Annotated in this window: 49 protein-coding genes; 26 read left to right on the top strand and 23 right to left on the bottom strand. The window is 62.2% G+C overall.

Annotated elements, in window-relative coordinates; genetic code table 11:
- Positions 1-532: 532 nt before the first annotated feature.
- Entirely contained in the window at positions 533-1,165 is a 633-nt protein-coding gene (locus ACIQ2A_RS11765) for a trimeric intracellular cation channel family protein (RefSeq protein ID WP_398479163.1), read from the top strand.
- A gap of 97 nt (positions 1,166-1,262) precedes the next feature.
- On the opposite strand, the gene ACIQ2A_RS11760 is transcribed toward ACIQ2A_RS11765, so the two are convergent.
- The 4 genes from ACIQ2A_RS11760 to ACIQ2A_RS11745 all read right to left on the bottom strand — a co-directional run bounded on the left by ACIQ2A_RS11760 (position 1,263) and on the right by ACIQ2A_RS11745 (position 4,701).
- Positions 1,263-2,444, bottom strand: coding sequence for a glycerophosphodiester phosphodiesterase family protein (locus tag ACIQ2A_RS11760; RefSeq protein ID WP_398479161.1), 1,182 nt, complete (start codon positions 2,442-2,444; stop codon positions 1,263-1,265).
- Between the two features lie 185 nt (positions 2,445-2,629).
- On the bottom strand, positions 2,630-2,887 hold the full coding sequence (locus tag ACIQ2A_RS11755; protein WP_398479159.1) for a GCG_CRPN prefix-to-repeats domain-containing protein: 258 nt from the start codon (positions 2,885-2,887) through the stop codon (positions 2,630-2,632).
- Between the two features lie 182 nt (positions 2,888-3,069).
- Complete coding sequence (locus ACIQ2A_RS11750) at positions 3,070-4,077, bottom strand: alpha/beta fold hydrolase (protein ID WP_398479174.1); 1,008 nt, start codon at positions 4,075-4,077, stop codon at positions 3,070-3,072.
- A gap of 159 nt (positions 4,078-4,236) precedes the next feature.
- Positions 4,237-4,701 carry a hypothetical protein gene (locus tag ACIQ2A_RS11745; protein WP_398479157.1) on the bottom strand — a complete coding sequence of 155 codons (465 nt, stop codon included), beginning with the start codon at positions 4,699-4,701 and terminating at the stop codon, positions 4,237-4,239.
- 174 nt (positions 4,702-4,875) lie between these two features.
- Between ACIQ2A_RS11745 and ACIQ2A_RS11740 the strand changes: the two genes are divergently transcribed.
- Positions 4,876-5,586, top strand: coding sequence for a formyltransferase family protein (locus tag ACIQ2A_RS11740; protein ID WP_398479155.1), 711 nt, complete (start codon positions 4,876-4,878; stop codon positions 5,584-5,586).
- A gap of 9 nt (positions 5,587-5,595) precedes the next feature.
- On the opposite strand, the gene ACIQ2A_RS11735 is transcribed toward ACIQ2A_RS11740, so the two are convergent.
- Positions 5,596-5,832 carry a hypothetical protein gene (locus ACIQ2A_RS11735; protein WP_398479153.1) on the bottom strand — a complete coding sequence of 79 codons (237 nt, stop codon included), beginning with the start codon at positions 5,830-5,832 and terminating at the stop codon, positions 5,596-5,598.
- Positions 5,833-6,021: 189 nt separating this feature from the next.
- Between ACIQ2A_RS11735 and ACIQ2A_RS11730 the strand changes: the two genes are divergently transcribed.
- Both ACIQ2A_RS11730 and ACIQ2A_RS11725 read left to right on the top strand, forming a co-directional pair.
- Entirely contained in the window at positions 6,022-7,500 is a 1,479-nt protein-coding gene (locus ACIQ2A_RS11730; RefSeq protein WP_398479151.1) for an RAD55 family ATPase, read from the top strand.
- 2 nt (positions 7,501-7,502) lie between these two features.
- On the top strand, positions 7,503-7,868 hold the full coding sequence (locus ACIQ2A_RS11725; protein WP_398479149.1) for a response regulator: 366 nt from the start codon (positions 7,503-7,505) through the stop codon (positions 7,866-7,868).
- A 6-nt stretch (positions 7,869-7,874) separates the two neighbouring features.
- Here the strand turns inward: ACIQ2A_RS11725 and ACIQ2A_RS11720 are convergent, their stop codons facing one another.
- Positions 7,875-8,852 (bottom strand): helix-turn-helix domain-containing protein, encoded by a 978-nt coding sequence (locus tag ACIQ2A_RS11720; protein ID WP_398479147.1) that lies wholly within the window; start codon positions 8,850-8,852, stop codon positions 7,875-7,877.
- 215 nt (positions 8,853-9,067) lie between these two features.
- Here ACIQ2A_RS11720 and ACIQ2A_RS11715 point away from each other — a divergent pair, with 215 nt between their 5' ends.
- The 3 genes from ACIQ2A_RS11715 (at position 9,068) to ACIQ2A_RS11705 (ending at position 15,232) form a co-directional block, all read left to right on the top strand.
- Positions 9,068-10,723: an FAD-dependent monooxygenase gene (locus tag ACIQ2A_RS11715; RefSeq protein ID WP_398479145.1), complete on the top strand. Its 1,656-nt coding sequence runs from the start codon at positions 9,068-9,070 to the stop codon at positions 10,721-10,723.
- A 30-nt stretch (positions 10,724-10,753) separates the two neighbouring features.
- The gene (gene wrbA, locus ACIQ2A_RS11710) at positions 10,754-11,389 is read left to right on the top strand and encodes an NAD(P)H:quinone oxidoreductase (RefSeq protein WP_398479143.1); all 636 of its coding nucleotides are present in this window, start codon (positions 10,754-10,756) and stop codon (positions 11,387-11,389) included.
- 354 nt (positions 11,390-11,743) lie between these two features.
- Positions 11,744-15,232, top strand: coding sequence for an indolepyruvate ferredoxin oxidoreductase family protein (locus ACIQ2A_RS11705; RefSeq protein ID WP_398479141.1), 3,489 nt, complete (start codon positions 11,744-11,746; stop codon positions 15,230-15,232).
- A gap of 98 nt (positions 15,233-15,330) precedes the next feature.
- On the opposite strand, the gene panC is transcribed toward ACIQ2A_RS11705, so the two are convergent.
- On the bottom strand, positions 15,331-16,185 hold the full coding sequence (gene panC / locus ACIQ2A_RS11700) for a pantoate--beta-alanine ligase (protein WP_398479139.1): 855 nt from the start codon (positions 16,183-16,185) through the stop codon (positions 15,331-15,333).
- Between the two features lie 215 nt (positions 16,186-16,400).
- On the opposite strand from panC, the gene ACIQ2A_RS11695 reads away from it, so the two are divergent.
- The 5 genes from ACIQ2A_RS11695 to ACIQ2A_RS11675 all read left to right on the top strand — a co-directional run bounded on the left by ACIQ2A_RS11695 (position 16,401) and on the right by ACIQ2A_RS11675 (position 19,734).
- Positions 16,401-17,321, top strand: coding sequence for a division plane positioning ATPase MipZ (locus ACIQ2A_RS11695; protein ID WP_398479137.1), 921 nt, complete (start codon positions 16,401-16,403; stop codon positions 17,319-17,321).
- 398 nt (positions 17,322-17,719) lie between these two features.
- Positions 17,720-18,607, top strand: coding sequence for an alpha/beta fold hydrolase (locus tag ACIQ2A_RS11690; RefSeq protein ID WP_398479135.1), 888 nt, complete (start codon positions 17,720-17,722; stop codon positions 18,605-18,607).
- 35 nt (positions 18,608-18,642) lie between these two features.
- Positions 18,643-18,867, top strand: a complete 225-nt coding sequence (locus tag ACIQ2A_RS11685; RefSeq protein WP_398479133.1) for a hypothetical protein — start codon at positions 18,643-18,645, stop codon at positions 18,865-18,867.
- Between the two features lie 7 nt (positions 18,868-18,874).
- A complete protein-coding gene (locus tag ACIQ2A_RS11680; RefSeq protein WP_398479131.1) occupies positions 18,875-19,159 on the top strand; it encodes a type II toxin-antitoxin system RelE/ParE family toxin in 285 nt (94 codons plus the stop codon).
- Positions 19,160-19,227: 68 nt separating this feature from the next.
- A complete protein-coding gene (locus ACIQ2A_RS11675) occupies positions 19,228-19,734 on the top strand; it encodes a DnaJ domain-containing protein (RefSeq protein ID WP_398479129.1) in 507 nt (168 codons plus the stop codon).
- A gap of 223 nt (positions 19,735-19,957) precedes the next feature.
- On the opposite strand, the gene ACIQ2A_RS11670 is transcribed toward ACIQ2A_RS11675, so the two are convergent.
- On the bottom strand, positions 19,958-21,775 hold the full coding sequence (locus ACIQ2A_RS11670) for a serine hydrolase (RefSeq protein WP_398479127.1): 1,818 nt from the start codon (positions 21,773-21,775) through the stop codon (positions 19,958-19,960).
- Positions 21,776-22,166: 391 nt separating this feature from the next.
- Here ACIQ2A_RS11670 and ACIQ2A_RS11665 point away from each other — a divergent pair, with 391 nt between their 5' ends.
- Positions 22,167-22,502 carry a phasin family protein gene (locus ACIQ2A_RS11665; RefSeq protein WP_398479124.1) on the top strand — a complete coding sequence of 112 codons (336 nt, stop codon included), beginning with the start codon at positions 22,167-22,169 and terminating at the stop codon, positions 22,500-22,502.
- 74 nt (positions 22,503-22,576) lie between these two features.
- On the opposite strand, the gene ACIQ2A_RS11660 is transcribed toward ACIQ2A_RS11665, so the two are convergent.
- The gene (locus ACIQ2A_RS11660) at positions 22,577-23,923 is read right to left on the bottom strand and encodes a pilus assembly protein TadG-related protein (RefSeq protein WP_398479122.1); all 1,347 of its coding nucleotides are present in this window, start codon (positions 23,921-23,923) and stop codon (positions 22,577-22,579) included.
- 549 nt (positions 23,924-24,472) lie between these two features.
- On the opposite strand from ACIQ2A_RS11660, the gene clpS reads away from it, so the two are divergent.
- Positions 24,473-24,805 carry an ATP-dependent Clp protease adapter ClpS gene (clpS, locus tag ACIQ2A_RS11655; RefSeq protein WP_398479171.1) on the top strand — a complete coding sequence of 111 codons (333 nt, stop codon included), beginning with the start codon at positions 24,473-24,475 and terminating at the stop codon, positions 24,803-24,805.
- Positions 24,806-25,053: 248 nt separating this feature from the next.
- Positions 25,054-27,450: an ATP-dependent Clp protease ATP-binding subunit ClpA gene (clpA, locus tag ACIQ2A_RS11650; RefSeq protein ID WP_398479120.1), complete on the top strand. Its 2,397-nt coding sequence runs from the start codon at positions 25,054-25,056 to the stop codon at positions 27,448-27,450.
- 183 nt (positions 27,451-27,633) lie between these two features.
- Here the strand turns inward: clpA and ACIQ2A_RS11645 are convergent, their stop codons facing one another.
- Both ACIQ2A_RS11645 and ACIQ2A_RS11640 read right to left on the bottom strand, forming a co-directional pair.
- The gene (locus ACIQ2A_RS11645) at positions 27,634-27,978 is read right to left on the bottom strand and encodes a PilZ domain-containing protein (RefSeq protein WP_398479118.1); all 345 of its coding nucleotides are present in this window, start codon (positions 27,976-27,978) and stop codon (positions 27,634-27,636) included.
- Between the two features lie 128 nt (positions 27,979-28,106).
- The gene (locus ACIQ2A_RS11640; RefSeq protein ID WP_398479116.1) at positions 28,107-29,042 is read right to left on the bottom strand and encodes a glycine/sarcosine/betaine reductase selenoprotein B family protein; all 936 of its coding nucleotides are present in this window, start codon (positions 29,040-29,042) and stop codon (positions 28,107-28,109) included.
- Positions 29,043-29,242: 200 nt separating this feature from the next.
- Here ACIQ2A_RS11640 and ACIQ2A_RS11635 point away from each other — a divergent pair, with 200 nt between their 5' ends.
- A complete protein-coding gene (locus ACIQ2A_RS11635; RefSeq protein ID WP_398479169.1) occupies positions 29,243-30,088 on the top strand; it encodes a transglycosylase SLT domain-containing protein in 846 nt (281 codons plus the stop codon).
- On the opposite strand, the gene arsH is transcribed toward ACIQ2A_RS11635, so the two are convergent.
- The 4 genes from arsH to ACIQ2A_RS11615 are packed head-to-tail and all read right to left on the bottom strand — an operon-like array spanning position 30,085 to position 32,288.
- A complete protein-coding gene (gene arsH / locus ACIQ2A_RS11630) occupies positions 30,085-30,798 on the bottom strand; it encodes an arsenical resistance protein ArsH (RefSeq protein ID WP_398479114.1) in 714 nt (237 codons plus the stop codon). The genes ACIQ2A_RS11635 and arsH overlap by 4 nt on opposite strands.
- Positions 30,788-31,192: an arsenate reductase (glutaredoxin) gene (arsC, locus tag ACIQ2A_RS11625; protein ID WP_398479112.1), complete on the bottom strand. Its 405-nt coding sequence runs from the start codon at positions 31,190-31,192 to the stop codon at positions 30,788-30,790. The genes arsH and arsC overlap by 11 nt, the downstream gene beginning before the upstream one ends.
- Complete coding sequence (locus tag ACIQ2A_RS11620; protein ID WP_398479167.1) at positions 31,189-31,878, bottom strand: aquaporin; 690 nt, start codon at positions 31,876-31,878, stop codon at positions 31,189-31,191. The genes arsC and ACIQ2A_RS11620 overlap by 4 nt, the downstream gene beginning before the upstream one ends.
- A gap of 29 nt (positions 31,879-31,907) precedes the next feature.
- Entirely contained in the window at positions 31,908-32,288 is a 381-nt protein-coding gene (locus ACIQ2A_RS11615) for an ArsR/SmtB family transcription factor (protein ID WP_398479110.1), read from the bottom strand.
- A gap of 66 nt (positions 32,289-32,354) precedes the next feature.
- On the opposite strand from ACIQ2A_RS11615, the gene ACIQ2A_RS11610 reads away from it, so the two are divergent.
- The 5 genes from ACIQ2A_RS11610 to tsaA all read left to right on the top strand — a co-directional run bounded on the left by ACIQ2A_RS11610 (position 32,355) and on the right by tsaA (position 36,385).
- Positions 32,355-33,530 (top strand): MFS transporter, encoded by a 1,176-nt coding sequence (locus ACIQ2A_RS11610; RefSeq protein WP_398479108.1) that lies wholly within the window; start codon positions 32,355-32,357, stop codon positions 33,528-33,530.
- A gap of 32 nt (positions 33,531-33,562) precedes the next feature.
- Positions 33,563-34,378: an AzlC family ABC transporter permease gene (locus ACIQ2A_RS11605; protein ID WP_398479106.1), complete on the top strand. Its 816-nt coding sequence runs from the start codon at positions 33,563-33,565 to the stop codon at positions 34,376-34,378.
- The gene (locus tag ACIQ2A_RS11600; protein ID WP_398479104.1) at positions 34,375-34,728 is read left to right on the top strand and encodes an AzlD domain-containing protein; all 354 of its coding nucleotides are present in this window, start codon (positions 34,375-34,377) and stop codon (positions 34,726-34,728) included. The genes ACIQ2A_RS11605 and ACIQ2A_RS11600 overlap by 4 nt, the downstream gene beginning before the upstream one ends.
- Before the next feature lie 164 nt (positions 34,729-34,892).
- Positions 34,893-35,879, top strand: a complete 987-nt coding sequence (locus ACIQ2A_RS11595) for a Bug family tripartite tricarboxylate transporter substrate binding protein (protein ID WP_398479102.1) — start codon at positions 34,893-34,895, stop codon at positions 35,877-35,879.
- Between the two features lie 14 nt (positions 35,880-35,893).
- A complete protein-coding gene (gene tsaA / locus ACIQ2A_RS11590; protein ID WP_398479099.1) occupies positions 35,894-36,385 on the top strand; it encodes a tRNA (N6-threonylcarbamoyladenosine(37)-N6)-methyltransferase TrmO in 492 nt (163 codons plus the stop codon).
- A gap of 131 nt (positions 36,386-36,516) precedes the next feature.
- Here the strand turns inward: tsaA and ACIQ2A_RS11585 are convergent, their stop codons facing one another.
- The 4 genes from ACIQ2A_RS11585 to ACIQ2A_RS11570 form a co-directional block, all read right to left on the bottom strand.
- Positions 36,517-36,948 (bottom strand): HIT family protein, encoded by a 432-nt coding sequence (locus tag ACIQ2A_RS11585; RefSeq protein ID WP_398479097.1) that lies wholly within the window; start codon positions 36,946-36,948, stop codon positions 36,517-36,519.
- A gap of 50 nt (positions 36,949-36,998) precedes the next feature.
- Positions 36,999-38,246, bottom strand: coding sequence for a GNAT family N-acetyltransferase (locus tag ACIQ2A_RS11580; protein ID WP_398479095.1), 1,248 nt, complete (start codon positions 38,244-38,246; stop codon positions 36,999-37,001).
- Between the two features lie 238 nt (positions 38,247-38,484).
- Positions 38,485-39,231, bottom strand: coding sequence for a glycerophosphodiester phosphodiesterase (locus ACIQ2A_RS11575; protein ID WP_398479093.1), 747 nt, complete (start codon positions 39,229-39,231; stop codon positions 38,485-38,487).
- A 17-nt stretch (positions 39,232-39,248) separates the two neighbouring features.
- Positions 39,249-39,716, bottom strand: coding sequence for a RidA family protein (locus ACIQ2A_RS11570; RefSeq protein WP_233022108.1), 468 nt, complete (start codon positions 39,714-39,716; stop codon positions 39,249-39,251).
- Between the two features lie 235 nt (positions 39,717-39,951).
- On the opposite strand from ACIQ2A_RS11570, the gene ACIQ2A_RS11565 reads away from it, so the two are divergent.
- Positions 39,952-40,827: a cell envelope integrity EipB family protein gene (locus ACIQ2A_RS11565; protein ID WP_398479091.1), complete on the top strand. Its 876-nt coding sequence runs from the start codon at positions 39,952-39,954 to the stop codon at positions 40,825-40,827.
- 166 nt (positions 40,828-40,993) lie between these two features.
- On the opposite strand, the gene ACIQ2A_RS11560 is transcribed toward ACIQ2A_RS11565, so the two are convergent.
- Positions 40,994-42,367, bottom strand: coding sequence for a malonyl-CoA decarboxylase (locus ACIQ2A_RS11560; protein WP_398479089.1), 1,374 nt, complete (start codon positions 42,365-42,367; stop codon positions 40,994-40,996).
- A gap of 159 nt (positions 42,368-42,526) precedes the next feature.
- Between ACIQ2A_RS11560 and ACIQ2A_RS11555 the strand changes: the two genes are divergently transcribed.
- Complete coding sequence (locus ACIQ2A_RS11555) at positions 42,527-43,528, top strand: ABC transporter substrate-binding protein (protein WP_398479087.1); 1,002 nt, start codon at positions 42,527-42,529, stop codon at positions 43,526-43,528.
- Between the two features lie 159 nt (positions 43,529-43,687).
- Here ACIQ2A_RS11555 and ACIQ2A_RS11550 read toward each other — a convergent pair whose 3' ends face one another.
- Positions 43,688-44,674: a flavin reductase gene (locus tag ACIQ2A_RS11550; protein WP_398479085.1), complete on the bottom strand. Its 987-nt coding sequence runs from the start codon at positions 44,672-44,674 to the stop codon at positions 43,688-43,690.
- A 141-nt stretch (positions 44,675-44,815) separates the two neighbouring features.
- On the opposite strand from ACIQ2A_RS11550, the gene ACIQ2A_RS11545 reads away from it, so the two are divergent.
- Positions 44,816-45,862, top strand: a complete 1,047-nt coding sequence (locus ACIQ2A_RS11545; RefSeq protein WP_398479083.1) for a peptidase M29 — start codon at positions 44,816-44,818, stop codon at positions 45,860-45,862.
- A gap of 234 nt (positions 45,863-46,096) precedes the next feature.
- On the opposite strand, the gene ACIQ2A_RS11540 is transcribed toward ACIQ2A_RS11545, so the two are convergent.
- Together ACIQ2A_RS11540 and ACIQ2A_RS11535 are read right to left on the bottom strand one after the other, a co-directional pair.
- Positions 46,097-47,392: a DNA polymerase IV gene (locus tag ACIQ2A_RS11540; protein ID WP_398479081.1), complete on the bottom strand. Its 1,296-nt coding sequence runs from the start codon at positions 47,390-47,392 to the stop codon at positions 46,097-46,099.
- Positions 47,389-47,685, bottom strand: a complete 297-nt coding sequence (locus tag ACIQ2A_RS11535) for a DUF3572 domain-containing protein (protein WP_398479165.1) — start codon at positions 47,683-47,685, stop codon at positions 47,389-47,391. The genes ACIQ2A_RS11540 and ACIQ2A_RS11535 overlap by 4 nt, the downstream gene beginning before the upstream one ends.
- 163 nt (positions 47,686-47,848) lie before the next feature.
- Between ACIQ2A_RS11535 and ACIQ2A_RS11530 the strand changes: the two genes are divergently transcribed.
- Positions 47,849-48,214, top strand: a complete 366-nt coding sequence (locus ACIQ2A_RS11530; protein ID WP_398473315.1) for a response regulator — start codon at positions 47,849-47,851, stop codon at positions 48,212-48,214.
- 10 nt (positions 48,215-48,224) lie between these two features.
- Positions 48,225-49,598, top strand: a complete 1,374-nt coding sequence (locus ACIQ2A_RS11525; protein WP_398479079.1) for a PleD family two-component system response regulator — start codon at positions 48,225-48,227, stop codon at positions 49,596-49,598.
- Positions 49,599-49,693 lie beyond the last annotated feature (95 nt).

Raw genomic sequence — 49,693 nt, 5'->3', positions numbered from 1 at the left:
CGCCATCACGGGACTTTTGGCTGGAGGACCATTCTTTTTATGCACCGGCGCGTCCCTTACTCCCTGCCGTAGCAGGTTTCGGTTTCGCTGATCCCGACGGATTTCTCCGCCGTTCGCCTGTGCCGTCTCAGCCGAACTATCGGCAGCCCCTCTTAATGGGGGCGGACGGTGACCCCCGGCCTCCCGAGTCCTGCTTGCGATGCAGGCCGCGGGCTCCGTATCCTGCCCCACCGCTCAAGACGCCCTCGAGAAGCGCCCCTCGTGAACAGGACAAGGAGGGGTATATTATCCTTTAGGAATTATGTCAAGGGGCGATGATGGTTGCGCCCGTTCAATCTTGCGCGGTGTGCAAGCGAATGGGGTTGAGTCGTAGGATGGGTTGAGTGGAGGCGCAGAGCGCCGCAGCGATACCCATCACCGCCGGGCGTATGCGGTGATGGGTATCGCTGACGCTCAACCCATCCTACAGCCACGCGCAACGACGATCCGCGGATCCATGCTAGACAGCCATCTCCTCGAGCCCTGCTGATTCATGCCCCATACCGAAGCCCTGTTGTTTCCCCTTGCAATGATTGCGCTGGTTGCCGAAGCGATGACGGCGGCGTTGGCCGCCGGGCGGCGCAAGATGGACTGGCTTGGCGTCGCCATGCTCGGCTGCATCACCGCGCTTGGTGGCGGTTCGGTGCGTGACATGCTGCTCGGGCACTATCCGCTATGGTGGGTGAAGAGCCCGTATCTGCTGCTGCTGACGGGCGGGGCGGCGCTCGCCACCATCGGCCTCGCGCAATTCGTGCATCGCTTCCACACGATTTTCCTGCTGCTCGATGCCATCGGCCTTGTGGTGTTCACGATCATGGGCGCCAATGTCGCCATGAGCATGAACCAGCCATTCCTGATCGTTGTCGTGGCGGGGATGATCACGGGCTGTGTCGGTGGCGTGATCCGCGATGTGCTGTGCAATGATGTGCCGCTGCTGTTTCGCGCGGAGCTCTATGCCAGCGTGTCGATCGTCACCGGGCTGCTCTATATCGGCGGCATCACCTACGGGTTGAGCCCGGATATCGTGATCGCGGTGGCATTCGGTGTCGGCCTCACATTCCGTCTGCTCGCGATCCGGATGAAATGGGAAATGCCGAAATTCATCTATGACAGCGACGCGAAGTAGAGGGGATGCGCAGGGCGGATGAGCCGAAGGCGTCATCCGCCGTTCTTCGCCAAACGAATTCGGCCGGCGGATGACGCTGCGCTCATCCGCCCTACGATTATTGCAGCCCCATGCAGCTGGCATAGAAGGTCGTCGTCGCTGGCCAGTCGGAGAACACGCCGCGCACGCCGACATCCCTGGCCAGCACATCGAGCACCGTCAGAGTGTCGCCGTCGCGGTCAATGGCTGGTTTGATGGAGCGATGGAAGAAGGCGCCGCCATTGGCAAGCGGTCCGTCACGCTCCAGCGACCAGGCGATCAAATCGAGGCCCGCTTCACGCGCTGCGCGCGCATAGGGCGAGGGCACGATGCGGCCGCTGCCGTCGAGCGTCAGCAGCATGTAGATGGGTGGCGCCAGGATCGGCAGCCCCATGGCTTTCAGCTCCGGCATCGATGGCCTCCATGTTTCCGGCCGCAGGTGATCGAAACCGGGCGTCGCGTAGCGTCCGTCGAGGAAGACGGCTTGCTTGCCGAAGTCCGGCGTGGTGCGCAGCCAGAACCTGATGTCGTTGAGATCGAAGCTTTGTGGGAATACGTCGCTGGCTGGAATGCCGGCCGCGCGATACTCGTCGAGCATCTGGGTCGCGTACTTTTCCTGCGTGTAGTCGCCATCGAACGGCATCGGGACTTCCGGCGCCTTCAGCTCCGGCGTGAATTTGGCGCTGAGGCTCTTGATCAGGGCGATGCTCTCGGCATGGGTCATCAGCGTGCCGGGGCTGGCATACAGATCGGTGCGCCAGCGCGGTGTGCCGTTCTGGTAGTCGGCCACGGTGGTCGCGGATGGATCGGCGGCATCCATCTTCGCGCGCAGCGTCTTGAACTCGGCCAGCGTGATGTCACTGGTGCAGCATTTTGCAGAGGCCTTCTTGCCAGTGGCGGGATCGGCAGGGCTGAAGGGCTGCGTGCATTTGGCGGCCAGCGCCGGCACCGACAAAATGTTGGTCGTGGTGTGCAGGTCGCATTGCGAATGCCGGCAGACGAGCTGACGATCCCTGGTGAAGGTGACATCGCATTCGATCACGCCGGCGCCCATGCGCGCGGCGGCGAGATAGGATTCCCGGCTGTGCTCGGGAAATTGCAGCGGCGCACCGCGATGGGCGATGGAGAAATCGCTCTTGCGAAACGGGCCGGTGCAGGTGCTGAGGCGCGTCTTCAAAGCGCCGTCCTTCATGGTTTCGGCGAGATAGAAGGGGCGCGGGCCGAGTTGCGGTTCGGTCGGCAATGGCAGTGTCTGGGCCACGGCTGCTGTGATGGAAAGGCCGGACAAGCCTATTGCGAAAAGGCGAAGCAGGGCGCGCGGCACGACAATCTCCATGGCAATGGACGATCAATGTGACATGTCTTCGTGACGTCGTTGCAAGCGCTTTACGGGCAACAAAAAACCCCGCACGAGGCGGGGTTCTTCTTCGTTGGTATTATGCGCGATCACCAGCGGCGGATGCAGCGGCCATAGGGATTGCGGAACATGCCGGGCGGGCAGAAGCGGCCGGGCGGCGGGCCCATGCGCATCGGACGGCAGAAGCCACGCGGACCGCGGGCATAGCCGGGGCCGCAGCCCTGAGCCACCTGAATCACCTCAGCGGTGTCGGCGGCGCTGAGCGGCGCTATTGGCATTGCGGCATTGGCGGCGCCGAAGCCGGCGACAGTGGCTGCGAACAAAGCCGCTGCAAAAATCTTTTTCATCGTCTTCTCCCATGGATGGTGCCGCGATGCGGCGCCGAGAATGGTGACTTCGCGTCCCCGCGACCTAACGCCGGCATGGCGAAAATGTTGCGGCAGATCGTCGCTTCACGATGCGAAATCACGCGATTCCATCTGAACGGGAGATGAATATTTCGCCGGGGCTTGTGCGAGGCTGGCGGATGTCACGGCGTGGTGGCGAGAAAGCCCAGCATCAGCTCGTTGAATTTGGCGGGAGCATCCAGGAAGACCAGATGTCCGGCATTGGGGAGCACTTCGGCTGTCGCCTTCGGCATCTTTGCCGCCAAGGCTTTGGCCAGATCGGCATTCTGGCCCATTTTGGGCCGCAGGGCTTCCGGCGCGTTGGGTTTGCCGGGCGCGTTGTGATCGTCGGCGCCCATGATGAACAAGGTCGGCAGGCCGATCAGCGGGATCTCATGCGCCACGGGCTCGCGATAGATCATCTGTGCCGAACTGACGAAGGCGCGCAGCCAGCGCGGATAATCGGAAGCGCCCTTGATGTTGAAACGGGCTTCGATGAACGGCGTCACCTGCTCGGGCGTGAGTTTGAGCGCATAGTTCGTCTCAAGCTGTTTGCGATAGCCCTCGGGCGTGAGCTTGTCCTCGGTCTCAATAATCTTCTCGGTCGGGGTCGGCGGCACGTAAAGACGATAGTCTTCGAGGCCGATCGGTGCTGCCAGCAGCAAGTGATCGATGCGGTCTGGATAAGCGCGGGCGATGCGGACACTCAGCATGCCGCCGAGCGAATGCGCGACAACGTCGAACCTGGCGATGTTGAGATGATCCATCAAGGCGATGGTGTTGCGGGCGAGGGTGTCGAAATGCAATTCGCCCGCTGGTTTCGATGATTTGCCGAAGCCGATCTGATCCGGCACCACGACGCGGTAGCCTGCATCGTTCAGCGTGCGGATCACAGGCGCCCAATAGCTCGACGGAAAATTGCGTCCATGCAGCAGGACCACGGTGCGGCCGTTCGGCTTGGCAGATGGCACATCCATATAGGCCATGCGCAACTGTTCGCCGTCATTCGTCAACGGCAGCATCTGGACGGGGTAGGGATATTGAAAGCCCTCGAGGCCGATGCCATAGGGCTGGCGCTCCGCCGCAGACGCCGCATCATGCGGTGTCAAAGACAAGATGGCGAGCGATGCGAGCAGCAGCAGAGGTTTCATCATCAGATCCGGTTCGACGACGCGTGGTGACGGTCTGGTCGATGCCACTCTCGAAGTAAAATCACATCGCCATCACGATTTGCCGATCAGCCGCAAGCAGGCACGGCAAAAAAACCGGGCGTCATGATGCCCGCTGCCTTGCCTGCCCATGCGCAAGCACTATTTCGCTGCGCCGCCCTTCGAGCTGTCGACCTCAGTGCCGGTCGGGCCGGATTGCGGGCCCTGCGAGCGGACGGGCGCCGAGCCCGTCGTCACGCCCGAATTATCCTTGGTCGGGGTCACATCGCGCACGCCAGGCGCCACTGGCGGCTTGGTGTTGGAGTCCGCGATATTGTTGGTGGGTGCAGGCGCCTTCGGCGCGCTGTCCTGAGTGGCCGGAGTCGATTGCGACGCTGTCTTGGTCGCGTCGTTTGGATTCATCGATCCGCTGTTCAGGCCATAGAATACGACGCCCAAGATCACCAGCGCTGCGGCACCATAGGCCAGCATGCGGCCGCCCGATGCAGGGCCTTCCTGCAGTTCCGGGTCTGCCTGCAATTCGCTATCGAAACGGGTGGGGTTGCGTGTATCCGCAGTGTCCTGAACTGGGCGCTGGGGATCGTTGGGGTTTTGAAAATTCGCCATGTCGATTCCTCCTGTGCGAGGAAATAACCGCCAGGGCGGGCGCATGTTCCGATCTTTGTCACAATCGCAAGGTCGCGCATTTGCTGCTGTGCAGCGCTGCTGTCGCGCGGTCATCAGTTGTTAAGACCGGGCTGCGACTCTGGCGAAACTTGATTCGTAGCCGTGGCGCCTGACATGTTTGACACTATCATTCTTCTTACAGGCCCCTCCGAGCATTCCGTCTTCACGACGCTTCTGCGCGGCCACAATCCGCATCTCCATGTGGTGCCGGTGTTCACCGCGGCAGACCTTGCGGCGATCGAGCCCGACTGGCTGGGTCGCGCGCGGCTGATCTCCTTCACCACCGACGTGATCGTGCCCGCCGCGGTGCTCGATCAGCTCGGCTATGGCGCCTATAATTTTCATCCGGGGCCGCCGAATTTTCCGGGCTGGGCGCCGGCGCATTTCGCGCTGTATGAGCGCGCGCAGGATTTCGGCTGCACCATGCATCGCATGATCGAGCGCGTCGATGCCGGGCCGATCGTGGAGGTCGAGGTGTTCGCCATTCCACCGGCCATCAGCGTCGGCGGTCTCGAAGAAATGACCTATACGCGGCTTGTGCAGATGTTCTGGCGCATGGCCCGCCTGCTCGCGACCCAGTCGGAGCCGCTGATCGAGCGCGCCATGCGTTGGGGCAGCAATCGGCAGACGCGTGCGGCCTATGAGCGTATTTGCGACATCCCGCTCACGATCGCGCCGGATGAGCTGAAACGTCGGGTCGAGGTGTTCGGCACCGACCATTTCGGCATCGTGCCCTCCATCGACCTGCACGGCTTCCAGTTTCGGGTGGTGGTGCCCGAGGCCGAGCATGACGAAGCGGCAAGCCCCGCCAAAGTCGGGGCCTGATTTTCTCGCCTATCGAGAAATCGACGTCGATGGCGAGGCGTGGTGCGCTGTCGGCTCGCTCGCGTGGCCTGTGATTCCGTAAAGCAGAAAACTCAGTACGATCAGCAGGGCGATCCCGATCACGGCCTTGGTCGGCTTGTGACTATGCTCATCGCCGCAGCGGGGATGATACTTGTCCCTATGCGCGTCTGCCTTGCGGTTGGCGAAGCCGGCCTGTGCCATCTGGATATTGGAAAGCTGGGTCATTCCATTCTCCTCGTCAGCTGCTACCGGGGTCCAATGGTCGATCCCGCCCGGATGTTCCGCGTTTTCCGTGCGCTCACGAATGTCGTCGTCGTTCTTCGAAATATTTCTGCAAAACCCGCGGAACCGATTGCATCCCGGCGCGTTTCAGCATCTCACCGTTCTAGGTGACGCTTCAGGGGCAGTAGTGGGATGAGTGCTGATAACGGCCGGGTCGCGACCGGCATCGCTGGTCTAGATACGATTCTGGGTGGGGGCGTTTTCGACGGCGGCATCTACATCATTCAGGGCGCGCCCGGCGCCGGAAAGACGATTCTCGGCAACCAGATCTGCTTCGCGCAGGCGGCGCAGGGCCGCAATGCGCTGTACATCACGCTGCTGGCGGAAAGCCATGCCCGCATGATCGGGCATATGCGGCGATTGAATTTCTTTGACGAAGACGCTGTCCCGGACCGGATGTCCTATGTCGGCGCCTTCAAGACGCTGGAGGATGACGGGCTGCGCGGGCTGCTGGATGTCGTCCGCCGCGAGGTGCGCACCCGCAAGGCCAGCATCCTGGTGCTCGATGGCCTGATCACTGTGCATGAGAAGGCGCGGACAGAGCTTGAGCTCAAGAAATTCATCCATGAGCTGCAGACCCAGGCGGGCTTCAGCAATTGCACCATGTTCCTGCTCACCAGCGCCTTCGATGCCGATGCGCATCCGCCGGAACATACGATGGTGGATGGGCTGATCGAACTGCAGTCGCAGCTCCATGGCCGGCGCTCGGAGCGTTCGATCCAGATCCACAAATTGCGCGGCGGCTGGTTCATGGGCGGCAAGCATGCCTATCGCATCACCGATGACGGCCACGCCATCTATCCCCGCATCGAGGCGCTGCTCGAGACGCCGAGCGTCTGGGACAGCGCCGATGGACCCATGGTGCCGATCGGCATTCCCGGCATCGACAAGATGTTCGGCGGCGGCATCGATACGCATTCGGTGACGGTGGTGCTGGGGCCGTCGGGCTCCGGCAAGACGACCGCGGGCCTGCAGTTCCTCACCGGTGGTCCGGCGGAAGAGAAGGCGCTGTTCTTCGGCTTCCACGAAAATCCGATGGCGCTGCGGGTGAAGGCCAAGAGCCTCAAGCTGGCGCTGCCCGACAATATCAGCCTGATGTGGCGCCCACAGACCGAAGCGGTGCTGGACGAGGTGGCGACGGAATTGCTCGGCACGATCCGGCAGACCGGTGTTCGCCGCCTGGTGATCGACGGCATCGAAGGCTTTTCGAAGCTCACCGACGAGAAGACCCGCATGGGTTCTTTTTTGTCGGCGCTGTGCAACGAGTTGCGCGCGCTCGGTGTTACGACTCTGGCAACGGCGGAAACCGACCATGCCGGCATGACACCCGGGCAGCCGCTCAAGGGTGTGAACCAGACCGGTCTGTCCGCTGTCGCCGAGAATATCATCGCGCTGCATCTCGCAGCCCTGCGTTCGGAAAACCATCGCCTGATGACGATCTTGAAATCACGCGACCGTCGGACCGATATGCGGATGCGCCGCTTTGAAATTCACGATGGCGGCATCGTGCTTGATGAGAACCACGAGCGGGCCGAACGCATTCTTCGCGATATTTCCAGTCAGGGATCGCAGCCGACGCCGGCCGCGGACCTCAAATTGACTGGAGATTAGCGGTGCGGACTGTCCTGATTGTCGAGGACGAATGGGCGATCGCCGACTGGCTGGAAGTGCTGCTCAGCGAGAGCGCCTTCAATGTGCTGGTCGCCGGCAATGGCCGCGAAGCGCTCGACATCCTGCATCGCGAGACGCCGGATCTCGTGCTCACCGATTTCATGATGCCGTTTGTCGACGGGGCAGGGCTGATCACCGCGATGCGCGCGGAGGAGCGATTGCGTGACATTCCGGTGGTGGTCATGACCTCGCTGCTGGAAAACGTCGTCCGCGACCGCGCCGGGCGTTTCCGGGCGTATCTGCGAAAACCGTTTCGCGAGGCGGATCTCCTGAAGATTATTGGCGAGATTTTTCCAGACCAGAGGTAGCAGAAGCTAATCTCGGCTAATCTGTGTTCCCCAAGCCTGCGTCTTCGCTGCATCTCGGTATGCACGCGGCGTTGTACCGCTGAAGCGTCTGAACATGTCTGACAAATGGCTCTGGCTCGAGAAACCAACCTGGAAAGCTATTCTGGCGATCGAGTCGTTCGTGGAGATCAGAAGCCGCTTCGCGCATTCTATGCGTCGCCTGATGACATATTGATGTGGCGTCTCGCCATGGGCCGCCACGAAGGCATGGGCAAAGCTTGCCGTGCCGAGGCCGGCGATCTGCGCCAGGATCGGTAGACCGAGATCGTCCGATAAATTATTTTCGATATGCATGCGCACACGCGTAAGCGCCGTTCCGTGGCCGGTCTGGGCGGCCAATACTGCAGGCGTCTCGGCGCTCTGGCGAACAGTGTGATGGCGCAGCAAGTGGGACGCCGCTGTTTTCGCAAGGTCATCAACATAGGGGCAGTCGAGATCCGCATTGCGCCGTTCCAGCGCAGCGACGATCTCCATGCTGACTTGCTCAAGCAGCGGATCGACGAAGCCGACCTTGGGCAACATGTCGAGTTCTCTCGCCTGCATACTATAGATCTGCTCAGCGGCGCGTTCGACAAGCGATCCACGTAGATAGACCATCATGATGTCGGCCGTGCCGGTCAGCCGGAAGCTCGATGCCATGCGCGTGGGCAATATACCGAACTGACGCGGGCGAAGCGCGAGCGTGGAGATCTTTGTCTCTCCAGCAATGCGCCGTTCGATCCTGGCAGATTGCCTCAAACAGTAAGCGAAGCAGATATGATCGATCGGGGCCAGAGAGCCCTGCCAGCGCCGTTCGGACGTCACCGAAGCATGGATATCCTTCCAGCCAAGGCCGTCGCTTGTCGATAAGACCTTGCTGCCAGCATCGAGTTCTATTGAGTGCGTCTCGCTGGCACGAAACGGCGAGACAAAATTGCCGCCGAGGGGCGGGCTCACGGCGTTCATCGGAAACCTTCCACCGCAATCTCGTAATTCTGGAAAACTAGCTCGGAAATCTGGAAGACGACAACGATCATCAGCGCGAAAACTGCGCAAGAAATCGACTGGACCTGCACATAAAGCATTCGTGCGCCGGTTCGTTGAGCAACCGCCGTTGCGCAGATGATCGGGTATTGAACTGACCGATCGGAATGCATGCCGGCCTGAATCAAGGATGGATCATGAGCGAGCCGGAAGTACTTGTTATCGGTGGAAGTCTGGTTGGTCTGGCGACGTCGATGTTTCTCGGGACGCATGGTGTGCCGTGTCTCTCGATTGAGAAGCATCGAGGAACGGCAATTCATCCACGGGCTGGATTTTTTCAGCTCCGCACCCTCGAAATGATGCGCGTCGCCGGAATCGATGAGCAGGTTATCGCAGCCGCGCATGCGATGTATGACCCGAATGGCGGCATGAACGCGGTCGAGACGCTGGCCGGACGAGAGATCGCCAACTACATTCCGGACATCAATCAAGGCATCGCGGACATAAGCCCGGCGCGTCGGCTCTTCATGCCGCAGCAGGTGCTTGAGCCAATCATCCAACGCCGGGCGGTCGAGCTTGGATCCCAGTTTCGCTACAGCACTGAACTCGTATCATTCGAGCAGGATGACGATGGCGTAACCGCCGTCGTCCGGGACGTCGACAGCCTGAAGGAAGAACGTATCCGCGCAAAATACATGGTGGCTTGCGACGGAAATCGCAGCCCCGTGCGCGAAAAGCTCGGTATCGCGATGCAGGGTCATCCGATCATGAGCCACAGCGTCACGATCTACTTTCGCGCGGATTGTTCACGCGCACTTCGCGGACGCAATCTCGGTGTTATCTACGTCAATAACCCGGAGGTCAGAGGCTTTTTCCGCCTGGAGAAGACAGGATTGGGCGGATTCCTGGTCGTCTTCACCACGGGTGATATCAAGGACCCCGCAGCGCGCCGGACGGCGGACGGCATAACCATTGAAAAGGCTGCGCAGCTCGTCCGAGCCGCTGTTGGCGAGGCTGATCTCGATGTGAAGGTCGAGGACGTTGCCAAGTGGGTGGCCGTTTGCCGGGCGGCCGAGACGTTCCAGCACGGTCGTATCCTGATCGCAGGGGACGCTGCACACACGATGACGCCGACCGGCGGTTATGGCGGTAATACCGGCATACAGGACGCACATAATCTCGCATGGAAACTCGCTTTCGTCACACGAGGTGCAGCGGGGCCGCGTCTCATTGATAGTTACGACTCCGAGCGACAGCCGGCCGGTCGGCAGGCGATCGAGCAGGCGTATAATCGCTATGTCACGCGTTCAGATCCGGATCTCGGGACGGACGGAATGAAGAAAGCCATTCCCGACATACATATCGAGTTCAACCGCTATCGTTCCGATGCGGTCGTTCCGGATCCGGACGCAATCGACGATCAGATCGTCGATATCGATCCCCGAAAATCGTACGCCCTTCCTGGCACGCGCGCACCGCACATCATGCTGCGCCAAGGTGATGTCAAGATCTCCTCGCTAGATCTGTATCACAGTGAATTCGTGCTGATGGCAGGCGAAGCCGGCGAGGGCTGGATCGGAGCCGCCCGCCAGGCGAGCGAGCAAACCGGCGTGGCGATCAGGGCGCATGTGGTGGGTAGTCCGGGGTCAGGAGAAAAGCTGACGGATCTGCCGCCGTATCGCGAGAAGATTTCGTCGCTCTTCACGCCAGCCTTTCCGGTGGCCTACGGGATCGAGCCATCCGGGGCCGTGCTGGTACGTCCGGACGGCTACGTGGCGTGGCGTCAGAAGGCCTTCATGCCGGATGCGGCAGCATCGCTGTCAGGCGCGCTCACGCGCGTCCTCTGCCGCTGACACCTTTCGTCGATCAATCGGAGATCTACCATGCCGACACGCATTCACGTCGTATTCTACAGTATGTATGGACACATGCATAAAATGGCCGAGGCCGTCGCCGCTGGCGCAGGGGCCATCGAAGGCACCGAAGTCACCCTCCTGCAGGTGCCGGAGCTTGTTCCTGATGACGTCCTGCTGCTCAGCGGCGCGCGCGAGACGCGTGCAGCTTTCGCAACAGTGCCAGTCGCCGAGCCCGGCAAGCTTGCGGAAGCTGATGCGATCATCTTCGGCACGCCGACCCGGTTCGGAAATATGTGCGCGCAGATGCGCAATTTCCTCGATCAGACCGGGCCGCTATGGGCGAGCGGCTCCCTGGTCGGGAAGGTCGGCAGCGTATTCACCAGCACGGCGTCTCAGCACGGAGGACATGAAACCACGATCACGAGCTTTCATACCACCTTGCTTCACCACGGCATGGTGATCGTCGGCGTTCCTTACACCGAGCAGCGATTGGTCGAGATGGACGAGATTTCGGGCGGTAGCCCTTACGGAGCCTCGACGTTGACCGGCGGCAATGGTGCTCGCCAGCCCAGCAAGAATGAACTCGCCATCGCCCGCTTTCAGGGCATGCATGTTGCGGACATCGCCAACAGGCTCAATGGCAGTCATTGGCGCAAGGCCTGACGCATTGAAGATATCGGACCTGTGCCGGGCTGGTTAAACCTGCCCGGCATGGAGTTGTCATTCGGCCCCAGCGAACCGGGATATTCCCACTAAGGTATCCTGGCAGTTTTGCTGCAGTGCACTGCGCTGGCATCTCATTTCGCCGCGACTGCCTGCAGCGACATAACGTGGCGGATCTTGGCCCAACCGCATCACGAAGTTGCGTTTTTAGATGGCAGTCACGCGCCGATCACATTTGTGGTGCGCCCGGTTTCCAATTCAACATAGACTATTTCTAAGGGAGTCGAACGACCCCACATAAATTGCGCAAGCACGCCCGCCGGAAATGATGCGGGCGGCAGAACTGAGGGTGGAATGGGAATCAATCAAGGCCCGATCAGTCTCGATCAGAAATACACCCAGGGTTCAGGTCATATTTTCCTCACCGGCATCCAGGCGCTGGTGCGGCTGCCGATGGCGCAGGTGCGCCGGGATCGTGCGGAGGGGCTCAACACCTCGGCCTTTGTCACCGGCTATCGCGGCTCGCCACTCGGCGGCTACGACCAGCAGCTCATGGCTGCGCGAAAACATCTCGATCAATATGGCATCAAGTTTCAACCCGGCGTGAACGAGGATCTGGCCGCCACCGCGATCTGGGGCACCCAGCAGCTCAATCTGTCGCCCGGCGCCAATTACGACGGCATCACCGGCATCTGGTACGGCAAGGGGCCGGGCGTCGATCGCTGCGGCGACGTTTTCAGGCACGGCAATGCCGCGGGCTCGGCCGCGCATGGAGGCGTGCTGTGCCTGGCCGGTGACGATCACGGCGCGAAATCATCGACGGTGCCGCATCAGTCGGACCATGCCTTCATCTCGGCGCTGATGCCTTATCTCTACCCGTCGTCGATCCATGAGATCATCGACATGGGCCTGCTCGGCATCGCCATGTCGCGTTATTCCGGCTGCTGGGTCGGCATGAAGGTGATCACCGAAACCGTGGAGACCACGGCGGAGATCAATCTCAATGACGAGATGACACCCTTCAAGATTCCCACCGATTTCGAGATGCCGCCCGGCGGTCTCAACCTGCGCTGGCCCGACGATCGCTATGCGCAGGATCGCCGCCTGCAGGATTATAAGGGCTTTGCCGCGATCGCTTTTGCCCGCGCCAACAATATCAACCGCGTGACCATCGATAGCCCGAATGCCCGCTTCGGCATCATGGCCTCCGGCAAGAGCTATGAGGACGTGCGGCAGGCGTTGCGCGAACTGGGGATCACCGAACAGGTGGCCGCCAAGATCGGTCTGCGCCTCTACAAGATCGGCATGCCGTGGCCGCTGGAGCCGGAAGGCGTGCGCAAGTTCGCGGTGGGTCTTGAAGAGATCTTCATTGTCGAGGAACGTCGCGAGATCGTCGAGAACCAGGTCAAGCAGGAGCTGTTCAACTGGCGCGACGATGTGCGGCCGCGCATCGTCGGCAAGATGGATTCGCATGATCAGCGTTTCCTGCCCTTTGCGGAAGAACTGAGCGTCGCCAAGCTTGCGACATCGATGGTCGATCGCCTGCTGGCGATGGAGATCGATCCGGAAATCGCAGCACTGCTGCGCGCCAAGGCCGACTGGTTTCATGGTCGCGAGGCATCGCAGGTCCAGAACGTCGTGCCGATCACGCGCACGCCGTATTTCTGCTCGGGCTGCCCTCATAATACGTCCACCAAGGTGCCGGAAGGCTCGCGCGCGCTCGCGGGCATCGGCTGCCACTTCATGACGTTGTGGATGGACCGCAATACCGAGACCTTCACCCATATGGGCGGCGAGGGCGTGCCATGGACCGGCATCGCGCCCTTCACCAAGGAAAAGCATATCTTCGCCAATCTCGGCGACGGCACTTACTTCCATTCCGGCTCGCTGGCGATCCGGCAGTCGATCGCGTCCAAAGCGAACATCACCTACAAGATCCTCTATAACGACGCCGTCGCCATGACCGGCGGCCAGAAGCATGACGGCGAACTGTCGCCGCAGCAGATCACCTTCCAGCTCCACTCCGAAGGCATCCGCGCGATCTATCTCGTCTCGGAAAATCCGGACGCCTATCCGGCAAGCTCCATCGCGCCGGGTACCAAGCTTGCACATCGCGACGAACTCGATCGCGTGATGAAGGAATGCCGGGAGATCGAAGGTTGTTCGGCCATCGTCTTCGTGCAGACCTGTGCGGCCGAGAAGCGCCGCCGCCGCAAGAAGGGCATCCTGGAAGATCCGCAGCGTCGCGTGATCATCAATCCCGCGGTCTGCGAAGGCTGCGGCGATTGTTCGGTGCAGTCGAACTGCATCTCGGTGGAGCCGCTGGAGACCGAACTCGGCCGCAAGCGCACCATCAACCAGTCGAGCTGCAACAAGGACTATTCCTGCCTCAAGGGTTTTTGCCCGTCCTTCGTCACCGTCGATGGCGGCAAGCTGAAGCGGAAGGCGCCGGTGGAACTCGGCAATATCGGCGAACTGCCGGAGCCGGCGTCGCGGCCGACGCTGGATCGTCCGTACAATGTCGCTGTCGGTGGTGTCGGCGGCACCGGTGTCCTCACCATCGGCGCGCTGCTCGGCATGGCCGCGCATATCGAGGGCAAGGCCTCGATGATCCTCGACATGTCCGGCCTGGCGCAGAAGGGCGGCGCGGTGCTGAGCCATGTGCGACTTGCCAACGACACCGCCGAGGTGACCTGTTCGCGCATCGTCACCGGTGGTGCCGATCTCCTCATCGCCGCCGACGAGGTAGTGGCAATCGCCAAGGAGACGATCTCGCTGTGCGAGAGCGAGCGCACCACGGGCATCGTGAACACGCATCTGATCCCGATCGCCGACTTCGTCCGCAACCGCGATTTCAACTTCCAGCGCGGCCGCGTCAACGACGTGCTGTCGATGGCGCTGCGCAAGACATCGACCTTCCTCGATTTCACCAAGGCCGCTGAAGGCCTGCTCGGCGACAGCATCGCCACCAACATGATGATGATGGGCTATGCCTATCAACAGGGCCTGCTGCCACTGCAGGTCGCGTCCATCGAGCAGGCGATCGAGCTCAATGGCGTCTCGATCAAGATGAATATGCTGGCGTTCCAGCTCGGCCGTCTTGCCGCTCACGATCCGGCACGGCTGGCGTCCATGCTGAAGGGCAGCGACGGCGTCGCTGCGCCGAAGACGCAGGATGAGATGTCACTGGACGAGATCATCGCCCATCGCAGCGCGATGCTGACCGACTACCAGAATGTGAAACTGGCAGAGGCGTATCGCACGACGGTGGGACAGGTGCGCGACGCCGCGCTGCGCGGCGGCTATGACGATGCGCTGCCGCGGGCGGTGGCGATCAATTACGCAAAACTGCTCGCCTACAAGGATGAGTATGAAGTGGCGCGGCTCTATACCGATGGCCGTTTCGAAAAGCAGCTGCGCGACCAGTTCGAGGGCGATTTCAAGATCCACTTCAATCTGGCACCGCCGATGCTGCCCGGCACGGATGCGTCCGGCCGTCCGAAGAAGCGCGCTTTTGGTGCGTGGATGATGCCGCTGTTCAAGCTGCTGGCCGGTGCGCGCGGTCTGCGCGGCACGCCGCTCGATGTGTTCGGCTATAGCGCCGATCGCAAGATCGAGCGCGATCTGATCGCGGGCTATGAGAAGGATATCGCGACGGTGCTGGAGCTGTTGTCGCCGGCGAATGTCGAGATCGCCGTGGAGCTGCTGTCGCTGCCCGACACGATCCGCGGCTATGGCCCGGTGAAGGAAGCAGCGGTGGAGGCGGCCAAGGCACGTTATGCGGGGCTGGCGAAGGATCTGGTGAACCCGCCGCCGGTGCCACGGCAGATCGCGGCGGAATAGGTGTGCCGTAGGGCGGATTAGCCGAAGGCGTCATCCGCCGGCCGAGTGCATGGCTGAAACTCCGCGGCGGATGACGCTTCGCTCATCCGCCTTACGTTCTACACCCCGATATTATCGATCAGCCTTGTCTTGCCGAGCTTCGCCGCCACGATGAGCCGCACCGGCCCGTCCTTCATCGACGCAATCTTCGCCAGCGTCTCGCTATGCCGTGCCTCGAAATAATCGAGCACGAACCCCGCCGCGGTGATCATTGCGGCACCACCCGCAAGTGCGGTCTCGACATCGTCGCCGGCCTTCAACCGCTTCGCCGTGTCCTTCATCGCCTTGTACAGCACAGGCGCCGTCGCGCGATCTTCGGGCGAGAGATACACATTGCGTGACGACATCGCGAGGCCGTCGCGTTCGCGCACGGTGGTGGCGCCGATCACCTTGACGCCGAGATCGAGATCCCGTGCCATTCGCGTCACCACTTTCAACTGCTGAAAGTCCTTCTCACCGAAGAACGCCATGTCAGGGCGTACCTGCGTGAACAGTTTTCCGACCACGGTGGCGACGCCGCCGAAGAAATGCGGGCGGAAGCGATCTTCGAGATCAGCGGTAGCCGGGCCTTCGGTCACGATCTTCGTCGCGAAGCCTTCGGGATACATGACCTTGGCGTCGGGATTCCACACGAGGTCGGCGCCGGCCTCGGTCAGTTTGGCGAGATCGCTCTTCCAGGTGCGCGGATAGGCGCCAAAATCCTCGGTGGGCGCGAACTGGGTCGGATTCACGAAGATCGACACCACCACCTTGTCGCAGCGGCGCTGGGCCAGGCGCACCAGCGAGATGTGGCCGTCATGCAGCGCGCCCATGGTCGGCACCAGGCCGATGGTGGCCTTGCGTGCGCGGAGGCCATCCGTGGCGCGGCGAAGTGCGGGGAGGGTGCGGGCAATGAGGGGGGCGCGACGGGGCATGTTGGCTCGTTATCGTTGGCGTCGTGGCAAGGCGGGCGCGTCTGCTTAGCAAAGCCGGTATGGGTGCGCCAAGCCTCGCTGTGGTGTTCCGATGCCGCGGGCATTCGCCGGATTCATCATTAAGACCATCGGCTGCGACCTCCGGTACCTTCGGGTCCGCATTTTCCTTGACGCTCGAACAGCTCTGCTTTGATGGTGAGGCAAGGATTCAATCGATGTTGATGCAGAGCGCACAGCAATCCGGCACGGCGCATGTCATCGTGCTGGGCAATGAGAAAGGCGGGTCGGGCAAGTCCACGACCGCGCTTCACATCGCCGTGGCCTTGCTCAAGGCCGGCCAGCGCGTCGCCACCATCGATCTCGATTGCCGCCAGCGCAGCTTTACGCGCTACATCGATAATCGTCGCACATGGGCCGCGCAGGCAGGCTTGGCGCTCGAAGTGCCCGAGCACTATTGCCTGCAGCTCGGCGACAGCATGCAGATTGCCGAGAACGAGTCATTCGAGCTCGAACAGTTTGCGCAAGCGATGGCGGCCGTCGAGCGTACGCACGACTTCATCGTGATCGATACGCCGGGCAGCGACACGTTCCTGATGCGTCTGGCGCATTCGATGGCGGATACGCTGGTCACGCCGATCAATGACAGCTTTCTCGATTTCGATGTGCTCGGCACCGTTGATCCCGCGAACTACACGGTGACCGGCGAAAGTCATTATGCGCAGATGGCGCGTGATTCCAGGCGCAAGCGCCGTCAGCACGATGGCTCCTCGACCGACTGGATCGTGGTGCGCAACCGGCTCTCGATGCTTGGCTCGCGCAACAAGATGCTGGTCGCCGGTGTGCTGGACGAGCTTGCTTTCCGACTGGGCTTTCGCCCTGTGGACGGGCTTGCCGAGCGGGTGATGTATCGCGAATTCTTCCCGCGTGGTCTGACGGCCCTCGACGACCTCAACGAGGCCACGCTCGGCCGCCGCCCGAGCATGGGCCATGTCACTGCCCGCGAAGAAGTGGTGGAGCTGCTCCGCAAACTCAAATTACCGCTCGACGAGCGTGGTCGGCGCCGGGCCGCGAACCGGGCGGAATGGGCATCGCAGGCTGTCGGGCCACTCGACCTGCACGACATCGTCGATCCCTGATGCAATCGGCTGACTTCTTAAGCGATTGAAATAGTTAAAATTTTAGCTGTTGGCCTAAGCCGTTACAGCGATTTCACGGGTACTATGGCCCTGAGCCGTGGAACGTGAGCTGCATTTCACAGTTGATTCATCGTCGAGATGCGACCGAGTTTGGAACGTCGTTCCCTTGCGAAAGCGGGCCAAATTCGCTGATTCAATCGTGGCTTTTCTTCGCAACTGCACAAGAAAGGGATGCGGCGCACAATGTTACGGCGCGAGATTCACAACATTTAGTCTTTCTGTCACGGCGCTGTGACATATATGCTGTTCAAGCAGCGGTCATTGTCATCCACCGATCACAATCATCGCAGCCTTGAACCGGCGAGCGTCCTCTGAGGGATCATGCCGAGGGACCGAACATGAAACGCGGATTACTGATTCTGCTTTCGGTTTGCGTACTGACCGCTGTCGCGTATTTCACCGCGAGCAAGTGGGCGATCCGCCATGAGACGCTGACATTCTTCGACAAGTCGCGTGGCCGTGAGATCCAGGTTGATATCGCCGTCCGCCGCGACAAGGAAATGCAGGCCAATGCCGGCATGATCACGTTGCCGGTGGCGATCCTCAATCACGGCAACACCGTCAAATTCACCGAATACTCGTTCCTCGCAAACGTATTTGCTGCGCGCGGCTATATGGCCGTGAGCATCCAGCACGATCTGGCGACGGACGCGCCGCTCGTCACCAAAGTTGGTGAAGTCTATGTCGGCCGCTTGCCGGTCTATGAGCGCGGCGTCGAAAATATCAAATTCGCGGTGAAGGAGCTGAAGAAGATTCAGCCGAGCTCCGATTACGATCATCTGACGCTGGTCGGTCATTCGAATGGCGGCGACATCTCGATGTTCTTCGCCAAGGAATATCCGGACGAAGTGAAGAAGGTCGTGACGCTGGATAACCTGCGCGTGCCGTTCATGACCGACGGAAAGTTCAAGATCCTGTCGTTCCGTTCGCATGACGCGGTGTTCAAGCCCGATCCGGGCGTGGTGCCCGATGACGACGTCTGCGAGAAGGCCGGCATCACCGTCGTCAACACCGGTGCCCAGCACACGGATATGAGCGACCGCGGACCGGAGGCGCTGAAAGAGAAGATCCAGGGTCTGCTGTCCAAGTTCCTGGACGACGACAGCAAGCTGTCGCCGGTCAGCGGCAAGCCGCAGATCCTGCAGAAGCCGGCCGCTGCGCCTGCCCAGCAGAGCATGGTGACCGAGCCGGACAAGCTCGCGCGGTATACGCCCAGCGTGAATTGATCTGACGCGGGCATCGCCGCGTGTTAGGTTGAGGCATGTCAGACCTGTTCGATCAGACAATTGCCAAGGTGAAGCAGCTTCCCGCCGCCGAGCAGGACGCAGCAGCTTATTTGCTGATCGATTATCTCGAAACCAAGCGAGGAACGTTGCTGACTGACGAGCAGCTTGCTGAAGTCAGGCGTCGGCGCTCTGATCCAAACGCCGTATGGGTCTCGCACGAAGAAGCTCGACAGTTCATCGATCGGCTCATTTCCCGATGAGTTGCTCATGCGCTTGGTCTTCCATGACAGGGCGCTTGCTGACATTGGACATATCCATCACTGGATTGCTGCCGACTCCCTGACAGCAGCGGACCGTATGATTGAGCGGATATACGCCAGTCTTGAAACGCTATCGCTGTTTCCTGGCATGGGGCATCCTGGAGGCGATCCCGGCATCCTCGAGTGGGCGATTCCGCGGACGCCTTATGTAGCTGTGTATGAGGTAAGATACGCTCCCGACGAAATGTTCGTGCTCGCACTCTTTCATCAGGCGCAAGATCGAGGGGCTTGATGTCGCGCCGATCATCGGCGTGCATGCGAAAGCTTCCAACCCCGCCCGCAACCGACTAATGATCGCGCATGGCCACACTGATCGCCGGCGCTGTCGCCGTTTTCGTTCTCTATATGCTGCTGCAGCTGCTTCGCACCGCGAATCCGGCGATGCTGGCGCGCGCCACCAAGATTGGTGGCGGGGTTCTGTGTCTGGCCGCCGCCGCTTTCACCGGGTTGAGGGGCGAGTTCTGGGTCGCCATCCCGATCGGGTTATTTGGCGCCGGCCTGCTTGGCTGGGCGCCGTTCGGCGGCGGGCTGGCCGAACGAGAGCTTGACCGCCGGTTTCCCGGCTGGCGTCAGCACGCGCAGGGCAACGCGGCAGGGCGGAACGACCGGAGCGCGGCGTCGGGCAAAATGTCGGACGAGGAGGCCTATCAGATCCTTGGCGTGAAGCCGGGGGCGGGGCGTGACGATATCAGCCGGGCTCATCGATCCCTGATGAAGAAATTGCATCCCGACCAGGGGGGCTCGACGTACCTCGCGGCTCGCGTCAACGAGGCCAAGGATACTCTGTTTCGCACGCATCGCAGCTAACTCCAGAACGCTTTACGCTACTGACTGCGAGTGGATTCCGTTGCTCTGTGGGACGCCCCGTCGCCTGCCATTGTTCGGCTGGTCGATCATTCCCCGTCTGACTTTTGTAGTCGGGATTTCTTGACGAGACGTTGCCCGTACGAGGAATTGTTTACCCTGAAACGCAAAACGGCCGGGACATCGTCCCGGCCGTTTGTCGTTGTCGCGCCGTGTGTGGCGGCGATCAGTTCTTGATCGTGATGCAGGGGATGTCCGAGCGCTTCAGCGCCTTGCAGGCCGTCTCCGCCTGGTCGCGGTCGAGGCCGGCGAAGCGGGCGCGGTAGAGTTTTCGCGATCCTGCGCCCACCGTCTCGGTGAAGGGATCGGCCTTGCCGAGTGCGCCGCGTGCGCTGTCGCGGGCGGCATCGAGGCGCGACTTGGCTTCGCTTTCGCTGCCCAGCGCGCCGACCTGGATGATCCAGCCGGAATGGGCTGCGGTGGGCTTGATGGAGCCGGCCTGCTGGACCGCCTGAGGGGCAGGCGCAGGAGCCGGGGCCGCTGCCGGAGCGGCATAGGCCATGGCCGTGCCGCCATGCTGGGCGCCAGAGGCGGGGAGGACGCCGAGAATGCCATTGCCGGTGCCATGCCCGGCGGGCTGTCGCGGCATCTCGGAGCGGGCATAGAGCGAATTGGTGGTCTCGGGAGAGCGGGCGGTCGGCTCGGCGGAAGCCGACGTCGAGTTGGTCGCCACCGGCGCATCCGTGCCCGCCGAGGCGACGCGATACTGGCCCGACTTGACCTGGACGGTGCGAACGCGAACCGGCTTCATCGGCTCGGCCGAGCCCGGAATGGTCGAGATCGGCTCCGACTGGATTACGCCGCTATTGAGCGGGCCGGTGTCCGGCTTGCGTGCCTGTGGCACGGCTGCAGGCGGCACGGCGGCGGTTGCTGCCGCAAGGAACGAGCGGTTGGGAATGGCGGCCGCTGCAGCCGGGCGGGCAGGGGCGGGCTCAGGCGCGGCAACCGGTTCGGCTGACGGCGGCGCTGCAGAAGCGACCTGGATCGCTCCATTGACCTGCTTGGTCTCGGTCGGGCGCGACTTGGCCTCGACCTCGGCGACCTCGGTCGCGGATTCCGCCGGGCTGCGCTCGGTGATGGCGGCCACGGTGCGGCGGTTGGCGCCCTTTTCCAGATTGTCAGCGAGCAGGGTGCGCATGGCCGCATCGCGCGAGCCACCGCTGCGGCCGCCGAGCACGACACCGACCAGGAAGCGGTTGCCGCGCTTCATGGAGGACACGAGGTTGAAGCCGGAGGCGCGGGTGTAACCGGTCTTGATGCCGTCCACGCCTTCGACCGAGCCGACCAGACGATTGTGGTTGCGGATGTTGCGGCCACGGAAGTTGAAGGAGGCGGTGGCAAAATAGCGATAATAGCGCGGGAAGCGATCCTGGATGGCGCGGCCGAGCGTCGATTGATCGCGCGCGGTGGTGACCTGCGCATCATCAGGAAGGCCCGAGGCATTGCGATACACGGTGCGGCTCATGCCGAGCGCGCGCGCCTTCTTGGTCATCAGCTTGGCAAAGTCGTCTTCGTCGCCGGCGATGGCTTCGGCAATCACGACGGCGGCGTCATTGGCCGAGCGGGTGACGAGGCCCTTGATCGCGTCCTCGACGCGCAGCGTCTGGCCGGGGCGCAGGCCAAGCTTGGTGGGTGATTGTGACGAGGCGTGCTGCGAGACGTCCATCTCGGAGTCGAGCGTGATCTTGCCCTGTTCGAGCTTCTCGAACAGCATATACAGCGTCATGATCTTGGTGAGCGATGCCGGGTGGCGCAGCGAGTCTGGGTTGGTCGCCTGCAGCACGGCGCCCGAATTGCCATCGACGATGATGGTCGCGAAAGCCGGGTTGTAGCTGGAGACCCGGGAGATTTTTGCCTTGCCCGACTTGTGCCGGCGGCGGGCATCCGCGGTGTCCACCGTGAAGGCGACAGCAATGCTGATGGTTGCAAGCCCCAATACGCACGCACGAAGGGTGCGCGACGAAGCAAACGTTGTGCGAAGCATGGACTTCCCCGTCAGATCGGTCTCATTCCCCCACCGGTAAGGCTAAATTATGCCCGGCAACCGGAGGTTCGTCTCAGTTTTTCTGGTCGGCCTGAGCGCGCTCTCGACGGAAGGCAATAAAGATCTCGCCATTCTGGCTAAGAGCATGTGCTCACGCAGTTTTTAGGCCTTGCGGCCAATACGCACCAATGCAGGGAATCAGGGTAGGCGGCCCGGGTTGCCAAACAGTTAAGCAAATCTTGCGCTGCATCCCCGGATTCATGGCAAATGCCGGTATTTGTGCATTGCACGCAATTCTTGACCGAATTGTGCATTGCGGGATAGATGCAGGTTGCGCCACCCGGGCGGGAACCAGTTTCCGCCCGCCCCTGCAGTCCGGGAAAGGATTCACATGATCAAGCTCGAAGATTTCCAGCAATACGGCCAGGAGCACTTCGCCAGCGCCGTTGCGTCGGCGGCAGAGATGGGCAGCAACGCGCAGGCCATCGCGACCGCAGTTGGCGATTATGCCAAGAAGTCGATCGAGGATGGCAATGCCATGGTGACCGAACTGGCCACCGTCAAATCGATGGAAAAGGCGCTCGAGATCCAGAGCGACTACGCCAAGATCGCCTATGAAAATTTTGTTGCCGAAGGTCAGAAGATCGGCGGCCTGTATGCGGATCTGGCCAAGCAGGCCTGCAAGCCGTTCGAAGGTTTCATGGCCAAGATGACGTCGGCTGCCTGAGAGCAGGGATCATCAGAAAACAAAACGCCCGGCCATCTGGCCGGGCGTTTTTCGTTTGGGGTGTGCTGCGCGTCCTAGCGCGAGACGCGAAGCGCATTAAGCGAGTTGCCGATCGCCTGGAAGGCGGTGGCGATGCCGGCGGCGGTCGTGGTGGCGAAGAATTGACCGGAGTCGGCGCAGTATTTGAGAACGGCAAAATCAGGGCCGCCGTCGGTGTTGACCTGAATGGTGTAGATGGTCGTCTTGCGCTTGCCATCGACCATTTCGGCTTTGATATTGTCGCAAAGGATCTTCTGCCGCGCATCGACTTCCGGCGAGTTGCTGCTGCCGTTGCCGTACCAGCGGTTCTTGGTGTTGTCGCCATCGGACAACAGGATGATTGCATCCGTATATTTGTAGTTCGAGTCCTTGGTCGGAGCCGGGAACGGATCGCCGCCAACCTGCAGCGTGCGCCACGCCCATGCCATGCCGATCGACTGGTTGGTCGCGCCGTTTGGTGACAGATCGTCGATCTTGTCCTTCAGCTTTTGCGTGTTGGTGGCGCCATAGGCCGTGGTCATGCCCAGAATGGGGTCGGGGCAAGCGTTATACTGATTGGCCGGATAGCGCGTTGACGAAGACGTCGGTGCGTCATTTGTGGTGTCGTAGGGTTGATCACGATCTGTGACGCAGCCGTTCCAGCCGCTGTGATCCGCGGTCTGCCAGACCCATTTGTTGTTCTTGTAGGTCCAGTAGCCGTTGGAATCATCCCAGTCGTCCCATTTGAGCCACGAAGCGTCTTTGTTGCTCGAGCCCACATTGACCATCTGTGCGAAGGGCACGATCGAAATATAGACATCTTCGGTCATGCGCGACGCCGAGCTCAACGTGTCGACCAGGCTCTTCGCCGCCTTTTTCATTTCAGTCATCTTGTTGCTCGACGCCATCGAGCCCGTCACGTCGAGCGCCATGGCGATGCGCATGCGCGTCGAGCCCCATGTCGTGGTCGAACCACCATTGATGGTCATCTGGGGGAAGCCGACCATCTTCATGAAGTCGGTGGGCACGGTGCCGGAACCGTTCAGGGTCACGGTCGAGCCGCTCTTGGTGTTGGTGGTGTAAGTCGCGGTGACGGTGATCGGGCTGGACGCGCTATTGGTGTAGAGCGCGTTGAAATAGGTGGTGGCCTTGGCCGAGATTTCTGCGGTCGACATCGACGGATTGGAGCCGAGATCCTTCGACACCATCAGCGCGGCTGAGTCCAACGCCACCTTCATCGATGACCGGGCCGCCGTCGTGCGCGAATAGTCGATGGCGGCGCCGACGAAGCCGAGCAGGGGCACCAGCGACACGGCGAAGATCATTGCCACATTGCCGCGCTCGTTGCGGGCGAACCGCCGAGCCGCGTTGCGCGCCTTGTCTGAAATCGATGGGATGAACATGGTGACCGCCAAAATGGTTTGATGCCGGCCATTTCGCGGTACGTGGCTAAACGGGTGGTAAAGGTCTCCTCGGAAAATCGGTAAAAGGCTCTGTATTGGTAGCCGGGGATGCGGGTGTTCGGTATCATCCTGAACAGCCGCTAAACCGGGGATATGGTTCAGCCGTGCAATTGCGCAGAATTCGTTAACCTTTGGGCGACCGGGCTGTGGGGCGTTCGACGGGCGGATATTCCGGGTGCGCTTGCGAGGGGACGGAGCCGGACCCATATTGGCCATGCCGTTTCAGCTTCGGCAGGTGCCTGGGAGGCCGTTTTCGGCTAAATCCTTGCGGCGACAGTGTGGCCGCCTGGCGGCCGTCTTTCGAAGCGGGCGGGGAAGCAATTCCGGGGGACGCAGCCTGCGCAGGGCTGGCCAATCCCCGGCGGGGACTTTTATACAGGCGCCATGCTGCAGACAGTTTCGACATCCGAGCCCGAGAACCATCCGTGGCCGTCCATCTGGACGCTGCGACCTGATGTGCAGGCCGTTATCCGCGCCAAAACCAGTGCGATGGCAGATGACGATAATCAGTCCGGCGGGCCGGGCGGTCCGAACACGTCGGTCATCACCAAGACCAAGCCGAAAACCAAGCGGCCGAATCTATATCGCGTGCTGATCCTGAACGACGATTACACGCCGATGGAATTCGTCGTCCACGTGCTGGAGAAGTTCTTCCAGAAGGATGTGGAAGCGGCGACGCAGATCATGTTGCACGTCCATCATCACGGCATCGGCGAGTGCGGCGTGTTTACTTACGAGATCGCCGAAACCAAAGTGACGCAGGTGATGGATTTCGCGCGCAAGCACCAGCATCCCCTGCAATGCGTGATGGAAAAGAAATAGCGCCGCGCTGGCCCCGAAAAGGGGAATGGGACTTGCATCGATTCCAGATTGGCCTTGATGCGCCAAACTGCTCGGACATGAGTCGCCTGGCGTCATAAATTGCGCTTTGCCGACACGAATGACGGCACTGAAAGATCGGTGCTGGAACCGGCCTTTCGCCACGATCTTGCATCACTATATGCAGAAAGGTTCTTGTTGCCTGCGAGGGCAACGATGGCCATGATGGTGGGGGCCAAAGAGGACGCGGAATGCCAACTTTTTCTCAAAGCCTAGAACAATCGCTGCACAGGGCGCTCTCGATCGCGAATGAGCGCCATCACCAATATGCGACGCTGGAACATCTCCTGCTGTCGCTGGTGGATGACTCGGACGCAGCAGCGGTGATGCGGGCCTGCAGTGTCGATCTCGACAAGCTGCGCGGCAGTCTCGTCAATTATCTCGAAACCGAATTCGAAAACCTGGTGACGGATGGCAGCGATGACGCCAAGCCGACCGCCGGCTTCCAGCGCGTGATCCAGCGCGCGGTGATTCATGTGCAGTCGTCCGGTCGCGAGGAAGTGACCGGCGCCAATGTGCTGATCGCGATCTTCGCCGAGCGCGAGAGTCATGCTGCCTATTTCCTGCAGGAGCAGGACATGACGCGCTACGACGCGGTCAATTACATCAGCCATGGCATTGCCAAGCGTCCGGGTGTGTCCGAAGCGCGGCCGGTGCGTGGCGTCGATGAAGAGACCGAGACCAAGGGCGGCGACGACACCAAGAAAAAGGGTGAGGCGCTCGAGACCTATTGCGTCAATCTCAACAAGAAGGCCAAGGACGGCAAGATCGATCCGGTGATCGGACGCACGTCCGAGATCAACCGTGCGATCCAGGTGCTGTGCCGCCGGCAGAAGAACAATCCGCTGTTCGTGGGCGAAGCCGGCGTCGGCAAGACCGCGATCGCCGAAGGTCTGGCCAAGCGCATCGTCGATAGCGATGTGCCGGAAGTGCTGGAGGCCGCCACCGTGTTCTCGCTGGACATGGGCACGCTGCTGGCCGGCACGCGCTATCGCGGCGATTTCGAAGAGCGCCTCAAGCAGGTGCTGAAGGAACTGGAAGCGCATCCCAATGCGATCCTGTTCATCGACGAAATCCACACGGTGATCGGCGCTGGCGCCACTTCCGGCGGTGCCATGGATGCATCGAATCTGCTGAAGCCGGCGCTGGCTTCGGGCGGCATCCGCTGCATGGGCTCGACCACCTATAAGGAATATCGCCAGCATTTCGAGAAGGACCGCGCGCTGGTGCGGCGCTTCCAGAAGATCGACGTCAATGAACCGACGGTCGATGACGCGATCCTGATCCTCAAGGGCCTCAAGCCTTACTTCGAGGATTATCACAAGCTGAAATATACCAACGAGGCCATCGAGGCCGCGGTGCAGCTGTCGTCGCGCTACATCCATGACCGCAAGCTGCCGGACAAGGCGATCGACGTGATCGACGAATCCGGTGCGGCGCAGATGCTGGTGACCGAGAGCAAGCGCAAGAAGACCATCGGCATCAAGGAAATCGAGACCACGATCGCGACCATGGCGCGCATCCCGCCCAAGACCGTGTCGAAGGACGATGCCGAGACGCTCAAGCATCTCGAAGGGACGCTGAAGCGTGTGGTGTTCGGCCAGGACAAGGCCATCGAGGCGCTGACGGCATCGATCAAGCTGGCGCGTGCCGGCCTGCGCGAACCGGAGAAGCCGATCGGCTCCTACCTGTTCTCGGGCCCGACCGGTGTCGGCAAGACCGAAGTGGCGAAGCAGCTGGCATCGTCGCTGGGTGTCGAGCTGATCCGCTTCGACATGTCCGAATATATGGAGCGGCACACGGTGTCGCGCCTGATCGGCGCGCCTCCCGGCTATGTCGGCTTCGATCAGGGCGGCCTGCTCACCGATGGCGTGGATCAGCATCCGCATTGCGTGGTGCTGCTCGACGAAATCGAGAAGGCGCATCCGGATCTCTACAACGTGCTCCTGCAGGTGATGGATCACGGCCGGCTGACCGATCACAACGGCAAGCAGGTCAATTTCCGCAACGTCATCCTGATCATGACGACCAATGCCGGTGCGGCCGACATGGCGCGTGCAGCCTTCGGCTTCACCCGCAGCAAGCGGGAAGGCGATGATCATGAGGCGATCAACCGCCAGTTCGCACCGGAATTCCGCAACCGTCTCGACGCCATCGTGTCGTTCGGCCACCTGAATTCCGACGTCATCGGCATGGTGGTGGAGAAGTTCGTGCTGCAGCTGGAAGCCCAGCTGGCGGACCGCGACGTCACCATCGAACTGTCCGAGCCCGCCAAGGCCTGGCTGATCCAGCACGGCTATGACGAGCAGATGGGCGCGCGCCCGATGGGCCGCGTGATCCAGGAGCACATCAAGAAGCCGCTCGCGGAAGAGCTGCTGTTCGGCGAACTCAAGAACGGCGGCCATGTCCGCGTCGTCCTCAAGAAGGGCGAGGAGGTTCTTGGCGTCGAGCAGGAGAGCATCGGCTTCGAATTCGTCGATGGTCCGGTGACACCGAAGCCGGAAAAGCTCCCGGCCAAGCGCAGCTCGGCGAAGAAGTCGAAGCCCGGCAAGGGCTCAGGCTCTTCGAAGGGGCTGGTGAAGGCGTAACGCTTTCGCGCGATTGACATGAAGAAGGCCGGTGAGGGATCACCGGCCTTCTTGTTTGGCTCCGTCCCTCATGGTGAGGAGGCGCGAAGCGCCGTCTTGAACCATGAGCAGGCTGGGCTCTTGAGTTTGAGGCCATCCTTCGAGACGCGCGCTTTGCGCGCTCCTCAGGATGAGGGGAGCGTGTTACTTCCCCAACAGCTTCTGGATTTCCATCTGCAGTTCGCGCTTCTTTGCTTCGCTCTTGCGCACGCGCGCGTCGAGATCGGAGGTGTCATCGCTGCGCGCATCATTGAACGAGACGCCGACCACATTGCCCTTGGTCCAGACGATATCCGCGGTGACGGGGCGGCCGTCGCGTTCGATGGTCAGCGACATCTGGTCCTTGATCGGACGGTGGCCGAGCGGAAACTGGATGCGTGCGCCGTCTTCCGACATGTCGCGCACGATGCATTCCTTGGCCTTCTGGTCCTTCGACGCGGTCGCGCCCAAGGTCACCTTGTCGCGCGGTTGTTTGCGACGGTCGTCCATGTCCGTAAATCCCCGTTTGGTTCGGGCGGACTCTACGCGGTTCCATCGACCGGGGAAGGCTCCCGGCGTGGCCTCGCGAAGTTAACGTAAATCAAGTTTAAGATCGGCCGCCGAAAACCGGCCATAATTCACGCGGCGGTATCCTTCAGCCCTTTAGCTATCTCCTTTTGCTTGTCGAATTCCGCACGGCGGCGGGCCAGCTCTTCGGTGCTGAGCAGGGCCACATTGTTGTAATCGTTCTTCCAGGCCGGATCCTGCGCCCAGCGCAGTGGGGACTGCATGGTCGTCTGTGGTCCGACGGCGGATTCCAGCAAGCGCAGGGCCAGTTCGAGCGTCAGCGCCTGCGAGGCTTTGTCATGCGGCTTGCCGGCGGAATTGCCGAGCGGGAAATCGCTGAACAGGAAGCGCGGCACGCCCACATGTTCGACGATATCCTTGGCGCAGCCCATCACCACGGTGGGGATGCCGTTGGCTTCCAGATGCCGCGCGACGATGCTGACGGTCTGGTGGCAGACCGGGCAGTTCGGCACCAGCACGGCGGCGTCGATGCCGTCGGCCTGCGCACGGGCGAGGATATCCGGCGCATTGGTCTCCGACGTGACGCGGTGGCTGCGATTGGTCGGCGCGCCGAAGAAGCGCGGTGCGACTTCGCCGATGCGTTTTTGCGCCGCGGCCTGTTTGAGTGCTGCGAGGGGAAACCAGGTGCCGCTGTCGTCGGCTTTGGTGTGCACGCGGTCATAGGCGATGTGAGAGATGCGGAGGTCGTGGCTCCGCGACGTATCGCCGTCATAGACCTCGTAGAACTTTGCGCCGCCATTATAGATCGCGCCGGGGCCCTGATCGCCTTTGACGGGATTGTAGGGGGCGGCAGTGGTGATGATCGCGACGCGGGCCTGCGTCAGTGGCTTCTTCAGCGACTGAAACGGGGCGTCGATATTGTGCGACCAGCGATACGGCGCGTCATAGCCGAGGGCGCGGTAATAGGCGCGGGTGCGCGCCATATACTGGATCGGCACATCGTCCTGTGCCGCGCGGTCCGGAGTCTCGTTCGGAATCTCGCTCATGGTTTTCGCTCCCGTATCCGCCGTATTTGCTTCATAGCTAACTGGTTGCAAATAACTGTTCAAGGCGCGGAACTCGCGCAGGGCCCTGCATGACGCGATGGATCACGGGAGCGATGGCGAGCCTTGCGTTGCTGCTGACAGGCACTGCGCAGGCCGAGGAGCTGCCGCTCAGCGAGCTTGCAAAACCCGGCGCCGACCGCATGTTGCCGATGCGTCCGGAGATGTCGGACGCGTCGCCCGACTCCAGTGCCCGCGAGGCGATGTGCCTGATGATCGAGTCGGCGGCGCGCGCTAATGATCTGCCGCTGGAATTCTTCGCCCGCGTGATCTGGCAGGAGAGCCGTTTCCAGGCCAATGCGGTGGGGCCGGTGACGCGCAGCGGCGCACGCGCGCAAGGCATCGCGCAGTTCATGCCGGAGACGGCCGCCGAGCGGCGGCTGCTCGATCCCTTCGATCCCGTGCAGGCGCTGCCGAAGTCGGCCGAATTTTTGCGCGAGCTGCGCGATCAGTTCGGCAATCTTGGTCTTGCGGCTGCGGCCTACAATGCCGGGCCGCGCCGCGTGCAGGACTGGCTCTATGGTAAAGGCTATATGCCCGGCGAGACACGCAACTATGTCTCGGCCATTACCGGGGCTACGGTGGAGGACTGGCAGGCGACCGGCCGCAATGGCAAGGCGCCATCGCGGTCGCAGACATCGAGCTGCCGGGAATTGATGGCGCTGCTGCGGCGTGCGCCCAATCCCTTTGTCGAGCAGCTCGAAGTTCGTGTGAAACTTGGCGAGTCCAAGCCATGGGGTGTCCAGCTGTCCGCCGGCTTCAGCCGCGATCGCGCCTTGATGCAATATGCGCGGGCGATGACGCGGCTACGCACGGTGGTTGGGGATCACGATCCGAATCTCGTGCGGTCGATCTTCCGCAGCCGCGGCACGCGGCCGTTCTATCAGGTCCGGATCGGCGCCGACACACGCGAGGAAGCGAACGGGTTGTGCAGTCAGATCCACAAGGCTGGCCAGGCTTGCCTTGTGCTGCGTAACCGGGGCGCTTAGGTCGCCTGTTGCAAGCTCAGACGTTCATGCAGCGCAGTCGCATGTTCCTTGCGCTCGCTATAGCGGTCGGTGAGATAGGCGCTGTGACCGCGCGTCAGCAGCGTGAATTTTATCAATTCCTCGGCGATATCCACGATGCGGTCGTAATAGGGCGACGGCTTCATGCGACCGTTGTCGTCGAATTGCTCATAGGCGCGTGCCACCGACGACTGGTTCGGGATGGTGATCATGCGCATCCAGCGTCCGAGCACGCGCAGCTGGTTGACGGCATTGAACGACTGCGATCCGCCGCTCACCTGCATCACCGCAAGCGTCTTGCCCTGGGTCGGGCGGACCGCACCGATGGCAAGCGGAATCCAGTCGATCTGCGCTTTCATGATGGCAGTCATCGCGCCATGCCGCTCCGGGCTGCACCAGACCTGACCTTCGGACCATGCAGAGAGTTCACGTAACTCGCTGACCTTTATATGATCGGCGGGTGCGTCGTCGGGCAAGGGCAGGCCGGCCGGATTGAAGATGCGCGTCTCCGCGCCGAAGGCTTCGAGCAGGCGCGCGGCTTCCTCGATTGCGAAACGGCTGAACGACCGTGCGCGCAGCGAGCCGTATAACAGCAGGATGCGCGGCTTGTGGGACACCGGCGCTGCCGACAGGCGGTCGAAGCCGGGGACTTCGAATGCGGTCTCCAGAATGTTGGGACAATCAGCCGGCATCGACGACCTCGCCATCTTCCTTGACGAAACGGCCGATCCGCGGATTGGGCAGGATCTCGAGCACCTGTTCCGATGGCCGACACAGACGCGTGCCTTTGTCTGTCACTACGATGGGGCGATTGATCAGCACCGGATGTGCCGCGATGGCATCGAGCAGCGCGTCGTCGCTCAGGCTGTCGTTATCGAGGCCGAGCTGCTTGTAGGCAGCCTCCTTTTCGCGGAGCAGGCTGCGCAGCGGAAGCTCCATCGCGGCGGCCAGTTCGACAAGGCGCGCGCGCGTCGGTGGTGTCTTCAGATATTCGATGATGGTGGGCTCGACGCCGCTTTGCCGGATCATGGCCAGCGTGTTGCGTGAGGTGCCGCAGGCGGGATTGTGGTAGATCGTGATGCTCATGAGGATGCCTTGCTGCAAATGGCTCTGTCCGCTGGACGCAACAGCCATGTCATGATGGCCAGCGCGAGCAGGGCGCCAGACAGTTGCGCGATGATGAAGCCGGGAAGATCGATCGGGCGGATGCCGGAGAAGGTGTTGCTGAAGGCGCGTGCGATCGCGATGGCCGGATTGGCGAAGGATGTGGAGGCCGTGAACCAGTAGGCTGCGGTGATATATAGTCCGACCAGCCATGGCAGGCTGGTGCGCTGAAAACGAAGGCCGGCCAGGATGGTGGCGACAAGCCCGAAGGTTGCGATGGTTTCCGCGAACCATTGCGCGCTGCCGGTGCGCATTTTCAACGACATCTCCATGGGGATCGCGAACATCAGATGCGCGATCAAGGTCCCGGCCAGTGCGCCTGCGATCTGGGCCAAGATGTAGAAAATTGCATCGGATGCTGTGATCTCACGCCGGAGGGCGAAGACCAGCGTCACGGCCGGGTTGAAATGCGCGCCGGAAATCGGCGAGAGAATGCTGATGAGCACGACGAGGATCGCGCCGGTTGGCAGCGTGTTGCAGAGCAGAGCGAGCGCCATGTCTTTGGTCAGCGTTTCGGCCATGATGCCGGAGCCCACCACGGTGGCAACCAGCAGCGCCGATCCCAATGCCTCAGCAAACAGTCGTCGCGAAAGATCGAAGCGCGGCATCGCTGTCGCTATGTCGTCGTTGGCTGGCATCACTCTGCTGTCGCTGCGCGCTTGACGCGTGGCGCCTTCTTGGCGGGCGCGCAGCACGGCAGCAGGCTCTCGACCAGCGGCGCGCATAGTTCGGCGCTGCCGCCGCAGCAATCCTGGATCAGGAACAGGGTCAGCTTGCGGAAGCCGTCAATGTCTGCACGATAGATGATCGAGCGGCTCTGGCGCACGCTGCTGACGAGGCCTGCGCGGGAGAGAGTTGCGAGATGCGCCGACATCGTGTTTTGCGGCACCTCCAGGAGGCGCGCGAGTTCGCCCGCCGCAAGACCCGCGGGCTCGTGCTTCACGAGCAAGCGGAACGTCTCGAGGCGGGTGACTTGCGCCAGTGCGGAGAGTGCTGCAATCGCGTCTTGTGGTTTCATATATCCAGAATTATGGATATATTGGTGCATGTCAAGCGCGCGAGTCGTGGACGGTGAAGGTCGGGAATGAGCGAGAAGCAGCTGCGGGTCATTCTCGCATTGGGCACGACGCAGACGCTGGCATGGGCTTCCAGCTATTATCTGCCGGCGATCCTCGCCAATCCGATCGCGCAGGATCTCGGCATCTCGCCGACGCTGTTCTTTGCGGCGTTTTCCGGCGCGCTGGTGATCTCGGGGCTGCTCGGCCCGCGGGTCGGGCGGCAGATCGATCGGGTCGGCGGGCGGCAGGTGCTGTCGATCTCGAATGTGACCTTCGCCATCGGGCTGGCGCTGCTCGGCAGTGCGCATTCCAGCGCGATGCTTATCGTGGCGTGGCTGTTTCTCGGCTTTGGCATGGGGCTCGGGCTCTATGACGCCGCCTTCGGTGCGCTCGGGCGCATCTTTGGCGACAAGGCCCGGCGGGCGATCACCGGCATCACCCTGATGGCCGGCTTTGCCAGCACGATAGGCTGGCCGCTCTCGGCCTGGGGGCTCGAACATATCGGCTGGCGCAACACCTGCTATGTCTGGGCCATCGCGCATCTCGTGATCGGTCTGCCGCTCAATCTCTTCTGCCTGCCGCGCGTTGAGCGGCGCGTGGTGGCGGCGGAGGCCGGGGCCAAGCCGCATATTCCCATCGACCGGGCGATGGTGCTGCTGGCGATTGCCTTTGCGGCGGCATGGGCGGTGACGGGGGCCATGGCAGCGCATCTGCCGCGGATCCTCGAAAGCATGGGGGCGACCACGGTGCAGGCGGTGGCCGCAGGCGCGTTTATCGGGCCCGCACAGGTGCTGGCGCGGATCGTCGAGGCCAGCCTGCTCAGCCGGTCACATCCGCTGCTGTCGTGCCGCCTGGCCTGCGCGGCGCATCCCGTCGGCGCACTGATTATTGCCGTCATCGGCGGTCCGGCAGCAATCGTGTTTGCGATCTTTCACGGCGCCGGCAATGGCATTCTCACGATTGCGCGCGGCACGGTTCCGCTGGCGATTTTCGGGCCGCATAATTACGGCTATCGCCTTGGCCTGCTCGGCGCGCCGGCGCGGGTGGCGCAGGCGATGGCACCGCTGGCGTTCAGCCTGCTGATCGATGATCTCGGCGGCTATGTGCTTGTGGTGTCTTCGGGCCTCAGCCTGCTGGCGCTGTTGGCGCTCTGCCTGCTGAAGGTGACGCGGTTTCAGCCGCATCAGCCAGGCCACGCGTGATCTGCGAGGGCCGAGGGGGATCTGCGTGATCCATGCATGCCGCGCTCTTGACCGATACGGCATTCGGCAGCCAATGGGCACCGGGATCAATCGGACAGAAACGGACCATCGTGGCGCTGCTACCTGCACTGGACTCACCGCGATGGCAGGGGACCGCACCGGCATTTCTCTACGGCCTGCGCTCGGTGGCCACCACGATTCTCTCGGCGGTGCTGTTCGCCACCTATGTCGGCATCGGCGCGCTCGCGCATGATACGCATTTCAGCCTGTTCTGGGCGCTGCTGAGCACGTTCCTGATCTGGGCCGGCCCGGCGCAGATCATCCTGCTGGCGGCGCTCGGGTCCGGTGCCACGGCGGTTCAGGCGGCGATCGCCGTTGGTGTCAGTGGCATCCGCCTGTTTCCCATGGTGGTGTCGGTGCTGCCGATGCTGCGGGCGCCGGAGACGAAAAAGCGACAGCTGATCCTGCCATCGCATTTCATCGCCGTGACGCTCTGGGTCGAATGTTTTCGCCTGCTGCCACTGGTGCCGCGCGAGCGCCGCATCGCGTTCGTCAACGGGCTCGGCTGCGGTCTCGTGCTGACATGTCTCACGGCGACATGGATCGGCTATCATCTTGCCGCCAATCTGCCGCCGCTGTTCGGTGCGGCGATCCTGCTGCTGACGCCACTGGCGTTCCTGCTCTCGACGGCACGCAACTGCAAGAAGCTTCCCGATGTCATCGCGCTGGTGCTTGGCCTCGCGCTGTTTCCCATCGTGTCGTGGTTCAACACCGGCGTCGATATCCTGATCTCCGGCATCTCCGCCGGCACCATTGCCTATGGCGTTCATCGCTGGAGGCGAAAGTGAGCGAATTCCAGACTTTTATCGGTGACTGGCACGCGCTCGTCATTCTCGTGCTCGCGGGTTTCCTGCCCAATGAGGTCTGGCGCATGCTCGGCCTGTGGCTTGGCGGCGGCATCGATGAAGAGGCTGACATTCTCGTCTGGGTGAGGGCGGTGGCGACCGCGATCCTTGCCGGCGTGATCGCGCAGATCCTGGTGCATCCGCCCGGCGCATTGGCGACGGTGCCGGCGCTGTTGCGTTACGGCTCTGTGCTGTTCGGGCTGCTGGTGTTTCTCGGTTTCAAGCGCTCGATCTTCGCCGGCGTGTTGTGCGGCGAGCTGATGATGGTCGGCGGGAAGTATTGGATGGGGTGAAGTGCAGGGCGGATGAGCCGAAGGCGTCATCCGCCGGCCGAGTTTGTTTGGCGAAGAACGGCGGATGACGCCGCGCTCATCCGCCCTACGGCCGGCGCTCTTGTCTCACTGTTCGAACAGGATAGTCTCTCCCCCAAGCAAACAAGAATGCCTCGGGAGAAACCATGACATCGCGCCTGCGCTCCGCACTGCTATCCACGCTCGTCATCGCCGCAACAGTGGTCACTGCTCCGCTCGCCCGCGCAGCGGAATATCCGGCGCGTGCGATCAAGCTTGTCGTGCCTTATGCCGCGGGCGGACCGACCGACGTGTTGGCGCGCCTCGTGGCCGATTATCTCGGCCGCGATCTCAAGCAGACCACGGTCGTGGAGAACAAGCCGGGCGCGCAGGGGGCCATCGCGGCCGAAATGGTGTCGCGTGCAGATCCGGACGGCTACACGCTGTTCGTCACGGCGGCATCGATCATGGTGCTCAACCCGCTGCTCTACAAAAAGCTGCCATACGATCCGCAGAAAGACCTGCGCATGCTCACGGTCGTCACCGACCTGCCCGTCGTGATGGAAGTGCATCCGTCGGTGCCGGCGAAGACGGTGAAGGAATTCGTCGCCTATGCGAAGGCCAACCCGGGCAAGCTCAATTTCGGCTCGGCCGGGACGGGCGGCACGATCCATCTCGCCGGCGAGATGTTCAAGCAGATCGCGGGCGTGGAGATGACCCATGTGCCCTATAAGGGCGCGGGGCCGGCGCTGACCGATCTCTTGTCGGGCAATATCCAGGTGATGTTCGATACGCTCTCCACGGCGCTGCCGCCGGTGAAGGGCGGGCTGCTGCGTCCGCTCGGCGTGTCGTCGAAGGAACGCAGCCCCGATCTGCCGGATGTGCCGACCGTGATCGAGAGCGGCTATCCCGATTACCAGGTCGGCGTCTGGTTCGGTCTGGCGGGCTCGTCGAAACTGCCGGACGAGGTGGTGACGAAGGTCATGGCCAGCATGGACAAGGCACTGAACGATGCGACCTTCCGCGCCTCGCTGGAGAAGATCGGCTTTCCCGTGCTGAAGCCGAAGACGGTGGCCGAGATCAATCAATTCGTTGACGAGGACCGCGCGCGGTGGTCGAAAGTCATCAAGGCGATGAACATCTCGCTGGATTGATCGAGGAATGCACCATGGTTCGTGAAAGTGAAATCCGCGCCGGCGAAGTCGTCGTCGAGGCACCGAAACCGAACCATGCCGGGCTGGTCTATATCGGCCGCATCCGCACGCCCTGGACGTCGCGGCTGGAAACGCCGCGGCAGGGCCGGCATGACGGGCCGGTGTGCCGCCTCGAGATCTTCGAGCCGTGGGTCAAGGGGCTGAAGGATCTCGAACTCTACAAGTCGCTCGAGGTGCTGTACTGGCTGCACCTGTCGCGGCGCGATCTGGTGCTGCAGAGCCCGAAGAATGACGGCACGGCACGCGGCATCTTCTCGCTGCGCACGCCGGTGCGGCCGAATCCGATCGGCACCTCGCTGGTGAAGCTGGTCGGGATCGAGGGCGCGACCGTGCTGGTGCGCGGGCTGGATTGTCTCGACGAGACGCCGCTGCTCGACATCAAGCCTGATCGCTGCGAATTCACGCCCCTAGCGCCGCCGCAGCCGGGGGATTTTCAGACGGAGTGATCCACTCTGCCCTCATCCTAAGGAGCGGCCGCTTGGCCGCGTCTCGAAGGATGGCGACAGGCTCCGAGCCAGGCCATCTCATGATTCGAGACGGCGCTGCGCGCTCCTCACCATGAGGGGCGGAGTTTGGTTCAGCCCAGCGCCGTCAGCGCCGCAATCAGCTTCGCTGCATTCGCTTCCAACACCTTCGGATCTTCCTTCAAGCTCGCGGCCGGCAGCAGTGCGGTGCCCTCGAAGCGCGGCATCACATGCATGTGCAGGTGAAACACCACCTGGCCGCCGGCGGTTTCGGAATATTGCGCGACGGTCATGCCGTCCGCATGGAAGGCCTGCTTCGCCGCCACGGCGATCTTCTGCGCGGCGCGGACCACATGGGCGTAATCCTCCGGCAGGATGTCGAAGATATTTCGCGCGGCGGCCTTGGGAATCACCAGCGTGTGGCCGGGGGAGCGCGGCATGATGTCGAGGAAGGCGAGGACGTGGTCGTTCTCGTAGACCTTCACGCAAGGCAGTTCGCCACGCAGGATTTTGGCGAAAATGTTGTTGTTGTCATACGCGACCATGGAATCCTCCCGACATTGCGCGGCGAATGTCGCCGCCGATGGCGTTCCGGTCAAGGCGCCGGATCGCCCTTGCGGAACGGGCCGAGTTCGGCGAGTTCGCGGCCAGCTTCGGCCACATAGCTGCGCTCACGCTTGAGATAATCGGCCACCGCGGCACGAAATCCGCGATCGGCGATGTAATGGGCGGAATAGGTGGTCTGCGGGAGATAGCCGCGGGCGATCTTGTGCTCGCCCTGGGCGCCGGCTTCCACGGTCTTGAGCTTGCGGCGGATGGCAAAGTCGATGGCCTGATAATAGCAGACCTCGAAATGCAGGAACGGATGATGCTCGACCGCACCCCAGTGGCGGCCGAACAGCGTGTCCGAACCGATGAAATTGATGGCGCCGGCGATGAACTTGCCATCGCGCTTCGCCATGATCAGCGCCACGTCATCGGCCATGGTCTCGCCGATCAGCGTGTAGAATTCTCGGGTGAGGTAGGGGCGCCCCCATTTTCGCGAGCCCGTCTCCATGTAGAAATCGAAGAAGGCGTCCCAGGCTTCCTCGGTGATGTCTGTCCCGGTCAGCGCCTCGATGGTGATGCCGGCGGCCAGCGCATCGCGACGCTCGCGCTTGATGGCCTTGCGGTGGCGGGAATTCAGCGTGGCGAGGAAGTCGTCGAAACTGTCATAGCCGGGATTGTGGAAATGAAACTGCTGGTCGGTGCGCTGGAGAAAGCCGCGCCCAGCGAGAAAATTCCATTCATCCTCGCGGGCGAAGGTCACATGAACCGATGATGCCTCCGTCGCTTCGCACAGCCCGACAAGGCCGCCAGCCAGTGCGTCGCTGACCCGCGCAACGTCGACACCGTCGCGGATCAGAAGGCGGGGGCCGGTGGCCGGGGTGAAGGGAACCGACACCTGCAGCTTTGGATAATAGTCGCCGCCGGCGCGCTCATAGGCGTCGGCCCAGCCGCGGTCGAAGACATATTCGCCCTGCGAATGGGATTTCAAATAGCAGGGCACGATGCCTGCGATCTTGCCGCCCTGCTTGGCGAGGAGGTGCCGGGGTCCCCATCCGGTGCGCGCGCAGGCTGAATGCGATGCCTCAACTGCGGTCAGAAAAGCGTGTGAAACGAACGGGTTATAAGGTATTTCTGAAGTTGAGTTGGCAGCGCTTGAGAGCGTGTCGAGCGCCGCCAGATCGTCGGCCACTGTCTGCCCGGCGACGGCGCGGCCGGTTGCGCAAGCGTCCCATTCCGCGGGCGGCACCTGGCTGATCGATCCGACTGCTTCGAGGGTAATGTCCGATGACGTCATCAATCACTTGAACCGGTCAGGGGCGAACAGCGCGGCGACCTCGCGCTTCAATTGGGCACTTCGTGTCGCACTTCAAGACCCGGGGGAGAGTTACTCCCCCTCATCCTGAGGAGCCGCGAAGCGGCGTCGCGAAGGATGGCTGCGAAACTTGGAGCCAGGCCAGCTCATGGTTCGAGACGCGCGCAAGGGCGCGCTCCTCACCATGAGGGGAGCGCGCGGGGATGGTTGTCGTCGTGGATCACGGAACGAACCCCTCGAACGTCATCTGGTCGGCGTACCGCTCGGTGATGGCGCGCTGCTCCGGCGTGCGCACAGTCCATGTGATCAGCGCGCAGCCAAAGATGTTGCGGGCGATCCAGGGCGCTGGCGCGGGCAGTTGCTTGACCCAATAGGAGACGAAATGCGGGCGGGTACGGAAGGCATGACGGAGATGGCGCATGCCGTCGCGCTGGGCCTTTGTCAGCGCAAGCCACTCGCCGTCGTCATAGGTCCGCTGGGCGGTGATGCCGCGGGGGATTTCCGGGGCGATCTCGCGCATGGCAAAAACCTGATCGGGATCGAACGACATCCAGGCCGCTGGGCCGCGATAGGCGCGCAGCAATTCGGCTGTGCGGCGAACCAGTTGGCGGTCACCGTCAAAGTGACTCTTGATCTCGATGACGAGGCCCACGCGGCCATCCACCAGCGCGAGGAGGTCGCCGAGCGACATCATCCGCTCGGGCGTATCCTTGAAAGCTGTGGCCTTGAGTTCGGCGGTGGTCTTGGAGAGCAGGGCACCCGAGCCTTCGGTCAGGCGCCCGAGCGCGTCATCGTGATGGACCATCGCCTCGCCATCGGCGGTGAGCTGGACATCCACCTCGATGGAAAAATTGCCGGCGATGGCCGCAAGCATGGCACCGGGCATGTTCTCGATGATGCCGCGGGCACGGTCGTGCAGGCCGCGATGCGCGACCGGGCGGGCGATCAGCCAGTCAGGTGCGCGCATCGCATTGATTCCCGGGATCAGGCGACTTCGAACACCGCATCGACCTCGACGGCGCAATCGGCCGGCAGCGAGGCAACGCCGACAGCGGCGCGGGAGTGGCGGCCCTTGTCGCCGAAAGCGGCGACCATCAGGTCCGAGGCGCCATTGATGATCTTGGGCGCATCGACGAAGTCCGGCGTCGAATTGACGAAGCCGCCGAGGCGCACCACGCGGGCCACCTTGTCGAGGTCGCCGAGGGCGGCCTTGACCTGGGCGAGGATGTTGATGGCGCAGCCACGGGCCGCGGCAACACCGTCCTCGAGGCTGACATTGGCGCCGAGCTTGCCCTTGGCGATCAGCTTGCCATCGGCGCCGAGGCAGATCTGGCCGGAGACGAACAAGAGATTGCCGGTGCGCACGAAGCCCACGTAATTTGCCACCGGGCTGACCGGCTCATGAAGGGTGACACCCAATTCCGCAAGTTTCTGCTCGACTGCACCTGGCATACGAAAATTCCCCAAAGCTTGAAGTTAAGGCCCGGCCGCGAGAAGCGGTTCGGGCGCGTTTGTTTCCCCCATCAAGTCCGCCCATGCAAGTGACGTTCGGACGACGCCGGGAAGGCCACAATCCCGATGAAATATGGCATTCCGCAGGTTGTACTCCCGGACATCCCCTGCGGCCCTAGTTGCGGCGCAATGGGGCGGTCTTTATGATCATTGTTCCATCATACAGGACGACTCCATGCGCTGTACCGTCTCGACCTCGCGCCTTCAGGTTGCCACCCTCGCGCTGGGCGCTGCTCTGCTGCTGGCACCGGTGTCGGGCGAGGCAGCGGCGCCGGGATCGGCCGTGCCGTTTCTGGCGCATCAGGCGCTGTATGAGCTCAAGCTCACCAAATCGCGCGGCAATGCCAATGTGAACGCCGCCGAGGGCCGCATTCTCTACAATTTCACAGGCAGTTCCTGCGAAGGCTATTCGTCGGATTTTCGTCAGGTCTCCGAACTGAACAGCGGCGAGAACAAGACGACGCTGAGCGATCTGCGCTCCACCAGCTGGGAGGCGGGCGATGGCAAGAGCTATCGCTTCAAGATCGACACCCAGATGAATGACAGCGATCCCAACAAGATCGACGGCATCGCCGAGCGCGAAGGCGACCACATCAATGTCAAGCTGACGCTGCCGGAGAAGAGGACCATCAAGCTCGATGGCGACATCGTGTTTCCCACCGAGCAGATCCACCGCATCATCGCCGCGGCGAAAGAGGGCAAGTCGGTGCTCGAACTGAATGTGTTCGATGGCTCGGACACCGGCGACAAGGTCTACAGCACGCTGACTGTGATCGGGCAGGCGATCCCGGCCGATCGCAAGGTGGCGGAGCCGGATCCGGCGACGAACGACGACACGATGAAGACGATGTCGCGCTGGCCGGTGACGGTGAGCTATTACGACAAGTCGGCGAAGGCAGCGGACGGCGGCGAGCAGACGCCGGTCTATGCGATGTCATTCGAACTGTACGAGAACGGCGTGTCGCGCGCGCTGGCGCTGGACTACAATGATTTCGTCATTGCGGGCGCGATGAGCAAGCTGATGGTGAAAGAGACCAAGGCTTGTAAGTAGTTCCCTCGCCCCGCTTGCGGGGAGAGGGTGGCCGCGCGAAGCGCGGTCGGGTGAGGGGACTCTCCGCGAACTCGGAGCTTGTGGAGGCTTCCCCTCACCCGACGCCCACATGCTTTGCATGTGAACGTCGACCTCTCCCCGCAAGCGGGGAGAGGTTAAAGCGCAATCACTCCGCCCGTGAAAACCGCATGCTGTCCAGCAGCTTCAATCCGCCGCCTTCGGTCTTGAGCAGCTTCTTCACCGCGCTCGATGCCGCGATCTCGTAGTGATCCGCATAGGCCTCGTGGTTCTTCTCGATGTCGTCGAGGCGATAGAGATAATTCACCATCAGGCTGGCGGACTCGCGCAGGCCCTTGGCCGACATGTCGCCGAGCCAGTCGATGCGCTCCAGCCGTGCGCCATTGCCGAGATGGAAGCGGGCGACGGAATCCACCGGGCCGCCGCGGGCATTCTTCGCTTTCAGGAAGTAATGCGCGGCGAGGCCTTCCATGATCGGCTTCAACTGCTCGCGCAAGGCGGCGTCATTCGCCCAGAGCGGATCGTCGAGCAGATCCACCAGCGCGCGATCTTCATTCGTGAGGTTGAGATCATCCGCCTTCTTCAGCCACTTCATGAAGCCGGGCACGGGTGAGAGCGTGACAAAAGTGTCGAGCTTCGGCAGTTCGCGGCGCAGTTCCTCGACCACCTGCTTGATCAGGAAATTGCCGAACGAAATGCCGCCGAGTCCGCGCTGGCAGTTCGAGATCGAATAGAACACGGCGGTGCGGGCGCGCTCGATCGGCACCGGCTGGCGGTCCTGCGCCAGCAGTGGCGCGATGGCGCCGGGGATCGCTTCGGTGAGCGCGACCTCGACGAAGATCAGCGGCTCATCGACAAGGGCAGGGTGGAAGAACGCATAGCAGCGGCGATCGACGGGATCGATGCGGCGACGCAGATCGTCCCAGTCATGGATCTCATGCACCGCTTCGTATTTGATCACCTTTTCGAGGATGTTGGCGGGCGTCGACCAGTCGATCCTGCGCAGCACGAGAAAACCCCTGTTGAACCATGATGCAAAGAGATGGACGACGTCGTTGTCGACGGCGTTGAGCTCCTTGTTGCCGTTCTTCAGATCGAGCAGATCCTCGCGCATCTTGACGAGTTCGCTGGTGCCGCCGGGCGCGCGGTTGAGGCGGCGGAACAGCTCCTGCCGTTGCGGTTCCGATGCGATATGCAAGAGGCCTGCGCCATCGCTGGTGGGCTTGGCGCGCCAGGCTTCGATGGCCTTGTCGAGCTTGTCGCGATCCGGTCCGTATTTATGCGCCAGCGTTTCGAAGAACATGACACGCCCGGCTTGATCCAGCGACTGATAGCGATCGAGCACACCGCGGGCGATGGCGGTGCCCGAGGCTTCGCCGCGACCAGAGAGCAGATCGCCGCAGAGATCGATCATGTCGATGGCGTTTTGCTTGGGGTCCACCGAAGCGGGGCCGAGCCGCAACAGCGTGCGGCCGCGCTCTGAGATCGAGGCGAGGAGGTCGGAGAAGAAGTCATTGCTCATGCTGCATCAATTCCCGGCTGGAAGCCTCAGTCACTCACGCGACAATATAGCCCTTTGCGAGGCGTATTGCGCGATCATTTGAAGCATGAAACAATCGTGACAGGGCAGAGTTTCGGCAAGAGTTTTGCATTCACTATCGGCATCACAAGGGGATACACGATGAAGCGGACTTTTAAGCGTGGCGTTGTTGCGGCTTTGGCGCTGGGGGCAGTGAGTGTCGGGGCGCTGCTGAACAGCGGCGCGGCATTTGCCCAGCAAACGATCAAGGTGGGCTGGACCATTCCGGCCGAGGAATCCAAATACTGGATGATGAAGCGGCCGCAGGAATTCACCTCGCTTGGCAAGACCTACAATATCGAATGGGTGCAGTTTCAGGGCACCGCACCAATGACGCAGGCGCTGGCCGCCGGCGCGCTGGACTGCGCGACGCAGTCGCCGCTGGCGCTGGCGCAGGGTGTGGTCGGTGGTAACCTCAAGGCCTATGTGGTCGCCCAGCACGTGTTCGAAAAGCCGGGCAGCTTCTCGGTCTATTGGGCGGTGAAGGATGACTCGCCGATCAAGACCATCGCCGACCTGAAGGGCAAGACGCTCTCCATCAACACGCTCGGCTCCGGCATCTATGGCCCGATGGCGATCCTGCTGAAGCAGGCCGGTCTCGATGCGTCGAAGGATATCAAGCTGGTTGAAGTCGGCTTCGCGCTCTCGGAAGAAGCGCTGCGTTCGGGGCGCGTCGATTCAGCCGTGATGAACCAGCCGTTTGCCGCGCGCATGGAAGCCAAGGGCGGCACGCGCAAGCTGTTCTCGCTGTCGCAGCAGCAGGAAGGCATCGTGCACATCCTCGAAGCCTGCCGTGCCGATTTCGTGGACAAGAATCCCGATCTCGCCAAGGCCTATGTGCGCGACCTGACGTCGGGCATGCAGAAGGCGCTGGCCAATCGCGACGAAACACTGAAGGTCGTCAACGAAGTGATGAAGGCGCCGATCCCGGTGCTGGAAACGTACCTGCTCAAGGAAAACGATTTCGCGCGCGATCCGGGCGCAGCACCGAATTTCGATGCGATCCAGAAGATGCTCGATGTCTATGTCGAGACGGGGATGCTGCCGAAGAAGGTGGACGTCTCGGCCTGGAAGAATCCGAGCGTCGTGGCGCCGATCAAGTAAGGGCGCAACAATATTGATGAATGCGAATGGCCGTGCTTTGCCCGGCCATTTTCGCAGGAGCCGTAGGATGGGTAGAGCGAAGCGAAACCCATCACCCCATACACCGAGCTCGCCGCGATGGGTTTCGCTCCCGCGCTGCGCGCCTGCGCTCTACCCATCCTACGCTTCTTCGCTTGCTCCGCTATCAATCAACAAATCCAGCGCATATTTGATCGTTGCGCGCTCGTCGTCGCTGAAGCGACCGAGCACCGTCGCCTCATGGTGGAGTGCCGCCTGCAGCACCGGTTTTACCCGCGCGCGACCCTTCGCCGTCAGATGCAGCGTCACGCGGCGGCGGTCGTTCGACTCGCTCTTGCGCTTGAGAAGGTCGTCTTCCTCCATGCGATCCAGCGTCTTGGTCAGTCCCGGCTGCTTCATCAGCGCCATCGCGGCGAGCTCGCCGACTGACAGTCCCTCGACATCCGTCAGGCAGGCCAGCACGCGCCATTCCGGCACCGTGAGATCCCAGTCTTTCAGCCGTGCATGAAATTCGCTGGAAACATTGAAGCTCGCGCGCGCCAGCAGATAGGGCAGGTAGTTGCGCGCAAAACTGTCGCTGGCGAGTGGCGGCAGTTGCCGCTGTCCCTTGTCGATGCGGCGCATCTGGCCGGAGTGAAACACCAGCGGATCGTGATTGCGCTCGACGAAGCGCACGACTTCGCCGACCAGGATGGTGTGATCGCCGCCGGGATAGCGCGCCCAGATCTTGCACTCGAAGATCGGTGCGAGGCCGTCGATCAGCGGCGCGCCGGTAATGCCGGGGCGGTGGTCGATATCGGCGAATTTATCGGAGCCGCGGCGGCCGAAACGCATCGCGAGTTCGCCGTGATCGGCGCCGAGAAAATGGATCGCAAAGGCATCGGCTTCGACGAACGGATCGTGACTCGGTGAGGATTTTGCGACGCTCCACAGCACCAGCGGTGGATCGAGCGAGACGGAGGAAAACGAGTTCGCCGTCATGCCGACGGGGTGATCGCCGGCCTGCGCGGTGACCACCGTGACGCCGGTGGGAAACTGGCCGAGCGCCTGACGAAAGGTCGCGGGATTGATCGGCTGCGCGGCATCCGGCGATGTGTCGGGGTGGTGCGCCGGTCTGTCTGTCGCCATGTCGTTCGCCGCTCCGGAAGTGCGCGGGTGCCTTTAAAATAAGCGCCGCGCTGTCCTTTTAATCTTAAAAATATTCCTTTTCATATAACATGTCCGCGCTTATCATCCAACGATAATCGCTACAAAACACGGAGAGGCAACATGCTGGCGGATCGCATCGAAGCGAAATGGATCGACGCATTCTGCGAGATTTTCGAACGCTGCGCGGTCAAGCCGGGCGACACTGCGGCAATCCTCTCCGAGACGCAATCGCGTGCGCTGAATGTGCACATTGCCGAATTGGCATTGCTGCGCATGGGCGCAAAACCGTTCCATGTCATCGTGCCGACGCCGCGCAACAGGCAGGTGGTGCCGGTCCGCTCTACCGGCGCATCGGAAGCGATCCAGCAGTTGGGGCCGGTGGTCTCGGCGCTGCAGCAGGCGGGATTTGTCGTCGATTGCACCATCGAGGGCCTGATGCATGCGAAGGAGACGCCGGACATTTTGAAAGCCGGTTCGCGCATTCTCGTCATCTCGAACGAGCATCCGGAAGCGCTCGAGCGCATGGTGCCGGATTCGGCGCTGGAGAAGCGCGTGCGTGCGGCAGCGAAGATGCTGCGTGGCACCAAGCATATGAAGGTGACGTCGAAAGCGGGCACCGATCTCGATGTGAACATGGAAGGTGCGGCGACCGTCGGGGTCTGGGGCTGGACCGACAAGCCGGGCACGCTGGCGCATTGGCCGGGCGGCATCGTCGTGAGCTTCCCGAAGAGCGGGACCATCAATGGCACGGTGGTGATGGATGCCGGTGACGTCAATCTCACCTTCAAGCGCTATCTGACCTCGCCTGTGAAAATGCTGTTCAAGGACGACTACATCACGGAGCTGACGGGGGAGGGCGCCGATGCCGAGATGATGAAGCGCTATCTCGCGGCATGGGGCGACCGTGAGGCCTATGCGGTGTCGCATGTCGGCTGGGGCATGAATCCCAAAGCGCGCTATGAAGCGCTGCAGATGTATGACCAGCGCGACACCAACGGCACGGAAATCCGCGCGGTCGCCGGCAATTTCCTGTTCTCGACGGGCGCGAACGAATTCGTCGGCCGCTATACGTCGGGCCATTTCGACCTGCCGATCTTCAACACGACCATCACGCTGGATGGTGTGGACGTGATCAAGGACGGCGTGGTGCAGGACGTGTTTGGGTAGGGTTCTTTCTAACCTCTCCCCGCTCTGCGCGGGGAGAGGTCGACGTTCACATGCAGCGCATGTGAACGTCGGGTGAGGGGCGGGGCACAGAGCCCGCGTCACATGCGCTTCTTCGTTCTGCGATCCGTTATGAGTTTGATGTGTGGAGGGGCCAGTGCCTCGCCCCTCACCCGGCGCTGCGCGCCGACCTCTCCCCGCGCAAGATGCGGGGAGAGGTTAGGTCCGCACTCTTGGCTAGCCCCGCGTCTTCTCCGGCCCATCATACGCAATGCCCTTGATCACAGCGGCACTGCCGAATTTCTTCTTCAGCGCATCCATCGCGCGTTCGGCGTGCGCCGAGCGGCGGTCGAGCATGTTGTCGTCGCCGGCCTCTGCGCCCGGCCGTAGCGCGCTGACGCCCGTGCCGATCAGGCGGAACGCCGTGCCGTCGATCTCCTTCGCCAGCATCTCGCGGCTGATGTCGAAGATGCGTTTGGCCATCTGCGTCGGTGACTGGATCGATTGCGATCGGGTGCGCTGGCGGAAATCGCCGGTCTTCAGTTTCAGCGTCACCGTGGTGCCGGAGAGTTCGCCGCTCTTCAGCCGCTCCGACACCTTCTCCGACAGTCGCCACAGGATCTTCTCCAGTGTGGCGAGATCGCGGATGTCCTCGTTGAACGTGGTCTCGTTGGAAATCGTCTTGGCGCCACGATCGGCCACGACAAGGCGGTCGTCGATGCCGCGCGCCAGACGCCACAGCCGGCGGCCTTCGCCGCCGAACTGTTTCATCAGTTCGGTCTCGTCGGCCTTCTGGATATCGCTGATCTTGCGAAAACCGCGCTGCGACAGCCGGTCCGCCGTGGCCGGCCCGACGCCGAAGATAAACCCCACCGGACGATCCGCCAGCATCGCGGTCGCGTCCGCCTGATCGAGCACGGCAAAGCCGCGTGGCTTGTCGAGATCGCTGGCGATCTTGGCGAGAAACTTGTTCACCGACAGGCCGACCGACACCGTGATGCCGATGTCGCGCTCCACATCCGCGGCAAACTTCGCCAGCACCTTTGCGGGGATCATCCCATGCACGCGCTGGGTGCCCGCAAGATCGAGAAACGCTTCGTCGATGGAGAGCGGTTCCACCAGCGGCGTCAGCGCCTGCATGGCGTGGCGCACTTCGCGGCCGACGCGGACATATTTCGCCATGTCCGGCCGGATCACCTTTGCCTCCGGGCAGAGGTCCAGCGCCTTGAACATCGGCATCGCCGAGCGCACGCCATAGGTGCGCGCGATGTAGCAGGCGGCCGACACCACGCCGCGCTTGCCGCCGCCGATGATCACGGGGTGGTCGTTGAGGTCCGGATTGTCGCGCTTTTCCACCGTCGCATAGAACGCATCGCAGTCGATATGCGCGAGCGTGAGCGAGGGGAGCGCGTGATGACGCACCAGCCGGGGCGAGCCGCAGCTGGTGCAGCGTTTGACGCGGACATCCTGGTCGGCAAGGCAATCCCGGCAGAAGCAGCGCGGTCCGCTCACATCTGTCGGGAGAGGGGTCACGAGAAGTCGTTGCTTGTGGGGCCGCCCAGCGCCATCCGCGCGGCGGCGATGGTGTCGGGCGGCAGTTGGGTGGCGGCGGCAAAGGCCTGCACGGTCTCGTCGTCGCGCAGCACGAAATCCAGCACGCTGACGAGGAATTGCGGGTCCTTTGCAGCCGAGCGTAGCGTCTCCGGACCGATCCCGCTCTCGGACAGGAACAGGCCCAGCCGCTCGGGCTCGCCCGCCACGAAGGAGAGTGCCTGAATCGCAACGATTTCAGCCACTTCGCCGGGGTGTCGCCCTTGCTTTTTCATCACGCGTGTTTGCCTTTCCGTAACTTATCCGCTCTAGTTTGAATCATCATGCCCGAGTCACCCAAGTGATTCCAGTAATTGGGATTTTTGGAGGAGACGGGCCACTTGGCGGCATTGATCCGCCGGCGCAGATAAACCGTTGATTTCGGGATTGGAGGACGGGATGGCCAAAACCGTCCTGATCGTGGAGGACAACGAGCTCAATATGAAGCTGTTTCGTGACCTGCTGGAGGCCCATGGCTACCAGACGGTGGGCACGAGCAACGGCTACGAAGCGCTCGATCTTGTCCGCTCGCTCCGCCCCGATCTGATCCTCATGGACATCCAGTTGCCGCAGGTCTCGGGCCTCGAAGTGACCGGCTGGATCAAGAAGGATCCGTCCATCGCCATGATCCCTGTCGTCGCCGTCACCGCCTTCGCCATGAAGGGCGACGAAGAGCGCATCCGCGAGGGCGGCTGCGAAGCTTATTTGTCAAAGCCTATTTCGGTCGGGAAATTCATCGAGACCGTCCGTCGATTTATCGGTTAGGGAGTTTTCCATGTCAGCGCGTATTCTCGTCGTCGATGACATCCCCGCCAATGTGAAGCTGCTGGAAGCCCGTCTGTCCGCCGAATATTTCGACGTCATCACAGCGTCGAACGGCGCCCAGGCGCTGGAGATCTGCGCGCGCTCGGAATGCGACCTGATCCTGCTCGATGTCATGATGCCCGACATGGACGGCTTTGAAGTCTGCCGGCGTCTGAAAGCCAATCCGAAGACGCATTTCATTCCGGTGGTGATGGTCACCGCGCTGGATTCGCCGTCCGATCGCGTGCGCGGCCTGGAGGCCGGCGCCGATGATTTCCTCACCAAGCCGGTTGCCGATGCCGTGCTGGTGGCGCGTGTGCGCTCGCTGACGCGGTTGAAAATGATGACCGACGAGTTGCGCATGCGCGCGCTCACCTCACTGGAGATCGGCATCCAGGCGCCCGAGCGCAGCGCCGTGGCGGATGAGGGCGTGGGTGGTCGCATCCTGCTCGTCGATGACCGTCCGTCGTCCTATGAGCGTCTGGCGCCGCTGCTGGCTGCCGAGCACACGGTGGATGTGGAGCCCAATCCCACCGAGGCGCTGTTTCACGCGGCCGAGGGCAATTACGATTTGCTGATCGTCTCGCTCAGCCTCGAGAATTTCGATGGCCTGCGGCTGTGCAGCCAGGCGCGTTCGCTGGAGCGTACGCGGCAGATTCCGATCCTTGCCATCGCCGATATCGACAACAATGCGCGGCTGCTGCGCGGGCTCGAGATCGGCGTGAACGATTATCTCACGCGGCCGGTGGACAAGAACGAACTGCTCGCGCGCGCCCGCACGCAGGTGCGTCGCCGCCGCTACACCGATCACCTGCGCGACAATGTCCAGCACTCCATCGAGGCCGCGATCACCGACGGGCTCACCGGCCTGCATAACCGCCGTTACATGGAAAGCCATCTGCAGACGCTGGCCGAGCAGGCCGCGACGCGTAGCAAGCCGCTGGCGCTGATGATCCTCGACATCGACTACTTCAAGTCGATCAACGACAATCACGGCCACGACTGCGGTGATGATGTGCTGCGCGAATTCGCCGTGCGCATCCGCAAGTCGATCCGCGGCATCGATCTCGCCTGCCGTTATGGCGGCGAGGAATTCGTCATCGTGATGCCGGAGACGGACATGCATGTGGCCGGCATGGTGGCCGAGCGCCTGCGCCGCTCGATCGCCGGCGAGCCGTTTTCGATCGATCGCGGCAACAAGCGCATCGAGGTGACGATCTCGATCGGTCTTGCGACGCTGGAGAAGAAGGGCGAGCCGATCGCGGACGTGCTGAAGCGCGCGGACGTGGCGCTGTATCGTGCCAAGCATGACGGGCGGAATCGCGTCGTCGCAGCGGCGGCGTAGTTCTTAACCTCTCCCCGTTCTTTACGGGGAGAGGTCGCCGCGTCTTCGCGGCGGGTGAGGGGCATGGCACGCGTCTGCCTCTTACACAGTCCATC

This window comes from Tardiphaga sp. (genome assembly GCF_044336785.1).
Taxonomy (GTDB): domain Bacteria; phylum Pseudomonadota; class Alphaproteobacteria; order Rhizobiales; family Xanthobacteraceae; genus Tardiphaga.
The sequence above is the reverse complement of the archived record's forward strand: the minus strand, read 5'-3'. Positions and strand labels throughout refer to the sequence as shown.

Coding starts and splice junctions, on each gene's coding strand:
- ACIQ2A_RS11570 (WP_233022108.1), bottom strand. CDS start 39,716: ATGCCAGGTGCAGTCGAGCAGAAACTTGCGGAATTGGGTGTCACCCTT.
- ACIQ2A_RS11675 (WP_398479129.1), top strand. CDS start 19,228: ATGGCCACACTGATCGCCGGCGCTGTCGCCGTTTTCGTTCTCTATATG.
- ACIQ2A_RS11555 (WP_398479087.1), top strand. CDS start 42,527: ATGAAGCGGACTTTTAAGCGTGGCGTTGTTGCGGCTTTGGCGCTGGGG.
- ACIQ2A_RS11750 (WP_398479174.1), bottom strand. CDS start 4,077: ATGAAACCTCTGCTGCTGCTCGCATCGCTCGCCATCTTGTCTTTGACA.
- clpA (WP_398479120.1), top strand. CDS start 25,054: ATGCCAACTTTTTCTCAAAGCCTAGAACAATCGCTGCACAGGGCGCTC.
- ACIQ2A_RS11615 (WP_398479110.1), bottom strand. CDS start 32,288: ATGAAACCACAAGACGCGATTGCAGCACTCTCCGCACTGGCGCAAGTC.
- tsaA (WP_398479099.1), top strand. CDS start 35,894: ATGGTTCGTGAAAGTGAAATCCGCGCCGGCGAAGTCGTCGTCGAGGCA.
- ACIQ2A_RS11535 (WP_398479165.1), bottom strand. CDS start 47,685: ATGAAAAAGCAAGGGCGACACCCCGGCGAAGTGGCTGAAATCGTTGCG.
- ACIQ2A_RS11685 (WP_398479133.1), top strand. CDS start 18,643: ATGTCAGACCTGTTCGATCAGACAATTGCCAAGGTGAAGCAGCTTCCC.
- arsH (WP_398479114.1), bottom strand. CDS start 30,798: ATGCCGGCTGATTGTCCCAACATTCTGGAGACCGCATTCGAAGTCCCC.
- ACIQ2A_RS11665 (WP_398479124.1), top strand. CDS start 22,167: ATGATCAAGCTCGAAGATTTCCAGCAATACGGCCAGGAGCACTTCGCC.
- ACIQ2A_RS11680 (WP_398479131.1), top strand. CDS start 18,875: ATGCGCTTGGTCTTCCATGACAGGGCGCTTGCTGACATTGGACATATC.
- ACIQ2A_RS11640 (WP_398479116.1), bottom strand. CDS start 29,042: ATGAGCGAGATTCCGAACGAGACTCCGGACCGCGCGGCACAGGACGAT.
- arsC (WP_398479112.1), bottom strand. CDS start 31,192: ATGAGCATCACGATCTACCACAATCCCGCCTGCGGCACCTCACGCAAC.
- ACIQ2A_RS11550 (WP_398479085.1), bottom strand. CDS start 44,674: ATGGCGACAGACAGACCGGCGCACCACCCCGACACATCGCCGGATGCC.
- ACIQ2A_RS11610 (WP_398479108.1), top strand. CDS start 32,355: ATGAGCGAGAAGCAGCTGCGGGTCATTCTCGCATTGGGCACGACGCAG.
- ACIQ2A_RS11585 (WP_398479097.1), bottom strand. CDS start 36,948: ATGGTCGCGTATGACAACAACAACATTTTCGCCAAAATCCTGCGTGGC.
- panC (WP_398479139.1), bottom strand. CDS start 16,185: ATGCCCCGTCGCGCCCCCCTCATTGCCCGCACCCTCCCCGCACTTCGC.
- ACIQ2A_RS11720 (WP_398479147.1), bottom strand. CDS start 8,852: ATGAACGCCGTGAGCCCGCCCCTCGGCGGCAATTTTGTCTCGCCGTTT.
- ACIQ2A_RS11745 (WP_398479157.1), bottom strand. CDS start 4,701: ATGGCGAATTTTCAAAACCCCAACGATCCCCAGCGCCCAGTTCAGGAC.
- ACIQ2A_RS11670 (WP_398479127.1), bottom strand. CDS start 21,775: ATGCTTCGCACAACGTTTGCTTCGTCGCGCACCCTTCGTGCGTGCGTA.
- ACIQ2A_RS11595 (WP_398479102.1), top strand. CDS start 34,893: ATGACATCGCGCCTGCGCTCCGCACTGCTATCCACGCTCGTCATCGCC.
- ACIQ2A_RS11525 (WP_398479079.1), top strand. CDS start 48,225: ATGTCAGCGCGTATTCTCGTCGTCGATGACATCCCCGCCAATGTGAAG.
- ACIQ2A_RS11545 (WP_398479083.1), top strand. CDS start 44,816: ATGCTGGCGGATCGCATCGAAGCGAAATGGATCGACGCATTCTGCGAG.
- ACIQ2A_RS11660 (WP_398479122.1), bottom strand. CDS start 23,923: ATGTTCATCCCATCGATTTCAGACAAGGCGCGCAACGCGGCTCGGCGG.
- ACIQ2A_RS11730 (WP_398479151.1), top strand. CDS start 6,022: ATGAGTGCTGATAACGGCCGGGTCGCGACCGGCATCGCTGGTCTAGAT.
- ACIQ2A_RS11605 (WP_398479106.1), top strand. CDS start 33,563: ATGCATGCCGCGCTCTTGACCGATACGGCATTCGGCAGCCAATGGGCA.
- ACIQ2A_RS11560 (WP_398479089.1), bottom strand. CDS start 42,367: ATGAGCAATGACTTCTTCTCCGACCTCCTCGCCTCGATCTCAGAGCGC.
- clpS (WP_398479171.1), top strand. CDS start 24,473: ATGGCAGATGACGATAATCAGTCCGGCGGGCCGGGCGGTCCGAACACG.
- ACIQ2A_RS11645 (WP_398479118.1), bottom strand. CDS start 27,978: ATGGACGACCGTCGCAAACAACCGCGCGACAAGGTGACCTTGGGCGCG.
- ACIQ2A_RS11565 (WP_398479091.1), top strand. CDS start 39,952: ATGCGCTGTACCGTCTCGACCTCGCGCCTTCAGGTTGCCACCCTCGCG.
- ACIQ2A_RS11755 (WP_398479159.1), bottom strand. CDS start 2,887: ATGAAAAAGATTTTTGCAGCGGCTTTGTTCGCAGCCACTGTCGCCGGC.
- ACIQ2A_RS11575 (WP_398479093.1), bottom strand. CDS start 39,231: ATGCGCGCACCTGACTGGCTGATCGCCCGCCCGGTCGCGCATCGCGGC.
- ACIQ2A_RS11740 (WP_398479155.1), top strand. CDS start 4,876: ATGTTTGACACTATCATTCTTCTTACAGGCCCCTCCGAGCATTCCGTC.
- ACIQ2A_RS11580 (WP_398479095.1), bottom strand. CDS start 38,246: ATGACGTCATCGGACATTACCCTCGAAGCAGTCGGATCGATCAGCCAG.
- ACIQ2A_RS11765 (WP_398479163.1), top strand. CDS start 533: ATGCCCCATACCGAAGCCCTGTTGTTTCCCCTTGCAATGATTGCGCTG.
- ACIQ2A_RS11530 (WP_398473315.1), top strand. CDS start 47,849: ATGGCCAAAACCGTCCTGATCGTGGAGGACAACGAGCTCAATATGAAG.
- ACIQ2A_RS11705 (WP_398479141.1), top strand. CDS start 11,744: ATGGGAATCAATCAAGGCCCGATCAGTCTCGATCAGAAATACACCCAG.
- ACIQ2A_RS11620 (WP_398479167.1), bottom strand. CDS start 31,878: ATGCCGCGCTTCGATCTTTCGCGACGACTGTTTGCTGAGGCATTGGGA.
- wrbA (WP_398479143.1), top strand. CDS start 10,754: ATGCCGACACGCATTCACGTCGTATTCTACAGTATGTATGGACACATG.
- ACIQ2A_RS11735 (WP_398479153.1), bottom strand. CDS start 5,832: ATGACCCAGCTTTCCAATATCCAGATGGCACAGGCCGGCTTCGCCAAC.
- ACIQ2A_RS11690 (WP_398479135.1), top strand. CDS start 17,720: ATGAAACGCGGATTACTGATTCTGCTTTCGGTTTGCGTACTGACCGCT.
- ACIQ2A_RS11635 (WP_398479169.1), top strand. CDS start 29,243: ATGTTGCCGATGCGTCCGGAGATGTCGGACGCGTCGCCCGACTCCAGT.
- ACIQ2A_RS11695 (WP_398479137.1), top strand. CDS start 16,401: ATGTTGATGCAGAGCGCACAGCAATCCGGCACGGCGCATGTCATCGTG.
- ACIQ2A_RS11715 (WP_398479145.1), top strand. CDS start 9,068: ATGAGCGAGCCGGAAGTACTTGTTATCGGTGGAAGTCTGGTTGGTCTG.